Below are 56,531 nucleotides of genomic sequence, written 5' to 3' on the forward strand. Positions count from 1 at the left end.
ACGCCCCCGCCGCCCCCCCCCCCCCCGCCCCCCCCCCCCCCCCCCCCCCCCCCGCCCCCCCCCCCCCCCCCCCCCCCCCCCCCCCCCGCTCCTTTCTTTCCCGGAGACCCGCTTTCCGGCGACGCGGTTCCCGGTGACGCGGTGCTCCCACCCCGGTCTCGTCCCGGCTCCTGTGGCGTTCCCGCCCCTTCCTCACAAGCGTCGGCATGTCCCGCTGATCTGTGAAAAGTAACTATAAGTTTTTGCTGCGCAACCCAAAGTGATGGCACTAGCCTTCCAACGGCACAGGCTGATGGAGGCGGGAGCATGCTGGGGGAAGGCGCGCTGAGGGACGGCACGGTGGCCGTGGTCACCGGTGCGGCGCGGGGAATCGGCGAGGCGGTGGCACGCGCCCTGACGGGGGCGGGCGCACGCGTCGCCGCCCTCGACGTCGACACCGAGCGGGTCGAGCGGGTCGCCGCCGGGCTCGGCACCGCGGTCCCCTACACCTGCCAGGTCGCCGACAGCGCCGCCGTCGACGACGTGATCGCGCGCGTCGAGACCGACCTCGGCCCGATCGGGCTGCTCGTCAACGTGGCCGGAGTGCTCTGCTCGGGCCCGGCCGTCACCATCGGCGACGAGGAATGGGCACGCACCTTCGCGGTCAACGCCGGCGGTGTCCTCCACCTCTCCCGCGCGGTCGCCCGCCGGATGATCCCCCGCAGATCCGGGGCGATCGTCACCGTGGGCTCCAACGCCGCGGGCGTGCCCCGCACGAACATGGCGGCCTACGCCGCCTCCAAGGCCGCCGCCGCGCACTTCACCAGGTGCCTCGGCCTGGAGCTGGCACCGTACGGCATCCGGTGCAACGTGGTGTCGCCCGGCTCGACCGACACCGCCATGCAGCGCGCCCTGTGGACCGGCGAGCACGACGCGCGGACGGTCGTCGAGGGCTCACCGGCCACCTTCCGGGTGGGCATCCCCCTGGGCAGGCTGGCCGCTCCCGAGGACGTCGCGGACGCCGTCCTCTTCCTGGCCTCCGACCGCGCCAGGCACATCACCATGCAGGACCTGTACGTCGACGGGGGCGCCACGCTCCGGGCCTAGCGCGGCACCACCCTTCCCTTCGCGGATCTCTTCCCCTCACGGACCCCTTCCGACAGGAGACCCTTCGCCATGCCGCCGAACGACACCCTCACCATGCCCAGGACACCCGACCTGCTGGGCGACTACGAACCCGGCGCCTTCTTCTTCACCTCGCCGGCCCGGACCCTGCTCGCCAGGGGTGTTCACCGGACGATCTCCGCTTCCTCGGCGGGCGACCTGCGAAGACGCGTCGCCTCGGCCCTGCGCGACGCCCGGGAGGCCGGTCACCCCGACCCCATGGTGGTGGGCGCGGTGCCCTTCCGCGACGACCGTCCCGCGCGCCTGCTGGTGCCCGCCGAGGTCCGCCGGACGGACCCGGCGACCGGTACGGCGACCGGCCCGGCGGGTCCCGAGCGGGCCTGCGGCACGTCCATCCCGTTCACCCCGTTCACCCCGTTCACCGGGTTCACCGGGTTCGGGCCGGTTCCGGCTCCCGACGACTACCTGCGCGGTGTGGAGAAGGCGCTGACCAGGCTCACCGCCGGGGAGCTCAAGAAGATCGTGCTGGCCCGCGCCCTGGACGTCACCCTCGGCGCGCCCGTCGACGTCCGCCGGGTCCTGCGCAACCTGGTACGCCGCGACCCGCAGGCCTACGGCTACGCGGTCGACCTGCCCGTCCCCGGCGGACGGCCGGGGACCGGCACCCGCACGCTGCTGGGCGCCAGCCCCGAGCTGCTCGTCGCCCGCTCGGGACGCCGGATCGCCACGAACCCGCTGGCCGGGTCGGCGCCCCGGCACCCCGACCCCGTCGTCGACTCCGAACGGGGCCGTGCCCTGCTCACCTCGGACAAGGACCTGCGCGAGCACGCCCTGGTCATCGAGAACATCGTGGAGACCCTGCGCCCGTACTGCCGCGACCTGACCGTCCCGGCCGGGCCGTCGCTGCTGTCCACCGCCTCCATGTGGCACCTGTCGACCCGGATCACCGGTGTGCTCGACGACCCGTCGGTCACCTCGCTGGAGCTGGCCACCCTGCTGCACCCCACCCCGGCCGTCTGCGGCACGCCCGCGCGCGCCGCGCGCCGGGCCATCGAGGAGATCGAGCCGTTCGACCGCGGCCTGTACGCCGGGCTGGTCGGGTGGGGCGACATCACCGGCGACGGCGAGTGGGTGGTGACCATCCGCTGCGCCGAGGTCGCCGACCAGACGCTGCGGCTCTTCGCCGGCGCGGGCATCGTCGCCGGTTCGGTCCCGGAGAGGGAGCTCGCCGAGACCACCGCCAAGTTCCAGACCATGCTCCGCGCGGTCGGCCTGGACCGGGACCGCTGACCCGCCCGCCGGAAAGGAGATGGTGACATGGCCCTTCCCCGGATCGCCCCCTACCCGCTGCCCGGGTGGAACGACCTGCCCGCCAACCGGGTGGACTGGCGTCCCGACCCGCGCCGCGCCGTCCTGCTCGTCCACGACATGCAGAACCACTTCCTGGCCCCCTTCGATGCCGGCGACCCGCCGCTGACCGGGCTCATCGCCAACATCGGCCTCCTTCGCGACGCCTGCGCCCGCCTGGGGGTGCCGGTCGTCTACTCGGCGCAGCCCGGCGGACAGAGCGGCGAGCGGCGCGGCCTGCTGCAGGACTTCTGGGGACCGGGCGTGCCCGGCGGGGCCGGGAGCGAGATCGTCGCGGACCTCCTCCCGGCGGAGCGCGACATCCTGCTCGTCAAGCGGCGCTACAGCGCCTTCCACGGGACCGGCCTGGCCGACCGGATGCGGGCCATGGGTCGTGACCAGATCATCGTCTGCGGCGTCTACGCCCACATCGGCTGCCTGCTGACCGCGTGCGACGCCTTCATGCGGGACATCCAGCCGTTCCTCGTCGCCGACGCCGTCGCGGACTTCTCCCCGGAACACCACGTGATGGCCGTCGCCTACGCCGCCGACCGGTGCGCGGTGACGACCCTCACCGACGGCCTGCTGCGGGAGTGGGCCCTTCTCCCGGGCGCGGAGGCGGACGGCGAGGCTTGACCGGCCACCGGATCACGGGACGCTCACCTCGGCCGCGGGGGCGGACGGTGAGACCCGACCCACCCCGGTCGCCGCACGGCCCGCGAAAGGTCGTCCGGACGCCGTTCAGGTGCCGTCCAGGGTGGCGCGCAGGCGGGCGATGACCTTGAGGATCTCCTCGCGGTGCTTCGCGCTCTTGATCCAGTCCGGCAGGGACTCCACCAGCGTCCGGGGTCCGCGGCGCTCCCGGTCGGAGGCGAGCAGGCGTTCCCGGCGCCGGGCGGCCAGGTGATCCTCCAGCAGGTCGTACCAGGAGGTGCCGGGGTCACGGAGCCGCTCGCCCATACGGTGACGCCGACCCCGTCCCGGCCGCACGCCGTCTCGAAGGATCTTTCCGGGAACAGCAGAGGGCCCGACCCGCTGAGCGGATCAGGCCCTCTGCTTCGGGACATTCAACGTCGGGGTGACAGGATTTGAACCTGCGGCCTCTTCGTCCCGAACGAAGCGCGCTACCAAGCTGCGCCACACCCCGTTCGCACGTCTGGTCTTGCTCGTGCTTGAGAAAGTCTAGCGGACTTCGCGGGTGCGTGTGTCGCCACGGCGGCGGGGCATCAGGGTAAGCAGGCTGGCCTCGGGGTAGCAGGAGAACCGCGCCGGGGCGTAGGGGCTGGTCCCGAGCCCGGCGGAGACGTGGAGATAGGCGGAGTCGTGACGGCTCATGCCCTTGACGCGTGCCCGGTCGATCCCGCAGTTGGTGACCAGGGCGCCGTAGAAGGGGATGCAGAGCTGCCCGCCGTGGGTGTGACCGGCGAGCAGCAGCTGGTAGCCGTCGGCGGCGAAGCGGGTCAGGTTGCGGGGCTCGGGCGAGTGCATCACGCCCAGGCGCAGGTCGGCCTCGGCCGGGGCGGGACCGGCGATCAGGTCGTAACGATCGAGGTTGATGTGGGAGTCGTGGATGCCCCCCACGGCCACGTCGAGATCGCCCGCCTTGATGCGGGCGGTGGTGTTGTTCATGTCCAGCCAGCCCTCGCCGGCCATGGCGGCGCCCAGCTCCTCCCAGGGGAGGGTGGGGATCTTCTGCCCGTAGTCGGTCTTGGAGGTGCGCCACAGGTAGCGGGCCGGGTTCTTCGGCCGGGGCTCGTACATGTCGTTGGAGCCGTAGACGAACAGGCCCGGCCGCGTCAGCAGGGGTTCCAGGGCGTGCATCAGGGGCGCGATCGCGTCGGGGTGCGCGATCGAGTCGCCGGTGTTGACCACCAGGTCGGGGTTGAGGGCGCCCAGCGAGCGCACCCAGTCGATCAGCATCCGCCTGCCGGGGGTGAGGTGCAGGTCGGACAGGTGCAGGATGCGCACCGGCCGCTGTCCCGGCTCCAGGACGGGCACGTCGAACCGGCGCAGCCGGAACGCGTTGCGCTCGACGATCGAGGCGTACGCGAGGCCGGCCACGCCGGCGCCGAGCAGGGACAGGGGCACCGCGGCTGCTTTCCTCACGTCCTCATCATGCCCGAGATCCGGCCCTGCGAAGGAAACTCGGGATACAGCGGGGCTGGTGAGGCGGCAAGATGGACCGCATGAGCGCATTGAAGGACAAGCTGAAGGCCGATCTCACGGCCTCCATGAAGAGCAGGGACGAGATCCGTACCCGCACGATTCGCATGGCCCTCGCGGCCGTGAACGTCGAGGAGGTCTCGGGGAAGACGGCGCGCGAGCTCACCGACGACGAGGTCGTCAAGGTGCTGGCCAAGGAGGCCAAGAAGCGCCGGGAGGCCGCCGAGGCGTTCAGCGGTGCCGGCCGGGCGGAGCAGGCGCAGGCGGAGATCGACGAGCAGGCCGTGCTGGAGGCGTACCTGCCCGCGCAGCTCTCCGACGAGGAGCTGGCCGCGCTGGTGGAGGAGGCCGTCACCGAGAGCGGCGCCACCGGGCCGCAGGCCATGGGCCAGGTCATGAAGCTCGTGAACCCGAAGGTCGCCGGACGCGCCGAGGGCGGCCGGGTCGCGCAGGCGGTACGGGCCCGACTGGCGTCCTCCTGACCGGCTGACCGTCAGTCCCGGCCGGACCTGACCGGGCCGGGTGAGGCCCGGGGGCGGATCAGGCCCTTGGGGGCCGGAGGGTCGGAGCGGGCCCGGTGAGGACCGGTAGGGGGCGCCGATCGGTCCCGGACGCCGAAGGGCCCTCCCGCCCGGCTCCTGGAAGGGCCGGGGCGGGAGGGCCCGCGCGTTCGGGGGAACGGGTCGCGGTGTCCTACCAGCCGCCCCAGCCGTCGTCGCCGGGGTCGGCCGTGGCGCCGCCGTTGATGTCCCGCCCGACCTCGCCGCCGTCGTCAGGGCCGCCCCGGTCGCGGTCGCCGCCCCGGTCGTCACCGCCGCCGCGGTCGGGCTCCGGCGGGGGCTTGGGCGCGCACCGGCCGGAGCAGCCGCCGAAGCGCTCCATGTTCACCGGCGTGAACGGGGTCGCCTCGACGCCCTTGAGCGCGCTGAGCATCGAGTCCTTCCAGATTCGCCCGGAGATCGAGGCGCCGTAGACGTGGCTGTAGTAGCGGCCGCCGATGGTCACGCCGGTCAGGTCGTACTTGAAGGCGCCGCGCGGGTCGCCGAGGCTGACCGCGGAGGCGAGGTCCGGCGTGAAACCGGCGAACCAGGCGGCGGTGTAGTTGTCGGTGGTTCCGGTCTTGCCCGCCGCCGGGCGGCCGATGCCGCCGACCTCGGTCATCGTGCCCTTGGTGAAGACCCCGGACATGATGTGGGCGGCCGCGTCGGCGACCTCCTCGTCCAGGACCTGCTTGCACTTGGGCTTGTACGAGGTCTTCTTGCCGTCGCGGTCGACGCTCTCGGTGATCACCATCGGCTTGCAGTAGGTGCCGCGGGCGGCGATCGTCGCGTAGGCGTTGGAGACCGTCACCGGGTCCATCTCGTTGGTGCCGAGCGTGAAGGTCTGGACCTCCTGCAGCTTCCCGCCGTCGGCGCGCTTGATGCCGAGGCTCTTGGCCATCTTGACCGTCTCGCACAGGCCGACCTCCTGCTCCAGGCGGAGGAAGAAGGTGTTCACCGAGCCCAGGGTGCCGGTGGTGAGGGTCTTGAAGCCGCCGCTGCTCTCGCTGGAGTTGTGGACCGTGTGGCCGGGATCGCCGCGCGATTCGCCCTTGCAGTCGCGGAACGCGCCGTAGCTCGGGGCGGTGTAGCCGTCCCCGGTGGAGAAGCCGTCGTTCAACTTCATGCCCTGGTCCAGGGCGGTCAGCAGGGTGAAGGGCTTGAACGTGGAGCCGGCCTGGAAGCCCGCGCCGCCCGCGTGGTCCCTGTCGCCGACCAGGTTGTAGCTGATCTCGTTCTTCTTCTTGTTGTTGCCGTACTTGCGGCTGGCGGCCATTGCCTTGACGGCCCCGGTGCCGGGGACGATCATCGCCTGCGCGGCGACCGGCTTGTCGCTGGCCTTGACGTACTTCTTGATCGCCTTCTCGGCGGCCTTCTGCGCCTTGGCGTCGAGCGTGGTGGTGATCGTCAGGCCGCCTCGCTGGAGCAGCCGCTCGCGGTCCTTGGGGGTCTTGCCGAAGTCCTCGTTGAGCGCGATCTCGTGCTGCACGTACAGGCAGAAGTAGGGGTACTTGCTCTCCTCGCAGCCGCCGGGGGCCTCGATGTCCTTGAAGCCGAGCTTCTTCTTCTTGGCCTCCTCGGCCTCCTGCGGCGTGATCTTGCCGAGTTCGGCCATCCGGTTCAGCACGGTGTTGCGCCGCTCCAGCAGCCTCGTGCGGGCCGCCTTGCCCGCGTCGGGGTCGGTCACGCTCGGGTTCTGCACGGCCCCGGCGAGGGTGGCCGACTCCCAGAGGTTGAGCTTGGAGGCGGGCTTGCCGAAGAAGCGCTTGGCGGCGGCCTGGATGCCGTAGGCGCCCGCGCCGTAGTAGGAGATGTTCAGGTACTTCTCGAGGATCTCCGCCTTGGTGTACTTCTCCTCGGCGTAGAGCGCGTAACGCAGCTCGTTGAGCTTGCGGGAGAGGGTCGGCGCCTGCGCGGCCTCCTGCTTCTCCTTGGTCTCGGCGGCGTTGACCAGCACGAGCTTGACGTACTGCTGGGTGATCGAGGAACCACCCTGCACGACCCCGCCGCCCGAGACGTTGCGCGCCGCGGCCCGGAACGTGCCCTCCAGGTCGATCGCGCCGTGCTCGTAGAACCGGTCGTCCTCGATCGCCACGATCGCGGTCTTCATGATGTCGGCGACCTCGTCGATCTTCACCGACTCACGGTTCTGGAAGTAGAACTGGGCGAACTGCTTGCCGTCCGCGTCGAGCAGGGTGGTCTTCTCCGCGAGCGGGGGCTCCTTGAGCGGTTCGGGGAGGAGCCGCAGCTCGTTCGTCGCCGCGTTCACCGTCATCCCCGCGCCGCCGACCGCCGGAAGCGCCACGGCGGCGGCCAGCACGCCCGTGGCGGTCGCCGCGCCGAGCAGTTTCAGCACACCGCCGATCCTGCGGAGCACCGAACCCTGATCTTTACCATCACCTTGCACGAGTCAAGGGTACGTCGGGCTGATGCTCCAAACGGTAACGGAACACCGTTTTGAGATGACTTCTCCCAGTATCGAAGACGGGTGACTAGTCATTCCCGGCCAGATGGCCGCGGATGACCATGTGAGAATTTGGTCCCGCCGGGGTCTGTCGGCCCGAACGTCTGGTTGCGTACGTTCTCTTTCTGCAGCAATTGAATACCGAGGCCCGACGCCCGCGCCCGTCGGCCCAAGTCACGACTGACCACCTAAGGGGAGTGGGGTCGAATGTGGATCACGGATTGGACCTCCCGTGCGGCCTGTAAGGGTGCGGATCCTGACGCTTTGTTCGTTCAGGGTGCTGCCCAGAACCGAGCAAAGCTGATCTGCCGAGGATGCCCGGTCCGGACCGAGTGCCTCGCCGATGCGTTGGACAACCGCATCGAGTTCGGGGTGTGGGGCGGGATGACCGAGCGCGAACGTCGAGCGCTGCTGCGCCGGCGACCGGATGTCGACTCCTGGCGTGACCTGCTGGAGTTGGCCAAAGAAGAGTACGAGCGAACGAACGAGCTGATCGCCGGCTGAGTTCGCGCCGATCCCGTACGGCTGGCGCCGGGCGCCAGCCGTACATGCATGTCCCGGGACGGTTGAACGGGTCGGGCGGCCGGACCTTCCGGCCGCCCCACCGGGACGGACGCTCCCGGAGGGACCGGCCGGGAAGGACGGCTCACCGGACGGCGACGCCGAAGGAACCGGCCGGGACGGACGTCCCCGGAAGGGCCCGTGGGCCGGACGGGCGATCCGGCCGCCGGGTTACTGGGCGGCCAGCAGCCGGCCCACCTCGCGCAGGCCATCCAGGTCGTGCACGTCCTGCGCCATGGCGGGGACCCGCGCGACCGGCACCGTGGGATGGGCGGAGATGAAGTGCTCCTGCTCACGCTGCTCGCGCGCGGCCAGCTGCATCCGCCCGGCGTGCAACCGCAGGACGGCGGAGGTGAGCTCGTGCTCGCCGCGCGACTCCAGGTCCTCGGCGGCGGCCGTGCTCCGCGCCCCGGAGAGCACGGCGGCGGGCGAGGTGTGCACCCGGTTGACCACGAGACCCGCCAGCGGCATGCGCTCGGCGGCCAGCCGCTCCACGAAGTACGACGCCTCGCGCATCGCGTCACGCTCGGGCGAGGCCACGACGACGAACGCCGTCCCGGGGGCCTGCAGCAGCCGGTAGGTCTGCTCGGCCCGCGCCCGGAACCCGCCGAAGACCGCGTCCAGCGCGGACACGAACGTCTGCAGGTCCTTGAGGACCTGTGCCCCCAGCAGCTTGGTCAGCGCCCCGGCGACGATGCCGAAACCCGCGTTGAGCAGCTTGAACGCGCTGCGTCCCCCGGCCTTGGCCGGGGCCATGAGCACCCGGATGAGCCGGCCGTCCAGGAATCGGCCGAGCCGCTCGGGAGCGTCCAGGAAGTCGAGCGCCGACCGGGACGGCGGGGTGTCGACGATGATCAGATCCCACTCGCCCGACCGGCGGAGCTGGCCCAGCTTCTCCATCGCCATGTACTCCTGGGTACCGGTGAAGCTGGAGGACAGGGACTGGTAGAAGGGGTTCGTCAGGATCTGCCGGGCTCGCTCGGGATCGGCGTGCGCCTCGATGATCTCGTCGAAGGTCCGCTTCATGTCGAGCATCATGGCGTGCAGCCGGCCCTCGCCCTGCACGCCCGCGACCGGCCTGGGGGTGTTGTCGAGCTCGGTGAGCCCCATCGACTGCGCCAGCCGCCGGGCCGGGTCGACCGTGAGCACCACGGTGGAACGGCCCCGCTCGGCCGCGCGCAGCCCCAGGGCGGCGGCGGTGGTGGTCTTGCCGACGCCGCCGGAGCCGCAGCAGACGACGATCCGGGTACCGGGGTCGTCGACGATCGCGTCGAGGTCGAGAACGGGTGGGGTCTTCACGCTGCTCCCTGGGTGCGGATCGATTCCGCCAGCTCGTACAGCCCGGACAGGTCCACCCCGTCGGACAGCAGCGGCAGCTCGTAGCGGGGGCGGGCGGACTTCTCCAGCGAGAGCCTCTCCTGCCGTTCCAGCGCGGTGCGGCGGGCGTGCTCGGCGATCTCCTCGGTGAGCGCCTCGGCCACCGCGATCGCGGCCGGGTCGCCGTCGGTGAGCCCGGCGGCCTTCAGGCCGAGCACCAGCTCGGCCGGGTCGAAGCCGCCCTCGGCCGCGGCGTCCAGCACGGCCGCGGGCAGCAGCGACTCGCGGACCATGTTGATGAAGATCCCTCCGGCGGGGAGATCGGCGGCGCGGAGCTCGCGCAGGCCGTCCAGGGTCTCCTGGACCGGCATCTCCTCCAGGAGCGTGACGAAGTGCACCGCGGTCTCGGGGGAGGACACCACCCCGTTCACCAGGTCGGCGTGGTTCTTGATCGGGCCGACCCTGGCCAGCCCGGCGACCTCGTTGGTGACGTTCAGGAAGCGGGCGACCCTGCCGGTCGGCGGCGCGTCGAGCACGACCGCGTCGTAGACCCTCCTGCCGTTCTTGCCCTTGCGGCGGACGGCCTCGCTGGTCTTCCCGGTGACCAGCACGTCGCGAAAACCCGGGGCGATGGTGGTCGCGAAGTCGACGACGCCCATCTTGGTGAGCGCCTTCCCGGCCCTGCGCATGCCGTAGAACATCTCGAGGTACTCGAGCATGGCCTCTTCGGGGTCGATGGCCAGGGCGTAGAGGTCCCCGCCGCCCGGCGCGACAGCGATCTTGCGTTCCTCGTACGGCAGCGGGGGCAGGTCGAAGACCCGGGAGATCCCCTGGCGGCCCTCGACCTCGACCAGCAGGACCTTCCGGCCGTCCGCCGCGAGGGCGAGGGCGAGCGCGGCGGCCACCGTGGTCTTCCCGGTGCCGCCCTTGCCGGTGACGACGTGGAGGCGTACGCCGTCCCAATCGGTGTCGCGAGCTCTCACCTTTCGAAGGCTACCCAACGCCCCCTTGACAACTCCCCGCGGCCTTCCTCCGGGGTCCCCGCCCGGTCACGCCCTCGTGCCGGCGAGGGGCGGGCGCGCGGGGACGCCGGGATCCGGGCGCGGGCGCGGCCGGATCCGCTCGGCGTCGCCTTCGCTGGTCAGCACGGGCGTGCGGGACGTCCGCGCCGGGCGGGGAGCCGCCCGGTGGCCGGTCCGCGGCCCGCGGGGCCGGACACGGGTACGGCTCTAATCGATCGGGAGGTGAAAGTAAATATGTCGATTCTCACAGCCCGCGCCCCGGCGGATCCGCCCTCCGGGGGACACGGGGAGGCGCCGTGACGGGCCGCCGGACCGGGGCGGCCTCGCTAATGTGTCCCGCATGACGAAATGGGAGTACTCGACGGTGCCGCTGCTGGTCCACGCGACGAAGCAGATTCTCGACAACTGGGGCCAGGACGGCTGGGAGCTGGTGCAGGTCGTGCCGGGGCCCAACCCGGAGCAGCTGGTGGCCTACCTGAAGCGGCCCAAGCAGTGACGCCACAGGAGAGGCTGACGGAGCTCGGCCTGACCCTGCCCGAGGTGACGTCCCCGCTGGGGGCGTACGTCCCGGCGACGCGTTCGGGCGATCACGTCTACACCTCGGGGCAGCTGCCGACGGTGAACGGCGAGCTGAAGGCGACCGGGAAGGTCGGCGCCGAGGTGGAGGCCGAGGCCGCCTACGATCTGGCGAGGATCTGCGCGATCAACGCCCTCGCCGCGATCGCGTCGGCGGCCGGGGGGCTGTCGAACATCGTGCGGATCGTCAAGGTGACCGCCTTCGTGGCCAGCGCCCCGGACTTCACCGGGCAGGCGAAGGTCGCCAACGGCGCCAGCGAGCTGTTCGGCGAGGTGTTCGGCGAGGCGGGCAGGCACGTCCGCAGCGCGGTGGGCGTCACGGTGCTCCCGCTGGACGCGCCGGTCGAGGTCGAGGTGGTCGCCGAGGTCCGCTGAGGACCCGGGCCCGGCCCTTGCGGAGAATCCCGGCAAGGGCCGGGCGGAGCCGTTCGCCGAGGCACGGGGGCCTGTGATCGTCCGGAGCGGTGGAGGCCCGGGGACTCGTGATCGTCCGGAACGGGGAAGGCCCGGGGGGCTCGCGATTGTCCGGCGCGGTGCCGTACCACATGATGGACCCTGAAACCGAGCAGTGTTCTGGTGGAGGGTCTCAATGGGCGGTATCCCGCTTCCTGGTGAGTTCGGTGAGCGCGCGCGCGACATCCTGGCCGGGCGGGTCGCCCCCGCCCCGCCGAGGGACGCCGCCACCGTGGTCGTCCTGCGCGAGGGCGCCGCCGGGCCGGAGACCTACATGCTGCGGCGCAAGGCGAGCATGGCCTTCGCCGCGGGCGCCTACGTCTTCCCCGGCGGCTCGGTGGACCCGCGCGACACCGACCACGCGATCGCCTGGTCCGGCCCCTCTCCCGCGGACTGGGGGGAGATCTTCCGCGCGGACGAGCGGACCGCCCGGGGACTGGTGTGCGCCGCCGTACGGGAGACGTTCGAGGAGTCGGGGGTGCTGCTCGCCGGGCCGTCCGCGGAGTCGGTGGTGGCCGACACCACCGGTGACGACTGGGAGTCCGACCGGCTGGCCCTGATCGGCAGGAGCCTGTCCTTCGCCGACTTCCTGGCCGGGCGAGAGCTGGTCCTGCGCTCGGACCTGCTCCGGCCCTGGGCCCACTGGATCACCCCCGAGGTGGAGACCCGGCGCTTCGACACCCGCTTCTTCGTCGCGGCGCTCCCGCCCGGCCAGCGCACCCGCGACGTCGGCGGCGAGGCCGACCAGGTCGCCTGGCTCAGGCCCGCCGACGCGCTCGACCGGGCACGGGCGGGCGAGATCTTCCTGATGCCCCCGACCCACCGCACCCTCACCGAGCTGAGCGCCTACGAGAAGGTCCCCGAGGTGCTCGCGGCCGGCCGTGAGATCGTGACCATCATGCCCAGGATCGCCGAGGTGGACGGGGAGATGCGCATCGTGCTCGACGACGACTACCGGTTCGGCGCCGGGTGAGCGGCCTGAGGATCCCCCTGGAGGGGCCCGACGGGGCGGGTACGGCCCACGCGCTCAACCTGCTCGCTCCCAACCCGTCCGAGATGACCCTGGACGGCACCAACACCTGGGTGATCGGCCTCGGGGAGGAGGTGCTGGTCGTCGATCCGGGTCCGGACGACGAGGGGCACCTCGCCCGGGTCGCCGCTCACCTGGAGGGCCGCCGGGTGGTCGCGATCCTGCTCACGCACGGGCATCCCGACCACAGCGGGGGCGCCGCGGCTTTCGCCCGGAAGGTCGGCGCGCCCGTCAGGGCCCTGGATCCGGCGCACCGGCTGGGCGAGGAGGGACTCGGCGACGGCGACGTGGTCACCGCAGGGGACGTGGAACTGCGCGTGCTGGGCACGCCCGGCCACTCGTTCGACTCGCTGTGCTTCTGGCTGCCGCGGGACGGGGCGATCCTCACCGGTGACACCGTGCTCGGCCGGGGCACCACCGTGATCGCCCCCGACGGCGACCTGGCCGACTACCTGCGCTCCCTGGACCTGCTCCGCGCCAGGGCCGAGCAGGTGGGGGCCGAGGCGCTGCTGCCCGGCCACGGCCCGGTGCTGCCCGACCCGATCGGCGCGCTGGACGGGTACATCGCGCACCGGCGGCGCCGGCTGGACCAGATCCGGCAGGCCCGGCGGGACGGGGCGGTGACCCCCCGGGAGATCGTCGAGATCGTCTACGCGGACGTGGACAGGTCGCTGTGGCCCGCCGCCGAGATGTCGGTCCGCGCCCAGCTGGCCTACCTGGAGGGGTAGGTCCCTCCGGCCGGGCCTCGGCCGGGGGGCCCGGGAACGGTCCTTTTCCGGGACCTCCGCTCGGGACCGGTCAGCGCGAGCGGTTGTGCAGCCGCTCCAGGTCCATGATCACCACGGCCTTGGCCTCGATGCGCAGCCAGCCGCGCTGGGCGAAGTCGGCCAGCGCCTTGTTCACGGTCTCGCGGGAGGCGCCCACCAGTTGGGCCAGCTCCTCCTGGGTCAGGTCGTGGTGGACCCGTACGCCGTCGTCGATCCGCTGGCCGAAGCGCTCGGCCAGGTCGAGCAGGGCCTTGGCCACCCGGCCGGGCACGTCGGTGAAGACCAGGTCGGCCAGGACGTCGTTGGTGCGGCGCAGGCGCTGGGCCAGCGCGCGCAGCAGGTGCAGGGCCACCTCCGGGCGGCCGGTCAGCCAGGGGCGCAGATCGTCGTGCCCGAGCCCGGCCAGCCGGACGTCGGTCAGCGCGGTGGCGGACGCCGTACGGGGGCGGGGGTCGAACAGGGACAGCTCGCCGAACATCTCGCTCGGACCGAGCACGCTGAGCAGGTTCTCCCGGCCGTCGGGCGCGGTGCGGGAAAGCTTGATCTTCCCTTCGAGCACCACGTAGAGGCGGTCACCGGTCTGGTTCTCGCTGAAAAGGTTCTGTCCCTTGGAGAGTTCGACCTCGGTGATGCTCGTGCGCAGCGCCGCGGCGCTCTCACGGTCGAGCGCGGCGAACAGAGGGGCCTTGCCCAGCACTTCGTCGGAGTTCACGGTGCCTCCTGTTTCACGGCTCACGCAGTCATTGTGACCCATCCCACCGTGCACCTCTTCAGGGGGCCTGGAGCGTAGGCTGTCGGGGTGCTCCGCGACGTCAGCCCCGTAGAGGAATCCCGGCTCGCCCTGGTACGCCGAGCTCGGCGAATGGACCGGATCCTGGTTGAAACCTACCCTGACGCCCACTGCGAGCTTGACTTCCGCAGCCCTCTCGAACTGCTGGTCGCGACCATTCTGTCCGCACAGTGCACGGACAAAAGAGTTAATACCGTAACTCCTACCCTTTTTGCGAAATATCCCACCGTGGAAGCGTATGCCGGGGCCGACCGGGCCGAGATGGAGGAGATCATCCGGTCCACCGGCTTCTTCCGGGCCAAGACCACCAGCATCATCGGCATGGCCCAGGCCGTCTGCGAGCGCTTCGGCGGGGAGATCCCGGGGCGTCTGGAGGACCTGGTCACCCTGCCCGGGGTCGGCCGCAAGACGGCCAACGTCGTGCTCGGGAACGCGTTCGGGGTGCCCGGGATCACCGTCGACACGCACTTCCAGCGGCTCACCCACCGGTTCCGGTGGACCGCGGAGACCGACCCGGTGAAGATCGAGCAGGTGGTCGCCGGGCTGATCCCCAGGCGGGACTGGACGATGATGTCCCACCGCCTGATCTGGCACGGCCGCCGCATCTGCCACGCCCGCACGCCGGCCTGCGGCGTCTGCCCGCTCGCCGCGCTCTGCCCCTCGTACGGTCTCGGCCCGATCGACCCGGTCAAGGCCGCCAGGCTGGTCCGCCCCGGCCCGTTCTCGTGATCACGGCGGGTCGCCCGTCCCGCTCCCCTCGTGATCGTCGTACCGTGGACCGCCGGGCCGGGAAGCGACGGGCCGGGCGCCGTGTTGCACACGATTGCGAAGATCGAGCATGGATGGTCGGAGGTGCGCCGGTGGAGGTTCCCGGATGGTTGGAGACGCTGGCCGGGCGGGCCGTGACGAGGCCGGTGCCCCCGCCGCTGCGCCCACCGGCCACGGGCGGGCGGTCGGCGGCGGTGCTGCTGCTGTTCGGGGAGGGGCCGTTCGGCCCGGACGTGCTGCTCATCCAGCGAAGCCGGCACGGGCGTAACCACGCCGGGCAGCCCGCGTTCCCCGGGGGCGGGGTCGACCCCACCGACGACGGCCCGGTCGCCGCCGCGCTCCGTGAGGCCCGCGAGGAGACCGGTCTCGACCCCGAGGGCGTCCGGGTGCTCGGGACCATGCCCGAGCTCTACCTGGCGCACAGCGACAACCGGGTGACCCCGGTGCTGGCCTGGTGGCACACCCCCTGCGCGGTGCACGCGGCCTCGCCGCAGGAGGTGGAGTCGGTGGAGCGGGTCCCGCTCCGCGAGCTCGCCGACCCGGCCAACCGGCTGGGGCTGCGCCACCCGAGAGGCTACGCGGGACCCGCCTTCCGGGTCCGCGGGCTGCTGGTCTGGGGGTTCACCGCCGGGGTGCTCGACGGGGTGCTCAGCGGCTCGGACTTCGAGGTCCCCTGGGACCGGTCGCGGCTGGAGGACATCCCGCCCGACGTGCTGAGCCTCTCCTCCCGCTGACGGGCCGTCCCTCCCCGGGGCCCCGCCGGCCGGCCCGGTACGCCCGGCCGGGACGGATCCCGGCCCGGTTCGCGCCGACGCGGCGGCCGGCCCCGCGGACACGATCTGGCAGAGACCTCGTCCAAGGTGTGCACGCGTGGCGCATGGGCTGGATAACGTAAAGGGGTGAGCGGTGATCTATTAGATCTCATCCTGATCGCCCTGATGGTGGCCTTCGCGGTGTCGGGATACCGCCAGGGATTCATCATCGGTGCCCTGAGCTTCGTCGGCTTCGTCGGCGGGGCGCTGCTGGGGATGTTCGTCGCGCCGCTTCTCGCCGGAGCCGTGGTCGAAGGGGCGACCGAGCGTGCCCTGCTGGCGATCGTCATCGTCTTCCTCGCCGCCACGATCGGGCAGTTCGCGTCGTCCACCATCGGCGCGGTGGTCCGCAGCCACGTCACCTGGGAGCCCGCCAAGGCCGTGGACGCGGTCGGAGGCACCTTCTCCAGCGCGTTCTCGGTGCTGATCATCGCGTGGCTGATCGGCTCGCTGCTCGCCTCGTCCCAGTTCACCCTGCTCAGCGAGCAGGTCAACGGGTCGCTCCTGCTGTCCACGGTCGACCAGACGCTGCCCAGGGCCGCCAAGGACCTGCAGAAGCCGATCAAGAACTTCCTCGACACCTCCGGCTTCCCCAAGGTGTTCGACGACATCGGCGGCGGCCAGCTCGTCCAGATCCCGCCGCCCGACCGGAGCGTGGCCAAGAACAACAGGCAGCTCGCGCGGGCCCGCCGGGGCATCGTCAAGGTCCAGGGCATCGCCTCCAGCTGCCGCAAGCACATCGAGGGCACCGGCTTCGTCTACGCCCAGAACAAGATCATGACGAACGCGCACGTGGTCGCCGGGGTGGACCAGGACCTCCAGGTCACCGACTACCTCAACAAGATCCATCCGGCCAGGGTGGTGCTCTACAACCCCGACCGGGACATCGCGATCCTGCACGTCACCGGGCTCAACATGCCGATCCTGCGGTTCGACGGCACCGCCAAGAAGGGTGACGACGCGATCGTCGCGGGCTTCCCGCACGGCCAGGGCTACACGCTCGATCCCGCGCGCATCCGGGTGCAGCAGAAGGCCGAGGGGCTCAACATCTACGAGCGCAAGACCGTCATCCGCGACGTGTACTCCATCCGGGGCCAGGTCAGGCAGGGCAACTCCGGGGGGCCGCTGCTCACCCCGCAGGGCCGGGTCTACGGCGTGGTCTTCGCCGCCGCGCTCAACCAGCGGGAGACCGGCTTCGCGCTCACCGCCGCCGAGGTCGCACCGGACGCCGAGGACGGCTCCAAGCTCTTCAACCAGGTCGACACCCAGGAGTGCGACCAGAACTAGGCCGGGGGACGGGCCGGCGAGGCCGGGGCCGCCGGAGCGGCGCCCGCGCTCAGAGCAGTTCCCGCACCCTGGCGATGGCCTCCCCGGCCTCCACCTCGTCGAGCCCGTGCGCCATCCTGGCGATCCGCTCGTACGGCATGCCGTAGCCGCTGATCCGGTCGGCTCCCCGGGTGAACAGCGTCGCGGCCCCGCGCGGATTGCCCCGTTGCAGATGGGTCAGGCCGACGCAGATCTGCGCCAGTCCCTGCCACAGCTCGCGTTCGGCCTCGGGACAGTTCTTCCACCGGCCCTCCAGCACCTCGTGGGCGTGGAACGGCCGCTCCTCGCCGAGCAGCCTGCGCGCCTCGGAGAGGGCCTCCTCGGCGCTCGGCGCGTAGTCGTCCGGGATGCGCTCCACCCCCTCCGCGCCGTGCGGCAGCGGCCGTCCGAACGCGTCACGGGGACGCAGGTTGCGCGGCCTGCCGTCGGGATCGCGGTCCCGCGCGCTCACCGGTCCGGCTCCGGGTCGGACAACCAGGCGACGAGCTCGGCGTCGAACTCCTCGGGACGTTCCTCGTGCGGGAAGTGCCCGGCGCCCTCGATCAGCCTCCACCGGTAGGGGGCGGCCACGTACCGTCCCGAGCCCTGGGCGGTGTGGGGCAGGACGTGCGGGTCGAGCGCGCCGTGCAGCTGCAGGGTCGGCGCGTTGATCTGGGCGCGCATGGTCCTGGCGTAACGCCACCCGTCCGGGCGCAGCTGGGAGCGGCCGAACCAGCGGTGGTACTCCAGCGCGCAGTGCGAGACGTTGCGGATGCGGAACGCCTCGCGGTAGGTCCTCGACACCTCCTCCTCCGGCCAGCCGGGTCCCGACCACTGCTCCAGCAGGCGTCCCACCCTGGCGCCGGAGTTCGCGGTCAGGCGCCGTTCCGGGACCAGCGGCACCTGGAAGCCCAGCGCGTAACGGGCCGCCCTGAACTGGCCGAACGGCTCGGTGAACAGGGTGGTGCGCAGGCGGCGGGGATGCGGCGCCGAGACCGGCACCAGTCGCAGGACCGCCTTCGGGTCCAGCACGGCCATGGTCCAGGCGAGCAGACCGCCCCAGTCGTGGCCGACGACGATCGCACCGGTCTCGCCCAGCGCGCGGACCAGCCCGGCCGCGTCGGCGGCCAGCGTGCGAAGGTCGTACCCGCGCGGCGGCTTGTCACTGGCGCCGTAGCCCCGCAGGTCCACGGCGACGGCGCGGTAACCGGCCGCCGGGAGCGAGACCAGCTGGTTGCGCCAGGACCACCAGAACTGCGGGAAACCGTGCAGCAGCAGGACCAGGGGGCCGGTACCGGCCTCCACCACGTGGAAGCGGGTGCCACCGGCGTGGACGGATCGGTGGGTCCACGGACCGTCGATCCTGACCACGGACTCGTCGGGTCTGCTCACCGGCCCGGTCTCACCGGGTCGTGACGGCCGTCGGCCTGGGTGGCGGCGACCGGGGCCGGGCTCGAACCGAGGCCGGGCTCGCGCTCACCGCTCTTGATCGTCTTGAGCGATCGCAGGGTGCGCTTCATCCCGGTCAGGCCCTTGAGCCGCCGCAGGCCGATGAAGACCAGCCCCCCGGCCACGAGCAGGTACAGGACGGTGACGATCAGGAAGGCGAGCCAGGTCCACACGCCCGCCGCCACCAGGCCGTAGGCGAGCGCGAACGAGCCGAGGATCAGGCACAGGTGGGCCATGAACGCCGCCGCCCCGAAGAGACCGGCGGCCATGCCGACGCGCTTGGCGTCGAACCGGAACTCGGCCTTGGCCAGTTCGATCTCGGCGCGGACCAGGGTGGAGATCTGGTCGCTGGCGGCGGCGACCAGCGTGCCCAGGGTCTCCTCCTGTGGCTCCGCCGGCGGGATCTGTGTCATGGATGATCTCCTATCGAGGGCCTTTGTCGAACATCATGCTGCGCGCCGAGGGGGTCGCGCACGCACACCCGCGACGAGATCGTCGCCGGAACCGGCGACGCGGGCACGTCGGCGGTCGTCGCGTACCTGGTCATCAGGGCGAGAGCTACCCCGGTGAGGGTCGGGCGAACACCACCGATTCGGACCGGACGAGGTGAGCGCGCGGTGGGAGCACCGTATCGGAGGGGGGTGCCGGAGCGCCGTACCGGACGGGGTGATCCCGGGACGGGTGATCTCCGGGACGGCGTGATCTGGGGCCGTGTGATCCCGGGGCGGGGTGATCTGCGGGCCGGGTGATCCCGGGACGGGGACGCCGGGAAACCAGGGCGGTGGGGTGACGGCGTGGTCCGAGGGCGGTGTCGGCCGGGGGTCGCCCGGGGGAGTCGCCCGGCGTGGCGTGACGGAGCCGGGCCGTGCGCGATGGCGGTCGCGGGGAGGGCCGTTCGTGAGGGAACGGTGGCAGGAGGCTGCCGGGGGGCGGGGCGGTCGCCGAGACCCGGTTCCCGGGCCTCCTCTCCGCGGACGGGGCGCCGCCGACGGCTCGTTCGCCTGGCTCGCCCTCCCCGCCCGTTCACCGGGCTCGCGTTCACCGGGCTCGCTCTCCCGGCAGGGGAGGCCGGCCCGTCACGGGCCCGCCTCCCCTGCCGGTCGCCGGTTCGCTCAGTCCTCGCTCTTGGCGCTGGGCAGCTTCTCCGAGATGAGGTTCATCACCGTGCTGTCGGCGAGCGTGGTGACGTCGCCGACGCTGCGGTTCTCCGCCACGTCCCGCAGGAGACGCCGCATGATCTTTCCGGAGCGGGTCTTCGGCAGCTCCGGCACCACGAGGATCTGACGCGGCTTGGCGATCGGTCCCAGGGCCTTGGAGACGTGGGCGCGGAGCTCGGCGGCGATGTCCGCGCCCTCCTCGGCGTTGCCGCGCAGGATCACGAACGACACGATGGCCTGGCCGGTCACCGGGTCGGTCGCGCCGACCACGGCAGCCTCGGCGACCTTGGGGTGGGAGACCAGCGCCGACTCCACCTCGGTGGTGGAGATGTTGTGCCCGGAGACGAGCATGACGTCGTCCACCCGGCCGAGCAGCCAGATGTCGCCGTCCTGGTCCCTCTTGGCACCGTCGCCCGCGAAGTACATGCCCTCGAAACGGGACCAGTAGGTGTCGATGAAGCGCTGGTCGTCGCCCCAGATCGTACGGAGCATCGACGGCCACGGGTCGCGGATCGCCAGGTATCCACCGCCCCCGTTGCCGACGCTCCGGCCCTGGTCGTCGACCACGTCGGCGGTGATGCCGGGCAGCGGGCGCATGGCCGCGCCGGGCTTGCCCTCGGTGACGCCGGGCAGCGGGCTGATCATGACGGCGCCGGTCTCGGTCTGCCACCAGGTGTCCACGACCGGGGTACGGTTGCCGCCGATGTGCTCGCGGTACCAGATGTAGGCCTCGGGGTTGATCGGCTCGCCGACGCTGCCCAGGATCCGCAGGGACGACAGGTCGAACTTCGCGGGGATGTCGTCGCCCCACTTCATGAACGTGCGGATGGCCGTCGGGGCGGTGTAGAGCAGGGTGACCCCGTACTTCTGCACGATCTCCCAGAACCGGCCGCGGTGCGGGGTGTCCGGGGTGCCCTCGTAGATGACGCTGGTCGCGCCGTTGGCCAGCGGCCCGTACACGATGTAGGAGTGGCCGGTCACCCAGCCGATGTCGGCGGTGCACCAGTAGACGTCGGTCTCGGGCTTGAGGTCGAAGACCGCGTGGTGGGTGTAGGCGGTCTGGGTGAGGTAGCCGCCGGTGGTGTGCAGGATGCCCTTGGGCCTGCCGGTCGTCCCGCTGGTGTAGAGGATGTAGAGCGGGTCCTCGGCGTCGTTCGGCAGGGCCTCGTGGACGTCCGGCTGACGGTCCACGACGTCGTGCCACCACACGTCCTTGTCGGTCCGGGCGACGTCCTGACCGGTCCGCCGCACCACCAGGACGTGCTCGATGCCGGGGCACTCGGCGACGGCCTCGTCCACGGTGGGCTTGAGCGCGCTGGGCGCGCCCCTGCGGTAGCCGCCGTCGGCGGTCACCACGAGCTTGGCGTCCGCGTCCTTGATCCGGCCGCTGAGCGCGGTCGCGGAGAAGCCGCCGAACACCACCGAGTGGATCGCTCCGATACGGGCGCAGGCCAGCATCGTGATCGGAAGCTCGGGGATCATCGGCATGTAGATCGCGACCCGGTCGCCCTTGCCGACCCCCAGCTCCTGGAGCGCGTTGGCGGCCTTGGAGACCTCGCGCAGCAGATCGGCGTAGGTGATCGTACGGGTGTCGCCCTCGGGCTCGCCCTCCCAGTGATAGGCGACCTTGTCGCCACGGCCCGCCTCGACGTGACGGTCCACGCAGTTGTAGGCGATGTTGAGCTCACCGCCGACGAACCACTTGGCGAAGGGCGGGTTCCAGTCCAGAACGGTGTCCCAGCGCTTCGACCAGGTCAGCCGGTCGGCCTGCTTCTCCCAGAAGGCGAGGCGGTCACGATCGGCCTCGGCGTAGGCGTCGTCGGTCACGTTCGCGGAGGCGGCCAGGTCGGCGGGAGGGGTGAACCGCCGGGTCTCCCGCAGCAGGTTGGACAGCGTCTCCTGGGTCTCACGCGACTCGGAACCAGGGGTCTCCGGGGCCACTACGCACTCCTCACACTGCTATCGACTGGTCGTGTCCCACTTCACCAGTCCACCGGTGCCCGCCACAAGAGGTCTAGACAGGTCTGTACCAATCGGTGATGACAGAACATCTGCCTGCAAAACACTCCATCCGCGGGGGGCGATCCGGGGACCGTCGGGTTTTCGCCACGGTAGGAACGTGGGAGGTGTTATTCAACGCGCACCGTCGCGCCGGTGCGCCGGGCGGTGTCATGCGGTCGCCGAACGGTCCGGCCGATCGGCGACCCCGCCTCGGGCTCCCGCCCCCGCCGCTGGCTCCGGTTCCGGTCCGGTCCGGTCCGCGATCCTCCGTCTCGGCGGGTGGTTCCCGCTCGGGTCGCGTTCCCGGGGCGTGCGCCGGCCATTTCCGGAGGTTCGTCCTCATTTCCGCAGGGTTCGTCCGACGGTCCCCTCCGTGCGGTTTCCCCGTGGGATCTCTCCACCGTTCGTGCGGCTTTCTCGCGGGCTTTCTCCACGGTCCCGTTCGTGCGTCCTCCCCGTGGTTCTTCTCCGCGGTCTCGTCGGGACATTCTCTCCACGGTCTCGTCCGGACGGGCCGGGCCCGCGGCCTGGCCGGGGCCCGCCACGACGGCCCCGGTAGGGTCGGGCAGCGTGAGCGACCCATTGGCTGTCATCGCAGGAATGCCCGGCGTGTCCGACGCGGTCGCCGAGGCGCGCGTGGCCGTCGACCGGCTGTACGGGCACCGCGTCCTGCGGCGCAAGAGCGCGGAGGTGTCGGCCCGGTCCGCCCTGCGCGGTGCCCGCGCGTCCGCCGCCCTGGAGGGGGTGGACGTCCCCCTGGAGGCCATCCCCGAGGCCACCGACCCCGTCGTCCAGGGAGCGCTGCGCGTCTCGGCCGAGTTGGGAAGGCTCGGCACGACCTGGCGCACCGTACCCCGGCAGGTGCTGGCCAGGCTGCACGCGCTCGCCGCCGTCGGCCTGGCCGAGGACCTGGGCCGTCCCCGGGCCGTCGCGCAGGCGCCCGACGTACTCGGCCTGGGAGCCGCGCCGGGTCCGCAGGAGACGGTGGCGCGGGTGGACGGACTGGTGCGGCTGATCACGGACTCCTCCAAGGCGCCCGCGCTGGTGCTCGCCGCCGTCGTCCACGCGGAACTCGCCGTGCTGCGCCCCTTCGGGTCGGCGGACGGGGTGGTCGCGCGGGCGGCGGAGCGGCTGACGCTGGTGGAGTTCGGCCTGGACCCGAAATCGCTGGTGGCGATCGAGGTGGGTCATCTCGAACTCGGCCCGTCCTACGCGGAGGGGTTGCGGTCGTACCTGAGCGGTACCCCGGAGGGGGTCGCCGCGTGGGTGCGTCACTGCGCGTCCGCGGTCACGCTGGGCGTCCGCGAGGCCACGGCGATCTGTGAGGCGATGCAGCGCGGCTGACCCACGACGGCCGGCCCTTCCGGGGACACCGTCGGGACGTCGGTTCCTCGGAGTGAGCGACCGATGACCTGTCGTCACGGATTACGGACGACCGTCAAGCGGGTTCTCGCACGAACCGACGGCGCCCCCGATGGGGGCGCCGTCGTCGACACGTTCGCACGGGTTACCAAGCGTGCACCTCATATTCGTTGAAACGGGACAAGCCCGTTTCAACGCGCCTCCCGCGGCTGGCGGCGCGTGGGTACCCGGAGACCGTGCCCGGACACATGGTCCGTGCAACCTTTGTACGTCCGATCCGCGCTGATGGGAACCCCTGAAAGCAAGACCTTTACGGATCGGGGAATGTCGGGGCGGGCCCTTCCCGCCGGGCCGTCCCGGGACGTCCGGCGCGGGTTCGCGAAGATCACCGGGGTCGCCCGGGGTCCGTGGCGGAGTGCTCTCCCCACCGTGACGATCACCGAACGTCACCGCCTCCCCGTCCGGCGACGGCGGGCGTGTCCATGGTGAGAGGAAAACCGAGCCTGGATCGTTACATTAAAAAAACTCGTAAGAATCGCCGATTTCTCCTCGACGAAATGCGCGTTGATCGGGCAGCATAAGGAGGTATCTCCCCAGACCGGAGTAACCGCGCATGAAGGCATGCAATCCCGCGCGCTCCGGACGGTCGATGAAAGCTTTCTTCTGAAACGGGACCGGCTCTACCCCCCCAGAGCCGGACCGGTCGGCGACCCCCGCTCTCCCCCCCGGCGGGGGTCGCCTTTTTCCAGCGCGTCGTGCCGGTTCCCGTGCCCTGAGACGGCTTCCCACGGGCACGTGTGTCGTGAGACGGCTCCCCACGGGCACGTCCCCGCCCGGTGGTCGTCGTGCCGGACGTACACCCTCCCCCCTTCACCGCTCGCCCGGCCCTGTGCCCGCCTTCACGCCGCTGGTTTTCCACAGGGGGAGCGCCTCCGGCCCGGTTTTCCACAGTGCGGCGTTCGGTGCCACGGGGACGAGGAGGCGTCACCGAAAGTGGGCCTCCCGAACCCCAGGGAGGCACCCGTGGATCGCCCGTTGGTCATCACCGAAGACCACGAACTGCTCGACGACCTGCTCCGGATCGCCGCCGCGGCCGGAGCCGAGCTCGACGTCGCCCACGCGCCCGCGCACGCCCGGCCCCACTGGAACCGCGCACCCCTGGTCGTCGTCGGCGGTGACCTGGCCGACGCCCTGGCCGCGACCGGCCCGCCGCCCCGGCATCGCGTCTTCCTGGTCACCCAGGAGCGCGACGACCCCGACACGTGGCGCAAATGCGTCGCGGTCGGCGCGCAGGCCGTGCTGGAACTGCCCGCCGCCGAGCGGCGGCTGGTCGACGAGTTCGCCGATGTCGCGGAGCCTCCCGCGGGCCCGGCGGCCGTGGTGTGCGTCGTGGGCGGGAGCGGTGGGGCGGGGGCCAGCGTGCTGGCGGGGTCGCTGGCGCTGGCCGCGTCCCGCCGGCGCCTCCGCACCCTTCTCGTCGACGCCGACCCGCTCGGCGGCGGCCTTGATCTCCTGCTCGGTCAGGAGGAGGCGGACGGTGCGCGCTGGTCCGACCTGGTCGCCCGCGAAGGCAGGGTCAGCTGCACCGCGCTCCAGGCGGCGCTGCCGACCTTCGCCGGGCTGACGCTGCTCTCCTTCCACCGGGGCGAGGTCGAGCCGATCCCGGCCGAGGCGATGCGCTCCGTCCTGGAGGCGGGACGCAGGGGGTTCGACCTGGTGGTCGTCGACCTGCCGCGCCACCTCGACCAGGCCGCGGCGGAGGCGCTCGGCCGGGCCACCACCACCCTCCTGGTCGTCCCGGCCGACGTGCGGGGCGTGCTCGCCGCGGCCCAGGTGCTCACCGGGCTGCGCGCCCACACCGGTGACGTGCGGGCCGTGGTGCGCGGCGGGGTGCTGAAGGACGACGTGGTGACGGGCTCGCTCGGCCTTCCCCACAGCGGGAACGTCCCCGACCAGCCCGGTCTCGCCGCCGCGCTCGACCGCGGGGACGTTCCGCCGCTGGGCCGGCGCAGCCCCCTGGGGCGGTTCTGCTCGGCGTTCCTGCACGAGCTGCTCGAGGCGGGCGCGTGATGCGCGCCGCGTCTCCGGCGAAGGTCTCGCCGGAACTGGTGGAGGCCGTTCGCGTACGGCTGGCCCGGACGGGGGTCGAGCCCAGTGCCGCGCATGTCGCGGTCGCGCTACGGGCCGAACGGGCGGTGCTCGGTGACGCGGAGATCCTGGCGGTGGCACGGGTCCTGTGCGCCGACCTCATCGGGGCCGGCCCGCTGGAGCCGCTGCTGGCCGAGGCCGACGTGACCGACGTCCTGGTCAACGGTCCGCGAGAGGTGTGGGTCGACGACGGCCGCGGGCTGCGCCCGACCTCGGTCGTCTTCTCCGGTGAGGACGCCCTCCGCAGGCTGGCGCAGCGTCTCGCGTCGGCCGCGGGCAGGCGCCTCGACGACGCGTGTCCCTATGTCGACGCGCGGCTCGCCGGAGGCGTCCGGCTCCACGCGGTCCTTCCACCGGTGGCCGCCAACGGCACCTGCCTCTCGTTGCGCCTCCCGCCCCGGCGGACCTTCACCCTCGCGGACCTGGTCGAGGCGGGAGCCATCCGCGCCGACAGCGTCGCCGTTCTCACCGCGGTGATCGAGTCGAGGCTCGCCTTCCTGGTCACAGGGGGCACGGGTACGGGAAAGACGACCATGCTCTCGGCCCTGCTGTCCTTGGCGGATCCCGGCGAGAGGTTGCTCCTGGTCGAGGACTCCGCCGAGCTGAGGCCGCTCCATCCCCACGTGGTCCGGCTGGAGGCGCGCCCGCCCAACCTCGAGGGCGCCGGTGGGGTCGGGCTGCGCGACCTCGTTCGTCAGGCACTGAGGATGCGCCCCGACCGGCTCGTCGTGGGGGAGGTGAGGGGGGCCGAGGTGGTCGATCTCCTGGCCGCCCTCAACACCGGCCATGAAGGGGGATGCGTCAAATTATCTGAACTAAATCAAGAGTTTTTGCAGTTCAGAGACGTATTGATGGTGTCTCTGTTAGCGTCCTGCCCCATGATCAGTGGGAGTGATCGGCGGGATCTGGCGGGGTTGGTCGTGCACGATGTCGGGCGACTGGCCGAGACCGGCGATGAGTGGGAGCCGTACCGGCTGCTGGACGCTGACGGTGCGGTGGTGGAGCCGGTGGCTGTCTGGCTCGCTGATCTTCAGGCGGCGGAAAAGTCGGTGTTGACACTCCGGGCCTACGCGAACGACCTGCTGCTGTGGTGGCGATGGCTTGCTGCGGTTGGAGTGCCCTGGAACCAGGCCACCAGCGTTGAAGGCCGGGACTTCGCCCGGTGGATGCAACTCGCTGACAAGCCAGTCCGTACACACTGGCGATACCGAGACGGCACCCCACCCGATGTGCCGGGGAGCAAGATCACGCGAGTGAAAAGTCAGCCCGGTGCGGTGAACCCGATAACGGGGAAGGCGGCTCCAGGCAGTAGGTACGCGCCGGCGTCCAGGGCTCGTGCGGAAACGACACTGCGTTGCTTCTACGACTTTCATCTTGAGACCGGCCAGGGCCCGATCATCAACCCGTTCCCGCTGGACCGGTCACGGCGAGCTGGCCGGGCGAATGCTCATCGCAACCCGATGGAGCCGTTCAAGCACGAGCGAAAGGGCCGCTACCGGCCCAAGGTGCCCAAACGCATCCCCAAGCGGATTCCTGACGAGCAGTTCAATCAGCTCTTCGCCGGGCTGAAGTACCACCGGGACCGTGCTCTGCTGGCGTTCTGGGTGTCGACCGGCGCCCGCGCCGAGGAACTCCTGGACTCCTCACAGGACGACGTCTATCCGGGCGATCAGCTCGTCTCGGTGACCCGCAAGGGCAGCCAGGCGGTCCAGCAGATCCCGGCCTCGCCGGACGCGTTCGTCTGGCTGCGGCTCTACCAGGAAGAGATCTGGAAGCGGGGTGCTCCTCGGGGCCTCAACCAGCCGCTGTGGTTCACCCTGAGGCGGCCCTTCCGGCCGTTGACCTACACGGCGGCCCGCGCCATGTTCAACCGCGCCAACGAGCTGCTCGGCTCGAACTGGACCATCCACGACCTGCGGCACACGGCGGCCTGGCGGATGGCCAAAGATCCCGGGCTGTCCATCACTGACGTCCAGTGGATCCTCGCCCACGTCTCCCTGAGCACGACCCAGCTTTACACCACTCCTGACGAGCACGAAGTCATTGCCAACACCCTCGCCTATCACCAGCGGCGGGTCGGCAAGCCAGCCGCAACAGCTCCGCCCTCGGCTCCCGGCTACAACCCCGAATCGCTGCGAACCCTGTTCGGAACCCCATGATGACCGCTCAGACCCAGGACCCCGAGCAGGCGGCACAGCCACAAAAGCCCCGCCGCCGCGGGCAGCATCCCCCTGTGAGGGATGCCCGCCTGGGGCAGTCCTCGGCTTCCTTCAGCGGTGAGAAGTCCAAGCTCATCCGAGCGAGGTTCCTGCCACGATCAGTTCCAGGGACCTGGCCGGCCACCTGCGACAGCATTGAGCAGATCCGGCAACGCCTGGAAAGTCCGCCTCTGCGAGCCGACACTGAGTACTCGCAGAAAGCGAGAAGGCTCGGGGCGCACAGGTTGCTGCGATGGCTGGAAGCCCACCCAGGGGAGACCTGGCAGCAGCGATGGCTTGCCTCCGGCGCCCAAGATCTGGGGAAGCAGTGGCTGGAGGCGCCCATAGCCTGGTGGGCAGCACAAGACAGGTCATGTGATGCGGGCTTGGCTCGATCAGGGTTGGTCGCTCTGCTTTGCGCGGATGTCCTCCGGCCGGATATGGACTGGCTGTCGAGGATCGTCCAGTCCCGTTACTGGCGTGTCGCGGTTGCGACCCACCGTGATCCGGAAGGCTTCGCGACTCTTGAAGCAGCGATCGGCCCAGGTGCGCATTCATCCAGACGGTGGACCACTGCGCTCACCCAGATCGCGACCGTGCTCTTGGCTAAAGGAGGCGGCGTCGGGGACATCATCGTCGGCGACTGCCTCGAGCTTCGGGAAGCCGAGGGCAGGTGCCGGGCCAAGTCCGATTCAGGGCGGGCGGTGTTCTATACCATCCTCCGCGATCTTGGCATGTTTCCGGCCGATGCTCCGCCGTCACTGCAGTACCTGGAAACCTACGCCGGCCAGCTCAGCGTTGAGCAACTCGTCGATCGCCACGCTCTGCAGTGCACGCCGGTCCGCGATCTCCTGGTCGACTATCTCCGCGAACGCCAGCCCGTTTTGGACTACAACAGCCTGCGGCAGATCGCCCGAACGCTGAGCCTGCATTTTTGGAAGGATCTTGAGCTCCACCAGCCGGGGATCAAGTCCATTCGCCTCGACCGCGAGGTGGCTTCGGCCTGGAAGGAACGGCTGCGCACGAAGGTCACCCGACGACGGCAACCCGACGGCTCCATCACCGAGTTGATCTCTCCCCGCCACAGTGCGGTCGACCACCTGACGACCATCAGGGCGTTCTACCTCGACATCGCCCAGTGGGCGACCGAGGACCCGGCCCGCTGGGGGCCATGGGCAGTGCCCTCACCGATCACCGTTGCGGAGATCTCCTCCAAGAAGCGCAACTCCAACCGCAAGGCCCGGATGGATCAACGCACACGTGAACGGCTGCCAGTGCTGCCTGCCCTCGTTCACGCCGCGCACGAGCAACTTCGCCAAGCCCGCATTCGCCTCGATGCGTTCAACGCCGCTGGTCCAGGTGAGTCCTTCACCGTCCTAGGCGAAACACTCACCAAGCCGAAGCACTCGGACTCTCCTGATTCCTTTGAATCGGGTCGTGCCATCGACACCACGGGCCGCCGACGTGAGCTCGGCCGCGCCGAGCAACGGGCGTTCTGGGCCTGGGCAACAGTGGAATTCTTGCGCCACACTGGCGCCCGGATCGAGGAGATGCTGGAGACCAGTCACTATAGCCTCACCCAATACACGCTTCCCGACACCGGCGAATTGATCCCGCTCCTGCACATCGCCCCTTCAAAGACTGACGAGGAGCGCCTGCTGGTCATTGACGTCGAACTGGCCGATGTCCTGGCCGCGGTCGTCGCTCGAGTACGCGACAGCACAGGAAGAATCCCCCTGGTCACCGCCTGGGACCTTGCCGAGGGCGTCTGGAACCCGCCCAGGCCGCTGTTGTTCCAGTGGAAATGGGGCGGCGTCGACCGGCCCGTTTCCAACCAAACGATCCGCCGAAGTCTCAATGAACTCCTGGAGGCGACGGGCCTCACCGACGTTACTGGCCAGCCTCTGCACTACACGCCCCATGACTTCCGAAGGCTCTTCACCACCGAAGCGATCCTGAACGGAATGCCGCCACACATCACCCAGTTAATCTTGGGGCACAAGGACATCAATACGACCATGGGATATCACACGGTCTATCCCCAAGAGGTGATCAACGGGCACCGAGCCTTCATCGCCCGCCGACGCGTCCTGCGCCCTAGCGAGGAGTATCGCACTCCCACCGACGAGGAGTGGGAGGAATTCCTTGGCCACTTCCAGCGGCGGAAACTGGGCTTGGGCGAGTGCGGCCGGGCCTATGGAACGAGCTGCCAGCATGAGCACTCGTGTGTCAGGTGCCCGCTCCTTCGCGTTGACCCGTCCGAGAAGGCGCGAATAGCCGAGATCCGCGACAACATGATCGACCGCATCGCCGAAGCCGAGAAACATGGCTGGCTGGGCGACGTCGAACAGCTGGGCGTCACCCTCGCCGCGGCCAACGGCAAGCTCGCCCAGCTCGATGAGCGAGCCCGCCGCGCGACCACGATCAATCTCGGCATGCCGTCCTTTCCCGGCATCGCCAGCCGCACCATCACATTTCCCCAACAAAAATGACGTCATCGTCTGCCAGATTCGTTGGCCTTAGTGAGTTCCTTCAGTCGCTGTCGCGCGAGTTGCAGATTCTTACGGATGGCTTCTGGGCTCTTACCTAGAAGATCGCTGATCTCTTTCGTTGAGAGGCCGTCAAATCTAAGGGCCAACACCATACGTTGAGTCGGCGGCAGCTCATCCAGCAAACGAGAAACCCGACCTTCTTCCTCGTGGCCTAGGACTGCTTGCTCTGCGCTCTGCTCAATGTCGAGGCCTAAGGTAAGAGATTGGGAGGCAATTTCTACCCCCCTGCGGGTCCTTTCCCGTTGCTTAAAAAAGCCTCGAAAGGCTACGCGCCGGACCCATGCGCTTGGAGCCTTCAGCATGTCCCACTTGCTATAAGCATCTATAAAAGTATCCTGCGCTACGTCCATCGCCTCGTCGAGGGACGCCCCGGTGAGCATGAGCACACGCACCAAGCGGGGATACTCTCCGTGGAAGAATGCTTCGAACTCCCCCACCCGAGAAGCATCTTCCCGGGCGGAGGAGTTCTCAGCTCTGGAGGTTTGATCAACCACGAGCCCTCGGGGCCTGGTTCCCACGGCGACCGAACCGGATAATCCCCTCCACATGCACGAATGACGTGACCCTGTTCCAGGCACGCCGCAGTACCTCGGCAATGAAGAAGCCACCCAGCACGATCGCCAGCGCGTGGGAGCTGGTCTCCAACCCCTCCCTTACACCGGGCTCCAGCACCAACGGAAGCTCCTGGACGCCATACAAGGCCAGGAAGCTGCAGGTGCTCCAGAAGGGGATCCGTCGGTTCGAGAGTTGAGTGCCTTCCGCCTCCGACCGACCTACGCTTTCGGGCCGGCCTTCGGCCGGGCTTTGCAACTGCGCAGCAGAACCGGTCCCTTCATCCAGGGAGGCTAAAGAAGCTGGTCTAACGTCGTTGCGCGGACGCTCCCCGCCCCGCACAGGGGACGGGGAGACGTCTGAGCGCGTGGTCTTGGCCACGTGACTCCACCTTGCGTTGTTAAGTTGATCTTCCGACCTATCCCGGGACATCGGCCAGGAGCCGAGATAGTTCAGCTCAGTGTGATGCAAAGTACACAGAGAGTCAACAGGTCGGCATAAAGTACTACAGAGAGTCACCGGGTCAGGGCATGCCGAAGCCCGCCGTCTCGGCTCCTGGCATGTCACACGAGCGGCGGGCATCCGGGACGCAAGGTGGCGTCATTGAGTAAGTGCATCGAGCTCCCCGAACTGTGAAGTCAGATTCACCCCATCCTTGAATCCCTCTTCATCGAAGATGGCAAGCCACTAAGTCAATGCGGCCAGCCCACCGACCAAGCGCAACCAGACTGCTCGAACGTGAGGTCACCAGGTCACCGCGGCGCTAGTTCAGAGAAGGCACCCTGCACGCCAACACCGCGACCGACGTGCCACCCCGGCTGGAGGCGCTGGCGTGTGCGGCGGGGCTCAGCCGGGAGGCGGTCCACAGCCAGATCGCCGCCGCTCTGGACGTCGTCATCCATCTCGCCCGTGACCACGCCGACGGTCGTCGCCGGGTCGCCGAGGTCTGCATGATGGTCCGCCGCCCCTCAGGACTGGTCGAGGCGGAACCGGCCCTCACCTTCACCCCGGACGGGCAGGTGAACCCCGGGCCAGGCCTTCCCGCCCTCGTGGCCCGAGCGCCGGGCATTCCGCCTCTGGCCGTCCGGCCCTCCGCTTCTCTCGCCACTCCTGCGGCTTCCCCGGCTTCTGCGGTCTCCCCGGTCTCCCCGGTCTCCCCGAAAGCCGCGTTTCCCGCCTGGGCACCGGACATCCCCGCTCCCCGAATCTCCCGGCGCAGGCCGTACCCTTCCTCCCCGTCGTCACCCCACGGGCCGCGCGCGGCGGATCTCCCGTCATGGCCGGCATCATGACGGGCGCCGCCCTTGCCCTCGCAGCCCTGTCGGCATGGCTGTGGACGGGCCTCGACCCGTGTACCGCCCGGCTGCACCGGATGCGGCATGGCCGTGCGACCGGATCTGTCTCCCTGCGTGACAGGCTCAACGCCCGCTCGCGGCCCGCCGGACGCGAGGCCGCCTGGCGGATCGCGTCGATCGAACTGTGCCAGGCGTTGGCCGCCGAGTTGTCCGCGGGAAGAACGGCCGGTGAGGCGCTGGTACGGGCTGTGCAGGCCGTGGACTTTCCCGACCCTCTGGTCCTGCGCCCGGTGGTCGCGGCCGCGAGAGACGGTGGTGACGTTCCGGCCGCGCTGCTCGCCGTGCGGCCGGAGCAGGGCGGTGAGGCCTTTCGCGGGCTGGCCGCCTGCTGGCGGGTGAGCGTCACCACGGGGGCGGTTCTCGCCGCTCTCGTCGATCGTGTCGCCGGTTCCCTCCGGGAGGCCGAGGCTCACCGTCGTGACGTCGCCGCCCAGCTCGCGGGTCCTCGCGCCACGGCCCGCCTGCTGGCGGGGCTGCCTCTCCTCGGTCTGCTGATGGCGACCGGCCTCGGTATGCGGCCGTTGCACTTCCTGTTCGGTGGTCCGCTGGGTGTGGGATGCCTGGTCGTCGGTCTCGGTCTCGACCTGGGCGGCCTGTGGTGGACCCGCCGCCTGGTCGCCCGCGCCCAGCGGGCCTGACGCTCACGAGATCGGACGTACGAGGAGGAGAACAGTGATCGCTTTACTGGCCGTGGTGCTCGCCGGTCTGGCCGGGCGGCTGTGGACGGCCCGTCGGGAACCGGCCGACCGGCTTCGTCGCGTCCGGTCACGATCACTACCGGCGGGTTCGCCGACGACGGGTCCGCTGACGGGGGCGGGCCGCGGTCGGGTTCCCCCGGCCTCGCCACTCTCCCCGGCCTTCCCGCCGACCATGGGCGTGATCGCCGCTGCCCGGCTGACGTCCTCTGCCCGGGTGATGTCCTCGCCCGCCGAGAAGACGTTCTCGCCGATGGCGACGAGGGCCGACGGTGCCCCGGGACGGCGACCGGACCGAGGAGAAATCGTCGTCGCCCTTGGGGCGGGGGTGGCGATGTTCCTGGTCGTAGGAGGGCTCCCGGGTATCTGCGCGGGCCTGGCCGGTTCGGGTGTCGCGCTGACGGTCCTGCGGAGACGGGAGCCCTCGGAACTGCGCAGGGAACGCGAGCGGGTGACGGCGGATCTGCCACTGGCGGCCGATCTCCTGGTCGCCTCCCTGCGCGCGGGCCAGCCGATCACCGGAGCCCTCGACGTCACGGTGGAGGCGGTAGGCGGGCCGCTGGGTGACAGGCTGGCCTGGGTGAGCGGTCAACTGAGGCTGGGAGCGGCCCCGGAGAGCGCATGGGAGGCGCTGGCCTCCGAACGTTCACTCGCCCCCCTGGCACGGGTCATGAGCCGGGCCGCGCTGGGCGGTGCCCCGGTGGCGGAGGTCCTCACCAGGCTGTCCGACGACTCTCGCCAGGCCGCCCGTGCCGTATCGGCGGCTGCGGCCCAGCGGGTCGGGGTCCAGGTCGTGGCCCCGCTCGGGCTGTGTTTCCTGCCGGCGTTCGTCTTTCTGGGGATCATTCCCGTCGTGGCCGGACTGGCGGGTGAGGTTCTGCTCCCCTGAGTTATCCACAGGATTTTCCCCGTCGGCCCAGGGTTGTCCACAGAAAAACGTTGATGCCTGTGGACAGACTTCCTGAGATTTCCACATCTCCTACCGGAGGCGGAGTCCTTCGGCGTCCGTGTCACATGCCCGTCGTGTGCACTTCTCTCCTGTCCTCCGCACTTCTACCGGTACGGATCGGCTCCCTCGCCGCTGACCCGTACCGGTAAGTGCGATGACCATGGTCTTTCGCCGGGCGGGACCGTCGGGCAACCGGAATGCCGAGCCGTCGGAATGCCGGGCCATGGGGTTGCTGAAGCGCCGCAATGGCGAGGTGCCGGTTCGCCGAGGATCCCGAGCGCAGGGGATCGGACCGTCGGGCCGTCATGTGAGGAGCCACCGCGCGGAAAAGGGCGTGAGCGCGGTGAGATTTCATGAGCGCGCCGAAGACCCGCGAACACGAATGCGTGAACGGAGGCCGGCGGTCCTCCGTCGTGAAGGTGAAGTCGTGGGCGACGCGAAACATATCCACAGGTTCACGCTTATCCACAGAACGTCGTTCGGGTCATCCGGGGGACGGGCGCATGGACGACCCTGGGCTGACGCCGGGCGCTGGGCCCGGGTGAGAGCTTCAGGAGGAGCAATGGTTGGAATGAGCGCCGGTCGCGTACGGGGTGGCCGGCCACGATGGTTGCGCGCGCGCTGGGAACTGCTGGTGTCCGGTCCTCATCGTGACCGAGGCATGTCCACCGCGGAGTACGCGGTCGGAACGATCGCCGCCTGTGCGTTCGCCGCGCTTCTCTTCAAGGTGGTGACAAGCTCCGACGTCCAGCAGATGGTCACGGCTCTGATCAACCGAGCGCTGAGCACCGCCGGATGAGGCTCCCCGCGGCGCCGGCCCCCTGTCGCTCCCGGCGTTCCCGAGGTTCTCGGCGGTTCACAGGGGCCAGAGGGTCGGTGACCGCGGAGACGGCCGCGGTGCTTCCCGCCTTCATGGTCGTGCTGGGAGCCGGTCTGTGGGCCGTGGCGGCGGTCGGGGCGCAGTTGGAGTGCGTGGACGCGGCTCGGGCCGGAGCTCGGGCCGTCTCACGCGGTGAATCGGTGGAGAAGGTCCGTGGCGATGTCCTGGCGGCCGTCCCGGCCGATGCGCGCGTGACGGTGGCCCGCGGTTCGGGCACGGCCCGCGTGGAGGTCGCCGTCGAGGTCAGACCCGACTGGGGAGCCTTTCTCCCAGGCGTCACCGTTCGCGCGGCCGCCGTCTCGGCCACCGAGCCGGGGCTGGAGCCGTAAGCCCGGCGGACCATCGCGAGGGAAAGAGCGAAGTGAGTCACCTGCCGATCGTGGGAGTGGAAGCGAGGCGGCCCTCGGTGAAGGGGCGAAGCGGCGGAGAACGGAGACGGGTGTGCACGAGGCACGACGAAGGCCGGGGGCCGGGACGGGGCAGGGCGAGGGGGGTGAACGTGGCCGGGATGGATGTGATGGGGAAGGGCCGCGACCGGGGGTCGGCGACGATCTGGACGGTCGCGCTCATGGCGTTGGTCTTCGCCGTCGCGATGGCGGTCGCGTTCGCCGGTACGGCTCGTGTCGCGCGCCATCGGGCTCAGGGTGCCGCCGATCTGAGCGCGCTCGCCGCCGCCCGGCTGGCGTTCGTGGGCTCTGACCGGGGTTGTGCGGAAGCCGCGTCCATCGCCGCGAAGAACGGAAGCGCCGTGACCCGCTGTTCCGTCGGTGATGACGGCGTCGTCGAGATCGAGGTGGCGATGAAGGTCGCGCTGCCGTTGAAAGGAAGAGTGGTGATGGCCGCCAGGGCACGTGCCGGGCCCGTTCATGTGACCGATCCCGACGGGTGGCGGCGGACCGACGAAGGCGAATCGACGGGGGCGGACGGAAGAGCGCGAACCGATGCGGATGAGCCGGTAATGGCGGGCGATGAGGAACCGGCCGGTGAGAGGGAGCCGATGAGAGCAGACTGACGAGAGCGAACGGATGAGAGTGAACCGGTGAGAACGAGAGCGCATTGTCGAGGACGGACGGATGCGGGTGGGGCGGCTGTCTTCTTCCGGCGCCCCGCTTCATGGAGGAGAGCGAATTCTGGGAACGCCCGAAACCGGAAGCGATCGATTTCTGGGCCGACGACCGACGTGTCCGCGACGAATGACAGATGTACCCGCGCCGAGTGACGTCGTGTCCGCGATGAACGACGGACGTGCCCGCGCCGAATGACAACGTGCCCGCGCCGAATGACGGACGTACCCCCGCTGAGGACGTACCCCCCTGAGCAAGAGCGTGTCCGCGACGATTGACGAGTGTTCTCGTGACGAATGGCGAGATGAACGACGACCGGCATGTCCGTGACCGGCAGGCCGCCGAGGTGGGCGCGTGACGATGATGCCGAGGGGGACGCGTGACGATGATGCCGAGGCGGTCGCGTGACGATGATGGAGGCGTGAGGAGGCGGCCGTGCGACGAAGGTGGGCGCGTGACGAGGTGGCCGCGTGACGATGGATCGCATCACGATGTGTCGACGCCGTCAGGCTCCAGGACCGTCGTCATGACCCGGATGTCACGTTCGCGGACGGTTCCGTCCGTGGCACGTCCCGGTCCGGCGCGTCGTGGGAGAGCAGGACCGCCAGAAGCCGGAGGGCTCCGGCCTTGTCCAGCGGCTCGTTGCCGTTGCCGCACTTGGGGGACTGGATGCAGGACGGGCAGCCGCGTTCGCACTCGCAGGAGGCGATGGCCTCGCGGGTGGCGGTGAGCCAGTCGCGGGCGCGGGCGTACCCGCGTTCGGCGAAGCCGGCCCCGCCCTCGTGGCCGTCGTAGACGAAGACGGTGAGCAGTCCGGTGTCGGCGTGGAGCTCGGTGGAGACACCACCGATGTCCCAGCGGTCGCAGGTGGCGAAAAGCGGCAGCAGGCCGATGGCCGCGTGTTCGGCCGCGTGCGCCGCTCCGCCGAGGTCGAGTCCCTCCCCGGCCAGCGTGGCGACGGCCGAGGTGGGCAGCGTCCACCAGACGGCACGGGTCCGCAGCGTGCGCGGGGGCAGTTCTAGGGGCTCCTCGCCCATGAGCTCACCGCTCTGGGCCCGACGCTTGATGTAGCCCACGACCTGGTTGGTGACCTCCACCGAGCCGAAGTGCAGCTCACCAGGGCCCAGGGCGTGCGAGGCGAGGGACTCGATGATCGAGATGTCGGTGACGTCCCTGGCGAAGGTGGTGTAGTCCGGTGCTCCGGCCTCGACGAGGGCGACCCCGGCCTCCAGGTCGAGTTCGGCCACCAGGAACGTCTCCCCCCGGTGCACGTGGACGGCGCCGGTGTGCACGGCCGTGTGGGCCGAGGACTCGTCCACGGTGCCGAGCAGCCGCCCGGTGGACATCTCCACGACCTGGATCGGCGCGCCGCCCGCGCCCCGGATGTCGGCGAGGTCGGTGGCGCGTTCCCTGCTGGTCCAGAACCAGCCCGTGGCGCGCTCCCTGAGCAGTCCCCGGGCGACCAGGTCGGCGAGCACCTCCTTGGCGGCCGGATCGAAGACGTCCAGGTCGTCGTGGGTCAGCGGGAGCTCGGCCGCGGCGGCGCACAGGTGGGGACCCAGCACGTACGGGTTGCCGGGGTCGAGCACGATCGTCTCCACCGGCCTGCCGAACAGGGCCTCGGGGTGGTGGACGAGGTAGGTGTCCAGGGGGTCGTCCCTGGCGATCAGCACCGCGAGCGCGTCCTGCCCGTCGCGTCCCGCCCGGCCGGCCTGCTGCCAGAGCGACGCGCGGGTGCCCGGCCATCCCGCGATGAGGACGGCGTCCAGGCCGGAGACGTCGACGCCGAGCTCCAGCGCGTTGGTCGTCGCCAGGCCGAGCAGCTCGCCCGAGCGCAGCGCCCTCTCCAGTGCCCTGCGGTCCTCGGCCAGGTACCCGGCCCGGTAGGCGTCCACCTTGCCGGGCAGGTCCTCGGGCGCGCCCGCGCCGACGACGAGGTCCTGGAGCCTGGCCCGGGTGGTGAGGGCCACGGACTCGGCGGCCCGGCGGGAGCGGACGAAGGCCAGGGTCCGCACCTCGGAGGCGACGAGGTCGGCCAGCAGGTCGGCGCTCTCGGCGGTCGCGGGACGCCGGATCGGGGCCCCGCCCTCACCGCGCAGATCGGTCAGGGGCGGCTCCCACAGCGCGAAGGTCGTGGCACCCCGGGGTGAGGCGTCCGTGGTCACCGTGGCCATCTGGAGGCCCGTCAGGCGCATCGCGAAGACCTCGGGCTCACTGGCCGTCGCCGAGGAGAGCAGGAAGGTCGGGTGGGAGCCGTGGCGCGCGCAGATCCGGCGCAGGCGGCGCAGGATCTGGGCGACGTGGGAGCCGAACACGCCCCGGTAGCCGTGGCACTCGTCCACGACGACCATCCGCAGCCGCCGCCAGAAGGCCGACCACTGGGTGTGACGGGGCAGCAGGCCGCGGTGGAGCATGTCCGGGTTGGTCAGGACGTAGTTGGCGTGCCTGCGGATCCAGGCCCTCTCCTCGAAGGGGGTGTCGCCGTCGTACACGGCGGCGCGCAGCTCGGGCGGGTCCAGCTCGCGCAGCGAGCGCAGCTGATCGGCCGCCAGCGCCTTGGTGGGCGACAGGTAGAGCACCGTGCCGCCCTCCAGTGTCGCGGAGAGCGCCGGGACCAGGTAGGACAGCGATTTCCCGGACGCCGTGCCTGTGGCGATGATCACGTTTTGGCCACGGTGGAGCAGCTCGGCCGCTTCGGCCTGATGGGGCCACAGACCGGAAATACCGTGGTTCGCCCAGCGCGTAACAAGCCGTTCGTCGACCCAGTCCGGCCACCTGGTGTCACCGGCCTGACGTGCGGGAACGTGCTCCACATGGGTCACACGCTCGCGACGTGCGGGAACGTCGAGCAGGCGGCGGAGCGCGGCGCCCGCCCGGAGGGGCGAGGATGATGGCGGGGTCACTGGTTTCCAGTCTCACATCTGTGGGCAGAGTCGCCGGGAATCGTGATTTCGTATAGACACTGAGCGTACGCATGGTTGAATGCCGCGCGTCGGGGCTTGTCGCCCAGGGGTCACCTCGGTCCCGGGGGGCACGCTCGAATCGGTACTTTCGCAGGCAAGGCGCTGGAGGATCTGTGGATCTGAAGTTGGACCACCATTCCGAGGACCGTCTCACCATCGTTGAGGTCGAGGGTGAGATCGATGTCTACACCGCGCCCAGATTGCGTGAGCTCCTGATCGACCTGGTCAACAAGGGGAACTTCCACCTGCTCGTCAACATGGAGAAGGTCGACTTCCTTGACTCCACGGGCCTTGGTGTCCTGGTCGGCGGGCTCAAGCGAGTTAGGGCGCACGATGGCTCACTGGAGCTTGTCTGCACCCAGGAGCGCATCCTGAAGATTTTCCGGATCACCGGGCTCACCAAGGTCTTCGGGATCTACGCCTCGGTGGAGGAGGCCAAGGAAGCTCACGGTCGAGACAAGTAGTCGTGGCTACCGTCGAGCTGACGTTCAGTGCCCTCCCCGCGCACGTGCGGACGGCGCGCCTGGTCGCCACGGCGATCGCCAGGCGCACCGGTGTGCAGGAGTCACTGCTGGACGAGGTACGGCTCGCTGTCGGTGAGGCATGCTCGCGGGCCGTGGAGGCGCACCGTCTCCACTGTCCGGGAGAGCCGATCCGTATCGAGCTACGCGATGACCTGGGGCGCTTCGAGGTGACCGTCACCGACTCCGCCCCCAGCGACGAGCTGGAGCACGATCGGGCCCTCCTGGGGTTCGACGATCCGTTCGGGCAGCTCCCCGACGATCTGATGGCCGGTTTCGGCATCGCGGTCATCGCGGGACTGGCCGACGACGTCCAGGTCTACCCGAGCCCGAAGGGCATGCGCATCCGCATGAGCTGGCCCGCGGCGACCAACGGACTGTCTCCGGTCTGAAACAGAAGACTTCGGCGGCCGGGCGTGTCCTAGGACACGCCCGGCCGTTCGTTTGCGGTCCCCGCGTTTCCGGTCGTGTCTTAACACCTGTAGGTGCGGGCCGAAATCCGGGGGACATGGAGACGGACGAGACGGATGTGACGGGGAAATGGCGTTATAAGCAGGCCGGTCGGCGATGGATGCCGTACCTGTCGTCAATCGGCCGAGCACAGAGGCTTCATATCCGCGTCGACGCTGCGTAGACTCCCGGAACCGGCCAAGGTTTATCCTTCGGAACGGCCCGTACGCGAGCCGTTTTCCGTAGGGGTCTGCAACTGGAAGCGGCACTGCCAACCACCCCGGATGTGCGCCGCTTTGCTCGTCGTGACGCCTATGGCAGCGCACTCCGGGCAGGACGTGTTCCCGTCTTGCCAAGGAGAGTCGGATGTCTGTGCTCCATCTCGCCGCTGTCGAAGAACCAGCGGTATCCCTCAGCGGCCACCACTTCACCATCGTGATCGTGGTGGCCGCGGTCGCCCTGCTCGCGCTCGCCGTCGCCGGCGCCCTGGTGCGGGAGGTGCTGGCCGCCGGCCAGGGCACCGAACGCATGCAGAACATCGCGCGAGCCGTACAGGAAGGGGCTTCCGCGTATTTGACGCGGCAGTTCCGAACGCTCGCTCTGTTCGTCATTTTGATCCCTTTCCTGCTGTATCTCCTTCCGGCCGAGACGACCGGCGTGAGAATCGGCAGATCGGCTTTCTTCGTCGTGGGCGCGCTTTTCTCCGCGCTGACCGGATTCATCGGCATGTGGCTGGCGGTCCGCGGTAACGTCCGCGTCGCCGCCGCCGCCCGCGAATCGGGTGAGAAGGTCGCCATGCGGATCGCGTTCCGCACCGGCGGCGTGGCCGGGATGATCACCGTCGGTCTCGGTCTTCTCGGCGCGGCCGTGGTGGTGATCGCCTACGGGGGGTACGCCCCGGCCGTGCTGGAGGGCTTCGGCTTCGGTGCCGCGCTGCTCGCCATGTTCATGCGGGTCGGCGGTGGCATCTTCACCAAGGCCGCCGACGTCGGCGCCGACCTGGTCGGCAAGGTCGAACAGGGCATCCCCGAGGACGACCCGCGCAACGCCGCCACCATCGCCGACAACGTGGGCGACAACGTGGGCGACTGCGCGGGCATGGCCGCCGACCTGTTCGAGTCCTACGCGGTCATGCTGGTCGCGAGCCTGATCCTGGGCAGGGTGGCCTTCGGCGTCGAGGGCCTGGTGTTCCCGCTGATCGTGCCGATGATCGGCGTGATCACCGCGATCATCGGCATCTTCGTCACCGCCCCGCGCGCCGGGGACCGCAACGCGATGGCCGCGATCAACCGTGGCTTCTTCATCTCGGCGGCCATCTCGGCGATCCTGGTCGCGGTCGCGGCCTACCTCTACCTGCCGGCCACCTTCGCCGGCCTGACCGGCGTGAGCCCGCAGATCGCCGCGATCACCTCCGACCCGCGCCTGATCGCGATCGGGGCGGTGCTCATCGGCCTGGTGCTGGCGAGCGCCATCCAGGTGCTCACCGGCTACTTCACCGAGACGAACCGCCGCCCGGTGCGGGACATCGGCGAGAGCTCCCGGACCGGCCCCGCCACGGTCATCCTGGCCGGCATCAGCGTCGGCCTGGAGTCCGCGGTCTACTCGGCGCTGATCATCGGAGCCGCCGTGTACGGCGCCTTCCTGCTCGGCTTCGGCAACGTCACCATCGCCCTGTTCGCGGTGGCGCTCGCGGGCACCGGGCTGCTGACCACGGTCGGTGTGATCGTGTCCATGGACACCTTCGGGCCGGTCTCCGACAACGCCCAGGGCATCGCCGAGATGTCCGGTGACGTCGAGGGCGAGGGCGCCGCCGTCCTCACCTCCCTGGACGCGGTCGGCAACACCACCAAGGCCATCACCAAGGGCATCGCGATCGCCACCGCGGTGCTCGCCGCGACCGCGCTGTTCGGCGCGTTCCGCACGGCGGTGGAGACCGAGCTGGCCCAGGCGAGCGCCACGGTCAAGGAGGCGCTGGGCTCGTTCAGCACGTTCAGCCTGAGCATCGACTACCCGAACGTGCTCGTCGGTCTGATCATCGGTGCCGCGGTGGTGTTCATGTTCTCGGGCCTGGCGATCACGGCGGTCGGCCGCGCGGCCGGCCGGGTGGTCTTCGAGGTGCGCGAGCAGTTCCGCACCAAGCCGGGCATCATGGCCGGTACCGAGCTGCCCGACTACGGCAGGGTCGTGGACATCTGCACCCGCGACTCGCTGCGGGAGCTGGCCACGCCCGGTCTGCTGGCCGTGCTGACCCCGATCGCCGTCGGCTTCGCCCTGGGGTACGCCCCGCTCGGCGCGTTCCTGGCCGGTGCCATCGCGTGCGGCACGCTCATGGCGGTGTTCCTGGCCAACTCCGGTGGTGCCTGGGACAACGCCAAGAAGCTGGTCGAGGACGGCCACCACGGTGGCAAGGGCTCTCCGGCGCACGAGGCCACCATCATCGGTGACACCGTCGGTGACCCGTTCAAGGACACCGCCGGTCCGGCGATCAACCCGCTGCTGAAGGTGATGAACCTGGTGGCATTGCTGATCGCTCCGGCCGTGGTGACCTACGCCGACAACGCGGTGCTGCGTGTCGTCGTCACGCTGCTGGCGGTCGCCATCGTCGTCGGCGCGGTCGTCGTCTCCAAGCGCCGGTCGGCGAGCATCTCCCCGACCGAGGAGAACGACTCCGACCGCAAGGTGCAGCCGGTCTCCACCTGAGCCGCGTTCCCCGGGGGAACCGAGCCGGTCCGCGACCGGTGACCTTCCCTGGGGAACCGGGTGACGCTCCATCGCGAAGGGGTACGCGAGCCACGCGTACCCCTTTCGCGTGTGCGGACCGTCGCGGTGGGAAACTTGCCGCTATGGAAGAGCAGCCCTCCGGGGGTAAGTCACTCCTTCTCGTTCTGCTGGCCATGGCCGCGGTGTTCGCGGTGATCGTGGGTCTCGCCGTCTGGGCGTCCCGATGACGGCGCGCACGCTCGTCGTCCTGCGTCACGCCAAGGCGGCCCAGCCCCCCGGTGTCGCCGACCGGGATCGCCCCCTGACCGAGAGCGGCGAGCGTGACGCCCGCCGGATCGGCGCGGCCCTGGCCGATCTCGGCCTGCGGCCCGACCTGGTGCTCTGCTCGCCGTCGGCGCGGACCCGGCGGACCGTGGCACTGGCCCTTCCGGACGCGGACGTGTCGTTCGAACCGTCCGTCTACGAGGCCTACGCCGACGAGCTGCTGGCGCTGGTCCGGCGGAGCGGGACCGAGGCGCGCACCCTGCTCCTGGTCGGCCACAACCCGGGCGTGCAGGAGCTGGTCCGGATGCTGGCCCCGGGGGACGGTGACGGCGGCTTCCCGCCCGGGGCGTTCGCCGTCGTCGAGACCGACGACGAGTGGGCCGGGCTCGACACCGGCCGCGTGGTCACCCGATGGAGTCCCAAGGACCGCTGAGGAGGACCCGGAGGTGGTAAGGGGGCGTCGAGGGCCTTCCGGGGAGACCCGGCCGGGGACGCCGGGGGAACGGCCGGCGGTCGGCGAGGATCACGCCGTCCCCCGGAGGGTCCCGCGTCCGGTGGTTCACGGCCTCCACGGGGACGACGGGCGTTCGGTGAGGATCACGCGTCCCGCGAGGGGCCCGTCAGCGCTCGGTGTTGATCACGCCGTCCTCGGCGTCGGCGTCCTCGACCTCGGCCCGGGGGATGCCCAGCAGGTAGAGGATCGAGTCGAGGTAGGGCACGTTGACCGCGGTGTCGGCGGCGCGGCGCACCACCGGCTTGGCGTTGAAGGCGATGCCCAGCCCGGCGGCGGCGATCATGTCCAGGTCGTTGGCGCCGTCGCCGATGGCCACGGTCTGGCTGATCGGGATGCCGGCCTCCCGGGCGAACCGCTCCAGGGCCCGCGCCTTGCCCGGCCGGTCCACGATGTCGCCGACCACCCGGCCGGTGAGCACGCCGTCGACCACCTCCAGGGTGTTGGCCGCGGAGTAGTCGATCCCCAGATCGTCCACCAGGGCGTCGGTGAGCTGCGTGAACCCGCCGCTGACGATCGCGAACCGGTAGTCGAGCCGCTTGAGGGTCCGTACCAGCGTGCGGGCGCCGGGGGTCAGCACGAGCTCCCCGCGTACCTTCTCGAAGACCTCCTCCGACAGGCCCGCCAGCAGCGCGACCCGGCGGCGCAGCGACTCGGCGAAGTCGAGCTCGCCGCGCATCGCCTCCTCGGTGACCCTGGCGACCTCGTCCAGGCAGCCGGCGTGCGCCGCGAGCAGCTCGATCACCTCGGCCTTGATGAGCGTCGAGTCGACGTCCATCACGATCAGCCGCTTGGCCCTGCGGTACAGGCCGGTGCGCTGAACCGCCACGTCGACCTGCTGGGTGTGCGCCTCGACGGCCAGCTCGGCCCGCAGGGTGTCGGGGTCGGCACCGGAGACGGAGAGCTCGATGCAGGTCACCGGGTAGCTGGACAGCCGCTCGATGCGGTCGATGTTGGCGCCGGCCGCGGCGATCCGCCCCGCGATGCCCGCCATGGCGGCCGGCTGGAGGGGGGAGCCGAGCACGGTGACGGTGAGCCGTCCCCTGCGCCGCTTCTCCTTGGGGTCGGAGCCGGTGGACAGCTCGACGTGCAGTCCCAGGTCCTCGGCGGTCCGCTCGACGGCGGTCCAGAGGGCCCCCAGGGTGCCACCGGTTCCGGTCGACGGGCCCCCCGTGTAGGAGACGAGGACGCCGAGGGTGAGCCTGCCCCGGATGACGACCTGCTCGACATCGGCGACGGCGACGGGGAAACCGGCCAGGACCGAGAAGAGACGTGAGGTCACGCCGGGACGGTCGGGGCCGGTCAGCGTGATAAGAAGCGTGCGCTGGTTCATCGGTTCCTACGCTACTTGGCCCCGGATCGGGCCGTGAATGTGGTTCACCATGCGGACGCCCGCTCTGCACGGAACGGTCACCGGTCCGGAAGCGTGCGTTCCCTTCCCAGCTCGGCGGTCACCTCGGCCGCGGTCCGCTTCAGGGCCTCGGCGAGCGGGGAGTGGGTGCCCGCGGGCACCGAGGAGGTGGTGCCGACGATCGCCATGGCGGCCAGCAGGACCGGGCCCCGGAAGACCGGCGAGGCGATGCTGCGCACGCCGTTGACGGAGGGGGTGTTGGCCGAGATGTCGTCCTCGCGGATCTTCACCAGCTCCTGGCGGAGCTCGGGGGAGGCGTCCAGCTGCTCCTGCAGACCGGGAACCTCGTCGGGGGGCAGGAACGCGCAGAAGACCCGGCCCTGGGCCGACTCGGTCCGTGACAGGCGCGAGCCCATCCGCACGCTGACCCTTATGGTGCGGTCGGTGTTGTCGTCGACGCGGACCACCACGGCGGTGTCGCCGTCCCAGACGCTCAGCACCACGGTCTCGTCGATCTCCCTGACCAGCCGCTGCATGTACGGACCGGCGATGCCGATCACCGGCATGCCGACGCGGGCGGCGGCCGACAGGGTGAGGATCTGGGGACCCAGGGAGTACAGCGCCTCGCGCTCGTCGTAGCGCAGCAGGTTGCTCTCCCGCAGGGCCTTGGTGTATCGATGTGCGGTGGCCTTGCTGGTGCCCAGGCTGGCGGTGAGCTGGTTGAGGGTCAGGTGCGGCCGGCTCACCGTGAACGCGCTGAGGATCATCGCGGCGCGCTGGACGGTCTGGATCGCCGGGATCCTGTTCTCGCCCGCGGCGCCCTGCCGGCCAGGCGCGCTGTCGTCACCCATGTCGTTCCTTCGATTCAGGTCTGCGGGCCCGGCGCCGGGCAAATATTTTGCATTGCGAGACAGCATCCTGTCATTCAGAACGCCTGATGTCGATGCCCCGGCCGGCCCGGGTGCTCCGGCCGCTCCAGCCGGTTCGGATGTTCCGGTCGGCTCCGGTGCTCCGTCGGCTCAGGTGCCCCTGCCGGATCGGGTGCCGGGGACGCCGAGGGCGTGCCGGAGGGCGATCCCGGCGTACAGGCGGGCGAAGCGCGCCAGCTCCTGCGGATCGAAGACGTCCCGCCGGGGATCGGCCGGGTCGGAGGCCGCGGCCGGGCCCACCCTGGCGGTCGGGATCCCGTGACCGCGCAGCACCACGCCGTCCGTGGAGCCCTTCCAGCCTGAGATCGGCGGCGGAGGGGCGCCGTGCTCGTCGTCCCATGCGGCGATCGCCTGGCGGATCACCGGGGCGCCCGGCGGGGTGCTCCCGGCCGGGTGGACCATGTGCGCGTCCACGCTCACCCGGTGGCGCTCCAGCGGTCCGCCGCGGATCCCGGCCCGCAGCCGCTCCAGTACGGTCCGGGCGATCTCACCGGGATCGTCGCCCGGGACGGTGGTCAGGTAGAGGTGGAGCTCCACCAGGCCGGGCAACAGGTCGGGCTTCTCGGCCAGGCCGCCCCGTACCGCGCCGATGCCCGCCTCGGCGGCGAGCTGGCGTCCCGGGGCGGTCCTGGCCGCCAGGTGCTCGGCGCGCCAGGACTCCAGGATCGCGACGACGGCCCCCAGGCCGGCCAGGAGCCCGCCGTCCGCGCCCCTGGCCAGCACCGGCCGGTAGGCGCCGTCCAGCCGGACCCTGAGGAAGATCGCCCCGGGTTCCTCGTACAGGACGCCGGGCGGGCCGCACTTGGCGACGACGGCGGCCGCGGGCAACGGGTGCGACCGCAGGTACTCGTCGATGCCCGACGGCTCCCCGGAGACGCCGGAGACGCCGGAGGCCGCGGAGGGGGACGGGCTGGCCGGACGTGCGGTCGCGAAGGGGGAGGAGTGCGTACCGGCCGAGGCCAGGAGCAGGCAGAGGCGGTGCGGCAGGCCCTCGCGGCGCAGGGCCGTCGCCGCGGCCGCGTACCCCATCAGCGCCGCGGCGGCCGGAGCGCGGGCGACACCGAGGCCGAAGCCGGACAGCAGGCCGGAGACCGGGTCGAGGGTGGGCGGGGCGACCGGCCCGTCCAGGCCGGTCGCCCACCGGTCGTGCGCCGCGTCGCCGGAGAGCGAGGTGTCCAGGTGGGAGTAGACGAGCAGTTCGGGCCCGGAGCCGCCGGCGGTGGAGGTGAGGTTCGTCCCCTCGGGGCCCACCGCCTCCAGGTTCCAGGGGAGCCGGGGCCAGCGGTCCCGCGCCCACGCCGCCAGCCGGGTCGCGGTCGCGCGTTCGCGGCCCCGCGGACTGGGAGCGGCGGACATCACCCGGATCGCCTCGACGATCGTCCGATCGGAGATCGCCGCGTCGGTGGCCTGCCGCAGGTGTCGCAGGGCGTCGCTCGTCATGAGTCCATGTTAACTCTATGCAAGACGCCATCTCGTATATTGACAATGCGCGTGACAGCCTCCTACTGTTCCCCCACGCTGCCGACGAGGGAGGACTGATGGTCTACGTCGTGACCGACGCGTGTGTGGACGTGCAGGACAGGTCGTGTGTCGAGGAGTGCCCGGTCGACTGCATCTACGAGGGCGACCGGATGATGTACATCCAGCCCGACGAGTGCGTCGACTGCGGCCGGTGCGAGCCGGTCTGTCCGGTGACCTCCATCTTCCACGAGGACGATCTCCCCGCGGAGGCGGCCAGGTTCGCCGGGATCAACGCCGAGTTCTTCGCCGACCTGGGCTCGCCCGGGGGCGCCAGGAAGGTGGGCCGCACCGGGAGCGACCATCCCGCCGCGGTGCCGCCCGGCGGCGGGTCATGACCGCGTACGACGTCGACCTGGTGATCGTCGGCGCGGGCCCGTCCGGCCTGTACGGCGCCTACTACGCGGGGTTCCGCGGCATGTCGGTGGCCGTGATCGACTCGCTGCCCGAGCCCGGCGGCCAGATCTCGGCGCTCTACCCGGAGAAGGAGATCTTCGACGTCGCCGGGTTCCCGGCGGTGAAGGGCCAGCGGCTGGTGGACGAGCTGGTGGCCCAGGCCGCCCAGGCGAACCCGGTCCTGCTGCTCGGGGAGGGCGCCCTCGACCTGCGGCACCACGAGGACTCCGTGGAGGTCGTCACCGACGCGGGCACCGTGGTGCGGGCCAAGGCCATGCTGCTCACCGGCGGCATCGGCACCTTCACCCCGCGCGAGCTGCCCGTGGGCGAGGACTACCTGGGCCGGGGACTGCGCTACTTCGTCCGCAGGCTCGACGACGTGGCCGGTCACGACGTGGTGGTGGTCGGCGGCGGCGACTCGGCGGTGGACTGGGCCCTGGCCCTGGAGCCGCTGGCGCGCTCGGTGACGCTCGTGCACCGCAGGCCCGCCTTCCGGGCGCACGAGCGCAGCGTGGCCACGCTGCGCTCGTCGTCGGTACGGGTGCTGACGCCGTACGAGGTCTCGAAGATCGGTGGTGAGCACCTGGTCGGCGAGGTCGTCGTGGACAGGGTCGGGGCGAGCGGCCAGGACGACCGGGACGGTCGTGTCACCCTGCCCGCCCAGACGGTCGTGGCGGCGCTCGGCTTCATCGCCGATCTCGGGCCGGTCCAGCAGTGGGGGCTGGAGCTGCGCAAAAGGCACGTGCTGGTCGACCGATCGATGCGGACGAACCTGCCCCGGGTGTTCGCCGCCGGGGACATCAGCGACTACGACGGCAAGGTCAGGCTGATCTCCGTCGGGTTCGGCGAGGCCGCGGCCGCGGTCAACAACCTCGCGCCACTGGTGAATCCCGCCCTCGGTACCGCGCCCGGCCATTCCTCCGATGCGGCCTGAGTTCTCCAGTCTGTAGAGTCCGATCCAACGGACGGTCGGTGCGGAGGAGTCGGCATGGCGGAGCAGGCACGCTTCGGCGACACGGGTGTGGCCGACAGGATGCCCGCCGGCGTGCCCGCCGACCCCTCGGCGGGTGCGCCCGGAGGCGTTCCCGCCCAGGCGTCCGCCGGTGCGTCCGGGACCGTCCCCGCGGGCGGGCCGGACGACGCCGCCGAGGGCGTCCCCGGGGGTGTCGTCCCCGAGAGCGTCCCCGACGATGTGCCCGCCATCCAGACGGTGCGGCGTGCCGCGCTGATCCTGAGCGGCTTCACCGTCGAGCGCCCCCGGCTGAGCCTCAACGAGATCACCGCGCGGCTGGGGGTCAGCAAGCCCACCGCCCACCGGTACGCGCGGGCGTTGCGGGCGGCCGGCCTGCTGCGCTACGACGCGTCCAGCGCCACCTACTCGCTCGGCCCCCAGCTCCTCGGGCTGGAGGCCGCGGCCAGGGCCGGGCTGCCGATCGCCGCCGCCGCCGAGCCCTACCTCGAACTGCTGATGCGCGAGATCAACCAGACGGTCGTGCTGAGCGTCTGGAACGGCGAGTGCCCGGTGGTGGTCGGCTGCGTGGACAACACCGTGGGGGACGTCCGGCTGAGCGTCCGCACCGGCTCGCAGCTCGACGTCGTGCGCTCGGCCCAGGGCAGGGTCTTCAGCGCCTACCTGCCCGTCGGCGAGGTCCCCGGGCTCGCCCGGCGGCTGCGGGCCTCGGCCGAGCTGCGCGACCTCCTCAAGGAGGTCCGCAGGACCGGGGTGGCGGTCAACTCGCCGGTGGACCACGGGGTGCACGTGCTCGCGTCGCCGATCTTCGAGGGAGACCAGGTGGTCGCCGCGATGGCGGTCGTCGGCACGGTGGCCTCCCTCGCGGGCGACCGGGAGCCGCAGGCCGCCGCCGCGCTGCTGAGGGTGGCGCGCGACCTCTCCCGCGACCTGGGCGGCACGAGACCGGCCTGAGCACTACGGGACCGGCCTGAGTTCTACGGGACCGGCCTGAGTTCTACGGGACCGGCCTGAGTTCTACGGGACCGGCCTGAGTCCTACGGGACCGGCCTGAGTCCTACGGGACCGGCCTGAGTCCTACGGGACACCGGTCTGAGCTTTTCGCGGCTCCCGGTCTGAACGGCCCCGGCCCCGTCCGGGCGCCGTGAGCCCGCCCTGAACGGCAGGAGACCGTTCCCCGGTCCGTCCCGCCCCTTCCGCGCGCCCGGACCGTTTCCCGGGTGTGGTTCCGGTCACCCCGGCGCGGCCGTCCGGCGGTGCCGTGCCGGTGTCGGCGACCCGGCATGAGCCGTTCTCCCTGGTCCGCGCCCTGCCATCCCTACAGGGTCGGGCGTGCATCGGACCGAAACACGGCCGTAGCATGACGCAATGCGAGATGTGATTCCGCATCTTGACACGCGGTGAGCCTTCCTCGTACGTTCGTGACGCCTGGCCGACCTGGTACGGCGGCGGGAGACCCCGCCATCGGCCGGACGCCGGTGTCCCGACAGAACGCCCCCCTGGAATCCCGTCGTCCCTTCGGGCCGGGTGACCGCAGGAGTAGGAGCAGACATGGGTATGCGACGTAGGGGAGACGCTCCGGCCCTCCCGGTGGCCCTCCCGGTCACGGCCTCCGGCCGGCGGGCCGCTGTGCCGGGGGACGGCGCGTGAACCTGCTGGCGACCCCCGGCGGCCTGGCCCGTCTCACCGAGGACGGCGACGACGCGGTCCTGCTCGACCTGCCGTTCGGCGACGTCGCGGCCATGCTCGCCGTGGGCGAGGGCTTCGCGCCGGCACGGGCCGCGCGGGAGCTGGGCCGGGTCTCCCTCGACGGGCTGCTGCCCCCGCTGCGCGGTGCCCGCGCGATCTGGGGGGTCGGCCTCAACTACCGCTGCAAGGCCCGGCTCACCGGCCGGTCGATCCCGATCGATCCCATCCTGTTCCTGCGATCGCCGTCGGCGGTGTCGGCCCCCGGGGCGGAGGTGGAGCTGCCGAGCGACCGTTCCAGCCAGGTGGACTACGAGGGCGAGGTGGCCTTCGTGGTGGGGCGGCGGATGTGCCGGACCGCGCCCGAGCGGGTGTGGGAGCACCTGGCCGGGGTCACCGCGGCCAACGACATGACCGCGCGCGACGTCATGGTCGCCACCGCCACGCCCACCCTGGCCAAGAGCTTCCCCGGCTTCGGCGCGCTCGGCGCCTCCGTGCTGGACCTGTCCACGGTCGCCGACCCCGCGAACATCACCGTGCGGACCAGCGTGAACGGGACCGTCCGGCAGGACGCGAGCACCGAGGCGCTGATCTTCGCGGTGCCCGAGCTGCTGGCCACCATCTCCCGCTTCGCCGCGCTGGAGCCCGGGGACGTGGTGCTGACCGGCACCCCCGCCGGGACCGGGCAGGACCGCGAGGTCTTCCTCCGCCCCGGTGACGAGGTCGAGGTGTCCGTCGCGGGGGTGCTGCCGCTGCGCACCCGGTTCCGCTGAAGCCCGCCACCGCCCGGCCCGCGCAGCCGCATCCGGGTCCCCGCACCGCCGGCACCGCCCGCACCGGCCCCGGCCGTCCCCCAGAACCCCTCACAGCCCTCCCGGGCCTCACGGCCCTCAAGAACCGAAAGAACGAGATATGACCGAGACTGCATTCGACCTGGTCCTGTCCGGCGGTACCGTCTTCGATCCGGTGGCGGGCACCCACTCGGTCACCGACGTGGCCGTGACCGGGGACCGGGTGGCGCGCATCGCACCCTCGCTGGCCGGCCAGGTCGCCCGGGCCGGGCAGGTCGTCGACTGCACCGGCAAGTGGGTGATGCCGGGCCTGGTCGAGGGGCACACCCACGTCTTCGAGAACGTCTCGAAGGTCGGCGCCCCGCCGGACGAGGCCCACCTGCGCCGGGGGGTGGTGGCCGCGGCCGACGCCGGCACGGTCGGGGCCTCGACCTTCGCCGCCTTCGACCGGTACGTGGTCCAGGCCGCCGAGATGCGGCTGGTCAACTTCCTCAACGTCTCGGTGCTCGGGCTCATCGACTTCCGCTTCGGCGAGCTGCTCAACCCGGCCACGCTCGTCCCCGAGGACGCGCTGGCCGTCGCGGCGGAGAACCCCGGTGTGGTCCGCGGCTTCAAGATCCGTCTCTCCGAGGACGTGGTCGGCCCGGCCTGGCGCTCGCTGCTCAAGACCTCCCTCGCGCTCGCGGCCGACGCGGGGCTGCCGCTGATGGTCCACATCGGGGAGACCGAGGAGCCGCTACCCGAGGTGCTCGGCCTGCTCCGCCCGGGGGACGTCGTCGCCCACTGCTACACCGGCAAGCCGCACGGCATCCTCGACGGGGACAAGGTCATCGCCGAGGTGCGGGAGGCGCGGGCCCGCGGGGTGCTCTTCGACAGCGCCCACGGCAGGAGCAACCTCAGCTTCGAGGTCGCCAGGAGGGCGATCGCCGACGGGTTCCTGCCGGACCTGCTCACCTCCGACACCAGCGCGCGCAACTGGCGCGGGCCCGTCTTCGACCTGGTCACCAGCGCGGCCAAGCTGCGCGCGCTCGGCATGACCATGGACGAGATCGTGCCGCGGATGACCATCGCCCCCGCCCGGGTGCTCGGCCTGGACGCCGAGGGCTACGGCACCCTGGTCGAGGGCGGTCCCGCGCACGTCACCGTGCTGGAGGACGCCCCCGAGACGACCCTGCCCGACGCGTCCGGCAACTCGATCACGGCCTCCCGGCTGGAGCCCGCGCTCGTCCTGCACCACGGGCGGCGCGTGGAGACCACGCCCTGGCGCGGCCTGGACCGGGACCGGTGACCGTACCCTGCGGACCGGCCGCGCCGTCCTTCGAGCCGGCGACCCGGGAACCGCCGTCCCGGGCCGTCCCGGCGGCGGGGGTCGCCGCGTTGCGGCGGAGGCTGCGGGACGCGCTGGCCGGTGGGGACCGGGTGGTCGGCACGTTCCTCAAGCTGCCGAGCGCCGACTGCGTGGACCTCGCGCGGCAGGCCGGGTTCGACTTCGTCGTTGTGGACCTGGAACACTCCTCGCTGCCGGAGGCGACCGCGCTCGCGCTCGTCCGGCACGCCGCCGCGACGGGCCTTCCGGCCCTGGTACGGGTGCCCGCCGTGGACCCGGCGCTGATCAACAGGGTGCTGGAGGCCGGTGCGGCCGGGGTGCAGCTCTCCACGCTGACCGCGGTCGCCGAGGTCGCCGCACTGACCGGCGCGACCCGCTACGCCCCCCACGGGCGGCGGAGCGTGAGCCTGTCGCACCCGGCCGCGGGTTTCGGCGCGGTGGACCTGGCGGCCTACCTGGCGGCCGAGGCGCAGGACCCGCCGCTGCTCGTCGGGCAGATCGAGACCGCCGTCACCCTGGACCCGGTGCCGGAGCTGGTGGGCGGCCTGGACGTGGCCTTCGTCGGCACCACCGACCTGGTCGTCGGCATGGGGCTTCCCGGTCCGGAGGCGCTGCGCGCGAAGGTCGAGGAGATCGTCGGCGCGGCCCTGTCCGCCGGGGTGGCGCCGGGCGGCTGGATCGCCCGCGCGGACGAGGAACTGCTCACCGGCGGCGGCCTGGGTGCCGCCCGCTACCTCGTCGTCGGCTCCGACGTGCAACTCCTCGGCTCGGCCCTGCGCGAGGTGATCCATCGATGGAAGGAAGCGCAATGACCACCTTCAGCCCGCTGCTGTACGGCCTCGCGGTCAACTGGGACGACATCCCCGCGACCGTGATCCGGCCGGGGGTCTCCCGCAAGGTGTACTCCACCGACGAGGTCATGCTGGCCTGGCACGAGCTGGCCGTCGGCATGACGCTCAACCCGCACCGGCACGACGACTTCGACCAGCTCGTCCTGATCCTTCGGGGCCGGTGCGACTACTACGTCGACGGCGTGCCGCACGCCATGTCGGCGGGGTCGATGCTGCTGGTCCCCCGGGGCGCCGAGCACCACGTCGAGCCCATCGAGGGGCCGTGCGTCAACGTCGACGTGTTCAGCCCGCCGCGCCCGGACTTCCGGGACGCGGTCTGGCTGCCCGAGGGGTAGGCGGCGCGCCGGGAGCGGTCACAGCCCGAAGTCGGCCTTCCTGATCATGCAGTGCACTCCCTTGACCTGGTCGACGACCTGGCTGACCTCGAAGTCGGCCGCCGCGCTGAGGTAGGCCAGGGCCTTGGGCCGCTCCATCCCCTGGGTGCGTTCGAGGAAGCCCACGGCGGCCCGTACGGCACGGCGCATGGCCTCGTTGAGGTCGGTGTGCAGGCCGACCGGGAGCCAGTGGGTGGCGGTCTCGGCGAAGGGCTCGTCCAGCGCGCCCAGGAGCGCGCGGGCCTGGGCCGCGGGGATCACCGACAGGCGCAGCGTGGCGCGCAGCGGCGCCTCCAGCGCGGTCAGCGCGACCTCGCCGTCCCCCTGCGCGTAGTGCGGGTCACCGGCGTAGAACCCGGCCCCGGGCACCTGGACCGGCAGGTAGAGGCTCGACCCGACCTGGAGCTCGTTGATGTCGAGGTTCCCGCCGAACGGGCCGGGCGGCACCGAGTGGACCGGGGCGTCGGTGTCGGAGGCCACGCCCATCAGGCCCAGGAACGGCGCGAGCGGGAAACGCGCCGACCGCCCCTTGCCGAACGGGATGACGCCGTGCAGGCGCCCGGCCTCCTCGACGACCTCGGTGAAGACGCAGACGCTGTTGTACTCCCGGGTCCCGTCCGGCCTCGGGCCGGTGTCGGCCGGGGTCTCGGGGAACTCCCCGGGCAACGCGCCGTAGCCGTGCCTGCTGCTGACGAACCCGTACGGCGCCCGGATCAGCAGGCTGAGCACGTCCACCCGGAGCACGTCGCCGGGTTCGGCCCCGGCGACCGAGATCGGCCCGGTCACCACGTGAGGGCCGTCGTTGTCGTAGTCGTGGGGGATCCCGGAGGCGGCGAACTCGCGCGCGTCGGTGAGCACCCGGTCGGCGCCGACGCCGAACCCGGCGAGGTAGGCGACCGGGTCGCGGCCCTGGTCCTCCAGGATCCCCTCGTGACTCAGCGTGTCGATGGTGACGGTCTCGCCCGAGGCGACGTGGAGCACCGGCAGGTGGCCCCGGTTGGGCAGCAGACCCCAGAGGCTAGTGTCTGAGCTGGTGGGAAGGTAGTGCGAACCATCGATGCGGCCGATCTTCGGCTGGAGCATTGTCCCTCCACGGGGGATATGTCGCTGTCACCGGCCGAGAGAACCCCATGGGTGTTGCGTCGCCGTTAACACCGAGTAACCGAACATTTCGACCTCCGGCCCCGTACTTGACACCGGGAAGACGGGGTAGCAGCATCACATAGCGAGATGGCATCTCGAATTCTCGTTCAAGATCCGCAGGAAGGCCAGGCGCCGCGATGACGCAGCTGACACAGGGACATCCGATCGCCTCCCTCGTGGAGGAGGACGGGGAGGCGCTCTCGTTCCGGGTGCACCGGTCCGCCTACCGGTCCCAGGAGGTCTTCCGCGAGGAGACGGCCCGCATCTGGGGGCACACCTGGCTCTACCTCGGCCACGAGACGGAGATCCCCAAGCCCGGCGACTTCAAGACCAGGACCCTCGGCGGGCGCCCGCTGATCTTCTGCCGTGACTCCTCCGGCGAGATCCAGGTCTTCCTCAACGCCTGCACTCACCGCGGCACGGTGCTGTGCCGCTTCGGCGAGGGCAACACCAGGTTCTTCCAGTGCTTCTACCACGCCTGGGCGTTCAGCAACTCGGGCGAGCTGGCGGCGCTGCCCGGCGACGACGCCTACGCCGACGTGGACGGGTTCCGCGAGCGGATGCGGCTCCGCTCGGTGCCCAGAATCGCGACCCACGAGGGCTTCGTGTTCATCGCCTTCGACCCCGACGTGCCCGACCTGCTGACCCACCTCGGCAAGGCCGCCCACTACATGTCGCTGACCGCCCGGATCGGCCCGGCGGGCATGGAGACCGTGCCCGGCGTGCAGCTGTACGCGGTCAAGGGCAACTGGAAGCTCGCCGTCGAGAACGCGATGGACGGCTACCACTTCGCCCCCACCCACAACACCTTCGTGGGCTACCTGCGCGAGACCGGCTTCGCCGTCACCGACGACGACCAGTACGCCTACGACCTGGGCGGCGGCCACGGCCTGCTGATCCTGACCGGCCACAACGGGCGGATCGGGATGGTCTGGGAGCCGAGGTTCGGCGAGGCCGAGCGGGAGCGGACGGTCGCCAAGCGCGAGGAGATGGTGGACCGGCTGGGCTCCGAGCTCGCCGCCGAGATCGCCGACGCCAGCCGGATCCTCTTCGTCTTCCCCAACCTGCTCCTGTTCGACCTGGAGGCGCTGACCATCCGCCAGCTCGAACCGGTCGCCCCGGACCGGACCGACGTGCGGGCCTGGCAGTTCGTCGAGGTGGGCGAGCCGGCCGAGGTGCGGGAGCTGCGGATCAAGACGATGGTCAGCTTCGTCGGCCCCGGCGGGCTGGCCACCCCGGACGACATCGAGGCGTACGAGGCGGTGCAGCGCGGGATCGAGGCGACCGCGGACTCGGCCGACCCCGCCTTCGACTGGAGCGACATGTCGCGCGGCATGGCCAACGAGCGGCAGGGCAACCAGGGCCGCTCCATCGACGAGGGCGCGATGCGCAGCTTCTGGCGGCACTGGGCCGCCGTCGTGGGCAGGGACTGAGCCGGTGAGCACGGGACACAGGGAGGACGTCGTGGGCGGCAGGACCATCACCCGGCCGGAGGTGGAGGACTTCCTCTACCGGGAGGCCCAGCTGCTCGACGAGTGGCGCCTGGACGAGTGGTTCACCCTCTTCGAGGAGGGCGGGCGGCTGGAGGTGGCCACCACCGACTGGAAGGGCTGGGACAGTTCCTCGGCCGGCTCGTTCATGTGCGACGACTACGACCTCATCCGCGCCAGGGTCAAGCGTCTCAAGAGCCGCAAGGCGCACGCCGAGAACCCGCACTCCAGGACGCACCGGATGGTCTCCAACGTGCTCATCCTGGAGCAGGGCGAGAGCACGGTCTGGGTGGCGGCGAACTTCATCGTGCACCGCTACCGGGACGGCGGCACGTACACCTACGTGGGCCGCTACGAGCACGTCCTGCTCGTGGAGGACGACGGGCTGCGCTTCCGGCTCCGCAGGGCGATCCCCGCGATGGAGACCATGGACGCGGGCGCACGGCTGAGCTTCATCCTCTGATGATCAAACACGTGCTGCTCTTCCGCTTCCGGCCGGACCTGCCGCCGGGTACGGCCGAGGCCGTCCTGGCGGAGCTGGAGACGTTCCCCGCCAGGTACCCGGCCATGCGCGGCTGGGCCTGCGGCCCCAACGTCAGCACCCGCGACACGAGCATGACGCACGGCTTCGTCGTCGAGTTCGACTCCGAGCGGGAGCTCCTGGACTACCTGAACAGCCCCTCGCACGAGGAGTTCGTGCGGCTGCGCTGGCGCCCGGTGATCGAGCGGCAGGCCATCGTGAGCTTCCCCTTCTGACCCGGCCGCGCCCCGCCTCCCCGGGGCTCGGCGCTCCGGAGGACCCCGCGGACGAGAGACATGGAAACGACAAGGAAGAAGAGGTAGCACCATGACAACCGCCACCCGCCGCCGGGCGCCGTACGGGATGGAGTACGCC

Annotated in this window: 53 protein-coding genes, 1 tRNA gene and 1 pseudogene (1 of these 55 only partly in view); 38 read left to right on the forward strand and 17 right to left on the reverse strand. The window is 70.9% G+C overall.

The genetic code is table 11. The annotated features are described in order from the left end of the window. Nucleotides 1-306: 306 nt before the first annotated feature. The 3 genes from ACIBCT_RS00630 to ACIBCT_RS00640 all read left to right on the forward strand — a co-directional run bounded on the left by ACIBCT_RS00630 (nt 307) and on the right by ACIBCT_RS00640 (nt 3,087). On the forward strand, nt 307-1,086 hold the full coding sequence (locus ACIBCT_RS00630) for a 2,3-dihydro-2,3-dihydroxybenzoate dehydrogenase (protein WP_399185267.1): 780 nt from the start codon (nt 307-309) through the stop codon (nt 1,084-1,086). Nucleotides 1,087-1,155: 69 nt separating this feature from the next. After that, nucleotides 1,156-2,394, forward strand: coding sequence for an isochorismate synthase DhbC (dhbC, locus tag ACIBCT_RS00635; RefSeq protein WP_399185268.1), 1,239 nt, complete (start codon nt 1,156-1,158; stop codon nt 2,392-2,394). 27 nt (nt 2,395-2,421) lie between these two features. Continuing rightward, nucleotides 2,422-3,087 carry an isochorismatase family protein gene (locus ACIBCT_RS00640; RefSeq protein WP_399185269.1) on the forward strand — a complete coding sequence of 222 codons (666 nt, stop codon included), beginning with the start codon at nt 2,422-2,424 and terminating at the stop codon, nt 3,085-3,087. Between the two features lie 105 nt (nt 3,088-3,192). Here ACIBCT_RS00640 and ACIBCT_RS00645 read toward each other — a convergent pair whose 3' ends face one another. The 3 genes from ACIBCT_RS00645 to ACIBCT_RS00655 all read right to left on the reverse strand — a co-directional run bounded on the left by ACIBCT_RS00645 (nt 3,193) and on the right by ACIBCT_RS00655 (nt 4,557). Beyond that, complete coding sequence (locus ACIBCT_RS00645; protein WP_399185270.1) at nt 3,193-3,411, reverse strand: hypothetical protein; 219 nt, start codon at nt 3,409-3,411, stop codon at nt 3,193-3,195. Between the two features lie 113 nt (nt 3,412-3,524). Further along, nucleotides 3,525-3,598: transfer RNA gene (locus ACIBCT_RS00650), tRNA-Pro, on the reverse strand. A gap of 35 nt (nt 3,599-3,633) precedes the next feature. After that, entirely contained in the window at nt 3,634-4,557 is a 924-nt protein-coding gene (locus tag ACIBCT_RS00655; protein WP_399185271.1) for a metallophosphoesterase, read from the reverse strand. 80 nt (nt 4,558-4,637) lie between these two features. Here ACIBCT_RS00655 and ACIBCT_RS00660 point away from each other — a divergent pair, with 80 nt between their 5' ends. After that, nucleotides 4,638-5,096, forward strand: coding sequence for a GatB/YqeY domain-containing protein (locus tag ACIBCT_RS00660; protein WP_399185272.1), 459 nt, complete (start codon nt 4,638-4,640; stop codon nt 5,094-5,096). Nucleotides 5,097-5,307: 211 nt separating this feature from the next. Here the strand turns inward: ACIBCT_RS00660 and ACIBCT_RS00665 are convergent, their stop codons facing one another. Beyond that, nucleotides 5,308-7,560, reverse strand: a complete 2,253-nt coding sequence (locus ACIBCT_RS00665; protein ID WP_399185273.1) for a transglycosylase domain-containing protein — start codon at nt 7,558-7,560, stop codon at nt 5,308-5,310. A gap of 264 nt (nt 7,561-7,824) precedes the next feature. Between ACIBCT_RS00665 and ACIBCT_RS00670 the strand changes: the two genes are divergently transcribed. Continuing rightward, nucleotides 7,825-8,121, forward strand: a complete 297-nt coding sequence (locus ACIBCT_RS00670) for a WhiB family transcriptional regulator (RefSeq protein WP_012887233.1) — start codon at nt 7,825-7,827, stop codon at nt 8,119-8,121. Between the two features lie 228 nt (nt 8,122-8,349). Here ACIBCT_RS00670 and ACIBCT_RS00675 read toward each other — a convergent pair whose 3' ends face one another. Continuing rightward, complete coding sequence (locus ACIBCT_RS00675) at nt 8,350-9,477, reverse strand: ArsA family ATPase (RefSeq protein WP_399185274.1); 1,128 nt, start codon at nt 9,475-9,477, stop codon at nt 8,350-8,352. Further along, a complete protein-coding gene (locus ACIBCT_RS00680) occupies nt 9,474-10,478 on the reverse strand; it encodes an ArsA-related P-loop ATPase (protein WP_399185275.1) in 1,005 nt (334 codons plus the stop codon). The genes ACIBCT_RS00675 and ACIBCT_RS00680 overlap by 4 nt, the downstream gene beginning before the upstream one ends. A gap of 379 nt (nt 10,479-10,857) precedes the next feature. On the opposite strand from ACIBCT_RS00680, the gene ACIBCT_RS00685 reads away from it, so the two are divergent. The 4 genes from ACIBCT_RS00685 to ACIBCT_RS00700 all read left to right on the forward strand — a co-directional run bounded on the left by ACIBCT_RS00685 (nt 10,858) and on the right by ACIBCT_RS00700 (nt 13,304). Beyond that, entirely contained in the window at nt 10,858-11,013 is a 156-nt protein-coding gene (locus ACIBCT_RS00685; protein ID WP_012887236.1) for a DUF4177 domain-containing protein, read from the forward strand. Then, nucleotides 11,010-11,468: a RidA family protein gene (locus ACIBCT_RS00690; protein WP_399185276.1), complete on the forward strand. Its 459-nt coding sequence runs from the start codon at nt 11,010-11,012 to the stop codon at nt 11,466-11,468. Before ACIBCT_RS00685 ends, ACIBCT_RS00690 begins: the two co-directional genes overlap by 4 nt. 214 nt (nt 11,469-11,682) lie before the next feature. Then, on the forward strand, nt 11,683-12,519 hold the full coding sequence (locus ACIBCT_RS00695) for an NUDIX hydrolase (protein WP_399185277.1): 837 nt from the start codon (nt 11,683-11,685) through the stop codon (nt 12,517-12,519). Beyond that, nucleotides 12,516-13,304, forward strand: a complete 789-nt coding sequence (locus tag ACIBCT_RS00700) for an MBL fold metallo-hydrolase (protein ID WP_399185278.1) — start codon at nt 12,516-12,518, stop codon at nt 13,302-13,304. Before ACIBCT_RS00695 ends, ACIBCT_RS00700 begins: the two co-directional genes overlap by 4 nt. A gap of 70 nt (nt 13,305-13,374) precedes the next feature. Here ACIBCT_RS00700 and ACIBCT_RS00705 read toward each other — a convergent pair whose 3' ends face one another. Continuing rightward, nucleotides 13,375-14,055, reverse strand: a complete 681-nt coding sequence (locus tag ACIBCT_RS00705) for a Crp/Fnr family transcriptional regulator (RefSeq protein WP_399185279.1) — start codon at nt 14,053-14,055, stop codon at nt 13,375-13,377. Between the two features lie 87 nt (nt 14,056-14,142). Here ACIBCT_RS00705 and nth point away from each other — a divergent pair, with 87 nt between their 5' ends. The 3 genes from nth to ACIBCT_RS00720 all read left to right on the forward strand — a co-directional run bounded on the left by nth (nt 14,143) and on the right by ACIBCT_RS00720 (nt 17,000). Then, complete coding sequence (nth, locus tag ACIBCT_RS00710; RefSeq protein WP_399185280.1) at nt 14,143-14,862, forward strand: endonuclease III; 720 nt, start codon at nt 14,143-14,145, stop codon at nt 14,860-14,862. A gap of 113 nt (nt 14,863-14,975) precedes the next feature. Next, complete coding sequence (locus ACIBCT_RS00715) at nt 14,976-15,635, forward strand: NUDIX hydrolase (RefSeq protein ID WP_399185281.1); 660 nt, start codon at nt 14,976-14,978, stop codon at nt 15,633-15,635. Between the two features lie 165 nt (nt 15,636-15,800). Next, nucleotides 15,801-17,000 carry a MarP family serine protease gene (locus tag ACIBCT_RS00720; RefSeq protein ID WP_399185283.1) on the forward strand — a complete coding sequence of 400 codons (1,200 nt, stop codon included), beginning with the start codon at nt 15,801-15,803 and terminating at the stop codon, nt 16,998-17,000. A gap of 49 nt (nt 17,001-17,049) precedes the next feature. Here the strand turns inward: ACIBCT_RS00720 and ACIBCT_RS00725 are convergent, their stop codons facing one another. From ACIBCT_RS00725 to acs, 4 genes are all read right to left on the reverse strand, one after another. Beyond that, on the reverse strand, nt 17,050-17,490 hold the full coding sequence (locus tag ACIBCT_RS00725; RefSeq protein ID WP_399185284.1) for a DUF309 domain-containing protein: 441 nt from the start codon (nt 17,488-17,490) through the stop codon (nt 17,050-17,052). Continuing rightward, nucleotides 17,487-18,410: an alpha/beta fold hydrolase gene (locus tag ACIBCT_RS00730; RefSeq protein WP_399185285.1), complete on the reverse strand. Its 924-nt coding sequence runs from the start codon at nt 18,408-18,410 to the stop codon at nt 17,487-17,489. Before ACIBCT_RS00730 ends, ACIBCT_RS00725 begins: the two co-directional genes overlap by 4 nt. Further along, nucleotides 18,407-18,880 carry a phage holin family protein gene (locus tag ACIBCT_RS00735; RefSeq protein WP_399185286.1) on the reverse strand — a complete coding sequence of 158 codons (474 nt, stop codon included), beginning with the start codon at nt 18,878-18,880 and terminating at the stop codon, nt 18,407-18,409. The genes ACIBCT_RS00730 and ACIBCT_RS00735 overlap by 4 nt, the downstream gene beginning before the upstream one ends. A 699-nt stretch (nt 18,881-19,579) precedes the next feature. Further along, entirely contained in the window at nt 19,580-21,565 is a 1,986-nt protein-coding gene (acs, locus tag ACIBCT_RS00740; RefSeq protein WP_399185287.1) for an acetate--CoA ligase, read from the reverse strand. Nucleotides 21,566-22,195: 630 nt separating this feature from the next. Between acs and ACIBCT_RS00745 the strand changes: the two genes are divergently transcribed. The 5 genes and pseudogenes from ACIBCT_RS00745 (at nt 22,196) to ACIBCT_RS00765 (ending at nt 29,825) form a co-directional block, all read left to right on the forward strand. Next, complete coding sequence (locus ACIBCT_RS00745) at nt 22,196-22,969, forward strand: oxidoreductase (RefSeq protein WP_399185288.1); 774 nt, start codon at nt 22,196-22,198, stop codon at nt 22,967-22,969. Between the two features lie 1,041 nt (nt 22,970-24,010). Beyond that, a complete protein-coding gene (ssd, locus tag ACIBCT_RS00750) occupies nt 24,011-25,057 on the forward strand; it encodes a septum site-determining protein Ssd (RefSeq protein ID WP_399185289.1) in 1,047 nt (348 codons plus the stop codon). Then, a pseudogene (locus tag ACIBCT_RS00755) lies at nt 25,057-25,935 on the forward strand (TadA family conjugal transfer-associated ATPase); the annotation flags it as partial. The gene ssd and the pseudogene ACIBCT_RS00755, both read left to right, overlap by 1 nt. Nucleotides 25,936-26,013: 78 nt before the next feature. Beyond that, entirely contained in the window at nt 26,014-27,294 is a 1,281-nt protein-coding gene (locus tag ACIBCT_RS00760; protein WP_399186077.1) for a tyrosine-type recombinase/integrase, read from the forward strand. Between the two features lie 479 nt (nt 27,295-27,773). Then, nucleotides 27,774-29,825, forward strand: a complete 2,052-nt coding sequence (locus ACIBCT_RS00765; RefSeq protein ID WP_399185290.1) for a tyrosine-type recombinase/integrase — start codon at nt 27,774-27,776, stop codon at nt 29,823-29,825. Nucleotides 29,826-29,827: 2 nt separating this feature from the next. On the opposite strand, the gene ACIBCT_RS00770 is transcribed toward ACIBCT_RS00765, so the two are convergent. Beyond that, a complete protein-coding gene (locus ACIBCT_RS00770; RefSeq protein WP_399185291.1) occupies nt 29,828-30,322 on the reverse strand; it encodes an RNA polymerase sigma factor in 495 nt (164 codons plus the stop codon). Nucleotides 30,323-30,480: 158 nt separating this feature from the next. Here ACIBCT_RS00770 and ACIBCT_RS00775 point away from each other — a divergent pair, with 158 nt between their 5' ends. From ACIBCT_RS00775 to ACIBCT_RS00800, 6 genes are all read left to right on the forward strand, one after another. Further along, nucleotides 30,481-30,636 carry a hypothetical protein gene (locus ACIBCT_RS00775; protein ID WP_399185292.1) on the forward strand — a complete coding sequence of 52 codons (156 nt, stop codon included), beginning with the start codon at nt 30,481-30,483 and terminating at the stop codon, nt 30,634-30,636. A 1,077-nt stretch (nt 30,637-31,713) separates the two neighbouring features. Further along, a complete protein-coding gene (locus ACIBCT_RS00780) occupies nt 31,714-32,430 on the forward strand; it encodes a type II secretion system F family protein (RefSeq protein WP_399185293.1) in 717 nt (238 codons plus the stop codon). Between the two features lie 34 nt (nt 32,431-32,464). After that, entirely contained in the window at nt 32,465-33,376 is a 912-nt protein-coding gene (locus ACIBCT_RS00785) for a type II secretion system F family protein (protein ID WP_399185294.1), read from the forward strand. Nucleotides 33,377-34,007: 631 nt separating this feature from the next. Next, nucleotides 34,008-34,235: a DUF4244 domain-containing protein gene (locus tag ACIBCT_RS00790; RefSeq protein ID WP_399185295.1), complete on the forward strand. Its 228-nt coding sequence runs from the start codon at nt 34,008-34,010 to the stop codon at nt 34,233-34,235. A 77-nt stretch (nt 34,236-34,312) separates the two neighbouring features. After that, nucleotides 34,313-34,645, forward strand: coding sequence for a TadE family type IV pilus minor pilin (locus tag ACIBCT_RS00795; RefSeq protein ID WP_399185296.1), 333 nt, complete (start codon nt 34,313-34,315; stop codon nt 34,643-34,645). A gap of 179 nt (nt 34,646-34,824) precedes the next feature. Next, nucleotides 34,825-35,328 (forward strand): Rv3654c family TadE-like protein, encoded by a 504-nt coding sequence (locus ACIBCT_RS00800; protein WP_399186078.1) that lies wholly within the window; start codon nt 34,825-34,827, stop codon nt 35,326-35,328. 576 nt (nt 35,329-35,904) lie between these two features. Here ACIBCT_RS00800 and ACIBCT_RS00805 read toward each other — a convergent pair. Further along, nucleotides 35,905-38,202 (reverse strand): DEAD/DEAH box helicase, encoded by a 2,298-nt coding sequence (locus ACIBCT_RS00805; RefSeq protein ID WP_399185297.1) that lies wholly within the window; start codon nt 38,200-38,202, stop codon nt 35,905-35,907. Nucleotides 38,203-38,456: 254 nt separating this feature from the next. Between ACIBCT_RS00805 and ACIBCT_RS00810 the strand changes: the two genes are divergently transcribed. From ACIBCT_RS00810 to ACIBCT_RS00825, 4 genes are all read left to right on the forward strand, one after another. Beyond that, nucleotides 38,457-38,807, forward strand: coding sequence for an STAS domain-containing protein (locus ACIBCT_RS00810; protein WP_012887265.1), 351 nt, complete (start codon nt 38,457-38,459; stop codon nt 38,805-38,807). Between the two features lie 2 nt (nt 38,808-38,809). Then, a complete protein-coding gene (locus ACIBCT_RS00815; protein ID WP_344891301.1) occupies nt 38,810-39,256 on the forward strand; it encodes an ATP-binding protein in 447 nt (148 codons plus the stop codon). A 424-nt stretch (nt 39,257-39,680) separates the two neighbouring features. Further along, a complete protein-coding gene (locus ACIBCT_RS00820; protein ID WP_399185298.1) occupies nt 39,681-42,014 on the forward strand; it encodes a sodium-translocating pyrophosphatase in 2,334 nt (777 codons plus the stop codon). Nucleotides 42,015-42,258: 244 nt separating this feature from the next. Further along, nucleotides 42,259-42,732: a SixA phosphatase family protein gene (locus ACIBCT_RS00825; protein WP_399185299.1), complete on the forward strand. Its 474-nt coding sequence runs from the start codon at nt 42,259-42,261 to the stop codon at nt 42,730-42,732. Nucleotides 42,733-42,919: 187 nt separating this feature from the next. Here the strand turns inward: ACIBCT_RS00825 and serB are convergent, their stop codons facing one another. From serB to ACIBCT_RS00840, 3 genes are all read right to left on the reverse strand, one after another. Then, nucleotides 42,920-44,143, reverse strand: a complete 1,224-nt coding sequence (gene serB, locus ACIBCT_RS00830) for a phosphoserine phosphatase SerB (RefSeq protein WP_399185300.1) — start codon at nt 44,141-44,143, stop codon at nt 42,920-42,922. 77 nt (nt 44,144-44,220) lie between these two features. Then, a complete protein-coding gene (locus tag ACIBCT_RS00835; RefSeq protein WP_399185301.1) occupies nt 44,221-45,012 on the reverse strand; it encodes an IclR family transcriptional regulator in 792 nt (263 codons plus the stop codon). Between the two features lie 168 nt (nt 45,013-45,180). Next, entirely contained in the window at nt 45,181-46,530 is a 1,350-nt protein-coding gene (locus tag ACIBCT_RS00840) for a hypothetical protein (RefSeq protein WP_399185302.1), read from the reverse strand. Nucleotides 46,531-46,628: 98 nt separating this feature from the next. On the opposite strand from ACIBCT_RS00840, the gene fdxA reads away from it, so the two are divergent. The 7 genes from fdxA to ACIBCT_RS00875 all read left to right on the forward strand — a co-directional run bounded on the left by fdxA (nt 46,629) and on the right by ACIBCT_RS00875 (nt 52,964). Beyond that, the gene (fdxA, locus tag ACIBCT_RS00845) at nt 46,629-46,946 is read left to right on the forward strand and encodes a ferredoxin (RefSeq protein ID WP_399185303.1); all 318 of its coding nucleotides are present in this window, start codon (nt 46,629-46,631) and stop codon (nt 46,944-46,946) included. Then, nucleotides 46,943-47,938, forward strand: a complete 996-nt coding sequence (locus tag ACIBCT_RS00850) for an NAD(P)/FAD-dependent oxidoreductase (protein ID WP_399185304.1) — start codon at nt 46,943-46,945, stop codon at nt 47,936-47,938. The genes fdxA and ACIBCT_RS00850 overlap by 4 nt, the downstream gene beginning before the upstream one ends. 54 nt (nt 47,939-47,992) lie before the next feature. Continuing rightward, nucleotides 47,993-48,928, forward strand: a complete 936-nt coding sequence (locus tag ACIBCT_RS00855; protein ID WP_399185305.1) for an IclR family transcriptional regulator — start codon at nt 47,993-47,995, stop codon at nt 48,926-48,928. A gap of 692 nt (nt 48,929-49,620) precedes the next feature. After that, nucleotides 49,621-50,433, forward strand: coding sequence for a fumarylacetoacetate hydrolase family protein (locus ACIBCT_RS00860; protein WP_399185306.1), 813 nt, complete (start codon nt 49,621-49,623; stop codon nt 50,431-50,433). A gap of 139 nt (nt 50,434-50,572) precedes the next feature. Further along, nucleotides 50,573-51,739 carry an amidohydrolase family protein gene (locus tag ACIBCT_RS00865; protein ID WP_399185307.1) on the forward strand — a complete coding sequence of 389 codons (1,167 nt, stop codon included), beginning with the start codon at nt 50,573-50,575 and terminating at the stop codon, nt 51,737-51,739. Then, nucleotides 51,736-52,590 (forward strand): HpcH/HpaI aldolase/citrate lyase family protein, encoded by an 855-nt coding sequence (locus tag ACIBCT_RS00870; protein ID WP_399185308.1) that lies wholly within the window; start codon nt 51,736-51,738, stop codon nt 52,588-52,590. Before ACIBCT_RS00865 ends, ACIBCT_RS00870 begins: the two co-directional genes overlap by 4 nt. After that, nucleotides 52,587-52,964 carry a cupin domain-containing protein gene (locus ACIBCT_RS00875; RefSeq protein ID WP_399185309.1) on the forward strand — a complete coding sequence of 126 codons (378 nt, stop codon included), beginning with the start codon at nt 52,587-52,589 and terminating at the stop codon, nt 52,962-52,964. The genes ACIBCT_RS00870 and ACIBCT_RS00875 overlap by 4 nt, the downstream gene beginning before the upstream one ends. 18 nt (nt 52,965-52,982) lie before the next feature. Here the strand turns inward: ACIBCT_RS00875 and ACIBCT_RS00880 are convergent, their stop codons facing one another. Next, a complete protein-coding gene (locus tag ACIBCT_RS00880) occupies nt 52,983-54,086 on the reverse strand; it encodes an acetamidase/formamidase family protein (RefSeq protein ID WP_399185310.1) in 1,104 nt (367 codons plus the stop codon). A gap of 197 nt (nt 54,087-54,283) precedes the next feature. Here ACIBCT_RS00880 and ACIBCT_RS00885 point away from each other — a divergent pair, with 197 nt between their 5' ends. The 4 genes from ACIBCT_RS00885 to ACIBCT_RS00900 form a co-directional block, all read left to right on the forward strand. After that, nucleotides 54,284-55,579, forward strand: coding sequence for an SRPBCC family protein (locus tag ACIBCT_RS00885; RefSeq protein WP_399185312.1), 1,296 nt, complete (start codon nt 54,284-54,286; stop codon nt 55,577-55,579). Between the two features lie 4 nt (nt 55,580-55,583). Beyond that, nucleotides 55,584-56,099: an aromatic-ring-hydroxylating dioxygenase subunit beta gene (locus tag ACIBCT_RS00890; RefSeq protein WP_344891258.1), complete on the forward strand. Its 516-nt coding sequence runs from the start codon at nt 55,584-55,586 to the stop codon at nt 56,097-56,099. Further along, nucleotides 56,099-56,392: a Dabb family protein gene (locus tag ACIBCT_RS00895; protein ID WP_344891255.1), complete on the forward strand. Its 294-nt coding sequence runs from the start codon at nt 56,099-56,101 to the stop codon at nt 56,390-56,392. Before ACIBCT_RS00890 ends, ACIBCT_RS00895 begins: the two co-directional genes overlap by 1 nt. 91 nt (nt 56,393-56,483) lie before the next feature. Continuing rightward, nucleotides 56,484-56,531, forward strand: the 5' portion of a protein-coding gene (locus ACIBCT_RS00900) for a VOC family protein (RefSeq protein WP_399185313.1). Its footprint extends 840 nt past the window's final position; only the first 48 of its 888 coding nucleotides appear in the window; it begins with the start codon at nt 56,484-56,486; its stop codon lies off the right edge, out of view.

It is taken from the genome of Streptosporangium sp. NPDC050855, from assembly GCF_044456585.1.
Taxonomy (GTDB): Bacteria; Actinomycetota; Actinomycetes; order Streptosporangiales; family Streptosporangiaceae; genus Streptosporangium; species Streptosporangium longisporum.

Excerpts from the sequence above, each read along its gene's own strand:
- ACIBCT_RS00630 (WP_399185267.1), top strand. The coding sequence starts at position 307 with ATGCTGGGGGAAGGCGCGCTGAGGGACGGCACGGTGGCCGTGGTCACC.
- dhbC (WP_399185268.1), top strand. The coding sequence starts at position 1,156 with ATGCCGCCGAACGACACCCTCACCATGCCCAGGACACCCGACCTGCTG.
- ACIBCT_RS00640 (WP_399185269.1), top strand. The coding sequence starts at position 2,422 with ATGGCCCTTCCCCGGATCGCCCCCTACCCGCTGCCCGGGTGGAACGAC.
- ACIBCT_RS00645 (WP_399185270.1), bottom strand. The coding sequence starts at position 3,411 with ATGGGCGAGCGGCTCCGTGACCCCGGCACCTCCTGGTACGACCTGCTG.
- ACIBCT_RS00660 (WP_399185272.1), top strand. The coding sequence starts at position 4,638 with ATGAGCGCATTGAAGGACAAGCTGAAGGCCGATCTCACGGCCTCCATG.
- ACIBCT_RS00670 (WP_012887233.1), top strand. The coding sequence starts at position 7,825 with ATGTGGATCACGGATTGGACCTCCCGTGCGGCCTGTAAGGGTGCGGAT.
- ACIBCT_RS00685 (WP_012887236.1), top strand. The coding sequence starts at position 10,858 with ATGACGAAATGGGAGTACTCGACGGTGCCGCTGCTGGTCCACGCGACG.
- ACIBCT_RS00695 (WP_399185277.1), top strand. The coding sequence starts at position 11,683 with ATGGGCGGTATCCCGCTTCCTGGTGAGTTCGGTGAGCGCGCGCGCGAC.
- ACIBCT_RS00715 (WP_399185281.1), top strand. The coding sequence starts at position 14,976 with ATGGTCGGAGGTGCGCCGGTGGAGGTTCCCGGATGGTTGGAGACGCTG.
- ACIBCT_RS00735 (WP_399185286.1), bottom strand. The coding sequence starts at position 18,880 with ATGACACAGATCCCGCCGGCGGAGCCACAGGAGGAGACCCTGGGCACG.
- ACIBCT_RS00760 (WP_399186077.1), top strand. The coding sequence starts at position 26,014 with ATGATCAGTGGGAGTGATCGGCGGGATCTGGCGGGGTTGGTCGTGCAC.
- ACIBCT_RS00765 (WP_399185290.1), top strand. The coding sequence starts at position 27,774 with ATGGACTGGCTGTCGAGGATCGTCCAGTCCCGTTACTGGCGTGTCGCG.
- ACIBCT_RS00775 (WP_399185292.1), top strand. The coding sequence starts at position 30,481 with ATGAAGAAGCCACCCAGCACGATCGCCAGCGCGTGGGAGCTGGTCTCC.
- ACIBCT_RS00780 (WP_399185293.1), top strand. The coding sequence starts at position 31,714 with ATGGCCGGCATCATGACGGGCGCCGCCCTTGCCCTCGCAGCCCTGTCG.
- ACIBCT_RS00790 (WP_399185295.1), top strand. The coding sequence starts at position 34,008 with ATGAGCGCCGGTCGCGTACGGGGTGGCCGGCCACGATGGTTGCGCGCG.
- ACIBCT_RS00800 (WP_399186078.1), top strand. The coding sequence starts at position 34,825 with ATGGATGTGATGGGGAAGGGCCGCGACCGGGGGTCGGCGACGATCTGG.
- ACIBCT_RS00820 (WP_399185298.1), top strand. The coding sequence starts at position 39,681 with ATGTCTGTGCTCCATCTCGCCGCTGTCGAAGAACCAGCGGTATCCCTC.
- ACIBCT_RS00825 (WP_399185299.1), top strand. The coding sequence starts at position 42,259 with ATGACGGCGCGCACGCTCGTCGTCCTGCGTCACGCCAAGGCGGCCCAG.
- serB (WP_399185300.1), bottom strand. The coding sequence starts at position 44,143 with ATGAACCAGCGCACGCTTCTTATCACGCTGACCGGCCCCGACCGTCCC.
- ACIBCT_RS00835 (WP_399185301.1), bottom strand. The coding sequence starts at position 45,012 with ATGGGTGACGACAGCGCGCCTGGCCGGCAGGGCGCCGCGGGCGAGAAC.
- ACIBCT_RS00840 (WP_399185302.1), bottom strand. The coding sequence starts at position 46,530 with ATGACGAGCGACGCCCTGCGACACCTGCGGCAGGCCACCGACGCGGCG.
- fdxA (WP_399185303.1), top strand. The coding sequence starts at position 46,629 with ATGGTCTACGTCGTGACCGACGCGTGTGTGGACGTGCAGGACAGGTCG.
- ACIBCT_RS00850 (WP_399185304.1), top strand. The coding sequence starts at position 46,943 with ATGACCGCGTACGACGTCGACCTGGTGATCGTCGGCGCGGGCCCGTCC.
- ACIBCT_RS00855 (WP_399185305.1), top strand. The coding sequence starts at position 47,993 with ATGGCGGAGCAGGCACGCTTCGGCGACACGGGTGTGGCCGACAGGATG.
- ACIBCT_RS00865 (WP_399185307.1), top strand. The coding sequence starts at position 50,573 with ATGACCGAGACTGCATTCGACCTGGTCCTGTCCGGCGGTACCGTCTTC.
- ACIBCT_RS00875 (WP_399185309.1), top strand. The coding sequence starts at position 52,587 with ATGACCACCTTCAGCCCGCTGCTGTACGGCCTCGCGGTCAACTGGGAC.
- ACIBCT_RS00880 (WP_399185310.1), bottom strand. The coding sequence starts at position 54,086 with ATGCTCCAGCCGAAGATCGGCCGCATCGATGGTTCGCACTACCTTCCC.
- ACIBCT_RS00885 (WP_399185312.1), top strand. The coding sequence starts at position 54,284 with ATGACGCAGCTGACACAGGGACATCCGATCGCCTCCCTCGTGGAGGAG.
- ACIBCT_RS00895 (WP_344891255.1), top strand. The coding sequence starts at position 56,099 with ATGATCAAACACGTGCTGCTCTTCCGCTTCCGGCCGGACCTGCCGCCG.